At 38.3% G+C, this 57671-nt stretch carries 41 protein-coding genes, 1 tRNA gene and 1 pseudogene (1 of these 43 only partly in view); 37 read left to right on the plus strand and 6 right to left on the minus strand.

The genetic code is table 11. The features are described 5' to 3' along the window. The first annotated feature begins 71 nt into the window (after nucleotides 1–71). The gene (locus tag DW173_RS20610; RefSeq protein ID WP_049702202.1) at nucleotides 72–1061 is read left to right on the plus strand and encodes an adenosine kinase; all 990 of its coding nucleotides are present in this window, start codon (nucleotides 72–74) and stop codon (nucleotides 1059–1061) included. 46 nt (nucleotides 1062–1107) lie between these two features. Beyond that, nucleotides 1108–2796 (plus strand): S41 family peptidase, encoded by a 1689-nt coding sequence (locus DW173_RS20615; RefSeq protein ID WP_087318375.1) that lies wholly within the window; start codon nucleotides 1108–1110, stop codon nucleotides 2794–2796. A gap of 136 nt (nucleotides 2797–2932) precedes the next feature. On the opposite strand, the gene DW173_RS20620 is transcribed toward DW173_RS20615, so the two are convergent. Beyond that, nucleotides 2933–4123 carry a PAS domain-containing protein gene (locus tag DW173_RS20620; RefSeq protein ID WP_120145150.1) on the minus strand — a complete coding sequence of 397 codons (1191 nt, stop codon included), beginning with the start codon at nucleotides 4121–4123 and terminating at the stop codon, nucleotides 2933–2935. Between the two features lie 183 nt (nucleotides 4124–4306). On the opposite strand from DW173_RS20620, the gene ahcY reads away from it, so the two are divergent. The 6 genes from ahcY (at nucleotide 4307) to DW173_RS20650 (ending at nucleotide 13720) form a co-directional block, all read left to right on the plus strand. Beyond that, complete coding sequence (ahcY, locus tag DW173_RS20625; RefSeq protein ID WP_008023149.1) at nucleotides 4307–5725, plus strand: adenosylhomocysteinase; 1419 nt, start codon at nucleotides 4307–4309, stop codon at nucleotides 5723–5725. A 151-nt stretch (nucleotides 5726–5876) separates the two neighbouring features. Then, entirely contained in the window at nucleotides 5877–8390 is a 2514-nt protein-coding gene (locus tag DW173_RS20630; RefSeq protein ID WP_120145130.1) for a YfhO family protein, read from the plus strand. Between the two features lie 283 nt (nucleotides 8391–8673). After that, nucleotides 8674–10005 carry a TolC family protein gene (locus DW173_RS20635; protein ID WP_024987955.1) on the plus strand — a complete coding sequence of 444 codons (1332 nt, stop codon included), beginning with the start codon at nucleotides 8674–8676 and terminating at the stop codon, nucleotides 10003–10005. A 22-nt stretch (nucleotides 10006–10027) separates the two neighbouring features. After that, nucleotides 10028–11119 (plus strand): HlyD family secretion protein, encoded by a 1092-nt coding sequence (locus DW173_RS20640; protein ID WP_008642648.1) that lies wholly within the window; start codon nucleotides 10028–10030, stop codon nucleotides 11117–11119. Between the two features lie 49 nt (nucleotides 11120–11168). Further along, complete coding sequence (locus DW173_RS20645) at nucleotides 11169–12806, plus strand: MFS transporter (protein ID WP_118220171.1); 1638 nt, start codon at nucleotides 11169–11171, stop codon at nucleotides 12804–12806. A 38-nt stretch (nucleotides 12807–12844) separates the two neighbouring features. Continuing rightward, complete coding sequence (locus DW173_RS20650; protein ID WP_118220174.1) at nucleotides 12845–13720, plus strand: helix-turn-helix domain-containing protein; 876 nt, start codon at nucleotides 12845–12847, stop codon at nucleotides 13718–13720. A gap of 4 nt (nucleotides 13721–13724) precedes the next feature. Here the strand turns inward: DW173_RS20650 and upp are convergent, their stop codons facing one another. Beyond that, nucleotides 13725–14378 (minus strand): uracil phosphoribosyltransferase, encoded by a 654-nt coding sequence (upp, locus tag DW173_RS20655; protein WP_009038948.1) that lies wholly within the window; start codon nucleotides 14376–14378, stop codon nucleotides 13725–13727. Nucleotides 14379–14658: 280 nt separating this feature from the next. Between upp and pckA the strand changes: the two genes are divergently transcribed. From pckA to DW173_RS20685, 5 genes are all read left to right on the plus strand, one after another. Continuing rightward, on the plus strand, nucleotides 14659–16266 hold the full coding sequence (gene pckA, locus DW173_RS20660) for a phosphoenolpyruvate carboxykinase (ATP) (protein ID WP_004317539.1): 1608 nt from the start codon (nucleotides 14659–14661) through the stop codon (nucleotides 16264–16266). Between the two features lie 150 nt (nucleotides 16267–16416). Beyond that, nucleotides 16417–17724, plus strand: coding sequence for a MutS-related protein (locus DW173_RS20670; protein ID WP_117811545.1), 1308 nt, complete (start codon nucleotides 16417–16419; stop codon nucleotides 17722–17724). A gap of 117 nt (nucleotides 17725–17841) precedes the next feature. Beyond that, nucleotides 17842–20334, plus strand: a complete 2493-nt coding sequence (locus DW173_RS20675) for a glycosyl hydrolase family 95 catalytic domain-containing protein (protein ID WP_120145131.1) — start codon at nucleotides 17842–17844, stop codon at nucleotides 20332–20334. Nucleotides 20335–20365: 31 nt separating this feature from the next. After that, nucleotides 20366–20923 carry a chromate transporter gene (locus DW173_RS20680; RefSeq protein ID WP_004317546.1) on the plus strand — a complete coding sequence of 186 codons (558 nt, stop codon included), beginning with the start codon at nucleotides 20366–20368 and terminating at the stop codon, nucleotides 20921–20923. Further along, a complete protein-coding gene (locus DW173_RS20685; RefSeq protein WP_004317547.1) occupies nucleotides 20920–21444 on the plus strand; it encodes a chromate transporter in 525 nt (174 codons plus the stop codon). The genes DW173_RS20680 and DW173_RS20685 overlap by 4 nt, the downstream gene beginning before the upstream one ends. A gap of 90 nt (nucleotides 21445–21534) precedes the next feature. On the opposite strand, the gene typA is transcribed toward DW173_RS20685, so the two are convergent. After that, entirely contained in the window at nucleotides 21535–23334 is a 1800-nt protein-coding gene (gene typA, locus DW173_RS20690) for a translational GTPase TypA (protein ID WP_004317549.1), read from the minus strand. A gap of 155 nt (nucleotides 23335–23489) precedes the next feature. Here typA and rpsO point away from each other — a divergent pair, with 155 nt between their 5' ends. The 3 genes from rpsO to DW173_RS20705 all read left to right on the plus strand — a co-directional run bounded on the left by rpsO (nucleotide 23490) and on the right by DW173_RS20705 (nucleotide 26205). Further along, complete coding sequence (gene rpsO, locus DW173_RS20695; RefSeq protein WP_004296393.1) at nucleotides 23490–23759, plus strand: 30S ribosomal protein S15; 270 nt, start codon at nucleotides 23490–23492, stop codon at nucleotides 23757–23759. Nucleotides 23760–23944: 185 nt separating this feature from the next. Next, nucleotides 23945–24520 carry a helix-turn-helix domain-containing protein gene (locus tag DW173_RS20700; RefSeq protein WP_009038953.1) on the plus strand — a complete coding sequence of 192 codons (576 nt, stop codon included), beginning with the start codon at nucleotides 23945–23947 and terminating at the stop codon, nucleotides 24518–24520. A gap of 35 nt (nucleotides 24521–24555) precedes the next feature. Beyond that, nucleotides 24556–26205, plus strand: coding sequence for an AMP-binding protein (locus DW173_RS20705; protein WP_120145132.1), 1650 nt, complete (start codon nucleotides 24556–24558; stop codon nucleotides 26203–26205). A 147-nt stretch (nucleotides 26206–26352) separates the two neighbouring features. Here the strand turns inward: DW173_RS20705 and DW173_RS20710 are convergent, their stop codons facing one another. After that, on the minus strand, nucleotides 26353–27435 hold the full coding sequence (locus DW173_RS20710) for a mannose-1-phosphate guanylyltransferase (RefSeq protein WP_004310696.1): 1083 nt from the start codon (nucleotides 27433–27435) through the stop codon (nucleotides 26353–26355). A 164-nt stretch (nucleotides 27436–27599) separates the two neighbouring features. Here DW173_RS20710 and DW173_RS20715 point away from each other — a divergent pair. Continuing rightward, nucleotides 27600–27683: transfer RNA gene (locus DW173_RS20715), tRNA-Leu, on the plus strand. Nucleotides 27684–27748: 65 nt separating this feature from the next. On the opposite strand, the pseudogene DW173_RS24430 reads toward DW173_RS20715, so the two are convergent. After that, nucleotides 27749–28696: pseudogene (locus DW173_RS24430) on the minus strand (hypothetical protein); the annotation flags it as partial. A 278-nt stretch (nucleotides 28697–28974) separates the two neighbouring features. On the opposite strand from DW173_RS24430, the gene DW173_RS20725 reads away from it, so the two are divergent. Continuing rightward, the gene (locus DW173_RS20725; protein WP_008776923.1) at nucleotides 28975–29319 is read left to right on the plus strand and encodes a hypothetical protein; all 345 of its coding nucleotides are present in this window, start codon (nucleotides 28975–28977) and stop codon (nucleotides 29317–29319) included. Between the two features lie 371 nt (nucleotides 29320–29690). Here the strand turns inward: DW173_RS20725 and DW173_RS20730 are convergent, their stop codons facing one another. After that, entirely contained in the window at nucleotides 29691–31799 is a 2109-nt protein-coding gene (locus tag DW173_RS20730) for a BT4734/BF3469 family protein (RefSeq protein ID WP_004323779.1), read from the minus strand. Nucleotides 31800–33038: 1239 nt separating this feature from the next. On the opposite strand from DW173_RS20730, the gene DW173_RS23865 reads away from it, so the two are divergent. The 19 genes from DW173_RS23865 to DW173_RS20820 form a co-directional block, all read left to right on the plus strand. Next, a complete protein-coding gene (locus tag DW173_RS23865; RefSeq protein ID WP_153882610.1) occupies nucleotides 33039–33215 on the plus strand; it encodes a hypothetical protein in 177 nt (58 codons plus the stop codon). 49 nt (nucleotides 33216–33264) lie between these two features. Next, the gene (locus DW173_RS20735) at nucleotides 33265–33612 is read left to right on the plus strand and encodes a hypothetical protein (protein ID WP_147393844.1); all 348 of its coding nucleotides are present in this window, start codon (nucleotides 33265–33267) and stop codon (nucleotides 33610–33612) included. A gap of 102 nt (nucleotides 33613–33714) precedes the next feature. Then, nucleotides 33715–36777 (plus strand): virulence factor SrfB, encoded by a 3063-nt coding sequence (locus DW173_RS20740; protein ID WP_117809629.1) that lies wholly within the window; start codon nucleotides 33715–33717, stop codon nucleotides 36775–36777. Nucleotides 36778–36797: 20 nt separating this feature from the next. Continuing rightward, nucleotides 36798–39656 carry a virulence factor SrfC family protein gene (locus tag DW173_RS20745; protein WP_120145134.1) on the plus strand — a complete coding sequence of 953 codons (2859 nt, stop codon included), beginning with the start codon at nucleotides 36798–36800 and terminating at the stop codon, nucleotides 39654–39656. A gap of 5 nt (nucleotides 39657–39661) precedes the next feature. Continuing rightward, nucleotides 39662–42508 carry a S8 family peptidase gene (locus DW173_RS20750; protein WP_120145135.1) on the plus strand — a complete coding sequence of 949 codons (2847 nt, stop codon included), beginning with the start codon at nucleotides 39662–39664 and terminating at the stop codon, nucleotides 42506–42508. 20 nt (nucleotides 42509–42528) lie between these two features. Next, the gene (locus DW173_RS20755) at nucleotides 42529–43440 is read left to right on the plus strand and encodes a hypothetical protein (RefSeq protein ID WP_117809632.1); all 912 of its coding nucleotides are present in this window, start codon (nucleotides 42529–42531) and stop codon (nucleotides 43438–43440) included. Nucleotides 43441–43470: 30 nt separating this feature from the next. Beyond that, nucleotides 43471–45180, plus strand: coding sequence for a hypothetical protein (locus tag DW173_RS20760; protein ID WP_120145136.1), 1710 nt, complete (start codon nucleotides 43471–43473; stop codon nucleotides 45178–45180). A 4-nt stretch (nucleotides 45181–45184) separates the two neighbouring features. Continuing rightward, nucleotides 45185–46966, plus strand: coding sequence for a hypothetical protein (locus DW173_RS20765; RefSeq protein ID WP_120145137.1), 1782 nt, complete (start codon nucleotides 45185–45187; stop codon nucleotides 46964–46966). Nucleotides 46967–46970: 4 nt separating this feature from the next. After that, on the plus strand, nucleotides 46971–47960 hold the full coding sequence (locus tag DW173_RS20770; protein WP_120145138.1) for a hypothetical protein: 990 nt from the start codon (nucleotides 46971–46973) through the stop codon (nucleotides 47958–47960). Nucleotide 47961: 1 nt separating this feature from the next. Further along, nucleotides 47962–48705: a hypothetical protein gene (locus tag DW173_RS20775; protein ID WP_120145139.1), complete on the plus strand. Its 744-nt coding sequence runs from the start codon at nucleotides 47962–47964 to the stop codon at nucleotides 48703–48705. A gap of 27 nt (nucleotides 48706–48732) precedes the next feature. Beyond that, the gene (locus DW173_RS20780) at nucleotides 48733–50316 is read left to right on the plus strand and encodes a hypothetical protein (protein WP_120145140.1); all 1584 of its coding nucleotides are present in this window, start codon (nucleotides 48733–48735) and stop codon (nucleotides 50314–50316) included. A gap of 26 nt (nucleotides 50317–50342) precedes the next feature. Continuing rightward, complete coding sequence (locus DW173_RS20785; RefSeq protein WP_158593290.1) at nucleotides 50343–51680, plus strand: GH25 family lysozyme; 1338 nt, start codon at nucleotides 50343–50345, stop codon at nucleotides 51678–51680. Between the two features lie 13 nt (nucleotides 51681–51693). Continuing rightward, nucleotides 51694–52596 (plus strand): hypothetical protein, encoded by a 903-nt coding sequence (locus DW173_RS20790; RefSeq protein ID WP_118220104.1) that lies wholly within the window; start codon nucleotides 51694–51696, stop codon nucleotides 52594–52596. 111 nt (nucleotides 52597–52707) lie between these two features. Continuing rightward, entirely contained in the window at nucleotides 52708–53079 is a 372-nt protein-coding gene (locus tag DW173_RS20795) for a hypothetical protein (protein ID WP_118220103.1), read from the plus strand. Nucleotides 53080–53088: 9 nt separating this feature from the next. Further along, nucleotides 53089–53745, plus strand: coding sequence for a hypothetical protein (locus tag DW173_RS20800; protein WP_117809642.1), 657 nt, complete (start codon nucleotides 53089–53091; stop codon nucleotides 53743–53745). 19 nt (nucleotides 53746–53764) lie between these two features. Next, complete coding sequence (locus DW173_RS20805) at nucleotides 53765–54616, plus strand: caspase family protein (RefSeq protein ID WP_120145143.1); 852 nt, start codon at nucleotides 53765–53767, stop codon at nucleotides 54614–54616. Between the two features lie 354 nt (nucleotides 54617–54970). Next, on the plus strand, nucleotides 54971–55279 hold the full coding sequence (locus DW173_RS23760; protein ID WP_147402060.1) for an RNA polymerase sigma factor: 309 nt from the start codon (nucleotides 54971–54973) through the stop codon (nucleotides 55277–55279). After that, a complete protein-coding gene (locus tag DW173_RS20815; RefSeq protein ID WP_120145145.1) occupies nucleotides 55257–55916 on the plus strand; it encodes a hypothetical protein in 660 nt (219 codons plus the stop codon). Before DW173_RS23760 ends, DW173_RS20815 begins: the two co-directional genes overlap by 23 nt. 11 nt (nucleotides 55917–55927) lie before the next feature. Then, nucleotides 55928–57671: the 5' portion of a CHAT domain-containing protein gene (locus DW173_RS20820; protein WP_120145146.1), read on the plus strand. 1148 nt of this gene lie beyond the right edge of the window; only the first 1744 of its 2892 coding nucleotides appear in the window; it begins with the start codon at nucleotides 55928–55930; the stop codon falls past the right edge of the window.

The following is a 57671-nucleotide window of genomic DNA, read 5'->3' on the forward strand; positions in this document are numbered from 1 at the left end:
TTCTCAATTGCGATGCAAAAGTACTAGGTTTTTTTGAAATATGCAATATCTTTGCAAAAAAAATATTAGGAATGGACAAAATAATAGGATTGGGCAACGCCCTGGTAGACGTACTCGCAACCCTGAAGGATGATACTCTTTTGGATGAAATGGGTTTACCCAAAGGAAGCATGCAGCTCATCGATGACGCTAAGTTACAGCAGATTAACACAAAATTTTCACAGATGAAAACCCATTTGGCAACAGGCGGATCGGCAGGAAATGCCATCCTCGGACTGGCTTGTTTGGGGGCTGGAACAGGATTTATCGGAAAAGTGGGAAATGATAATTATGGAGAATTTTTTCGTGAAAATCTGCAGAAAAATAAGATTGAAGACAAATTATTGACCTCGGACCGACTACCTTCCGGCGTGGCATCCACTTTTATCTCACCGGATGGGGAGCGCACTTTCGGAACCTATCTGGGAGCAGCGGCTTCTTTGAGAGCGGAAGAACTGACGTTGGATATGTTTAAAGGTTACGCGTACCTATTTATAGAAGGCTACCTCGTTCAGGATCATGAAATGATTCTTCACGCCATTGAACTGGCTAAAGAAGCCGGTTTGCAGATTTGTCTTGATATGGCTAGTTATAACATTGTGGCTAATGATCTGGAATTCTTCACCTTGCTAATAAACAAATATGTCGACATCGTTTTTGCAAACGAAGAAGAAGCGAAGGCCTTTACCGGCAAGGAGCCGGAGGAAGCTTTGAGAGTGATTGCCAAGAAATGCAGTATTGCTATTGTAAAAGTCGGAGCAAGCGGTTCTTATATCCGCAAAGGAACAGAGGAAATAAAGGTTTCGGCCATTCCGGTTCAGAAAGTGGTGGATACTACCGGTGCTGGTGACTATTTCGCTTCCGGATTCTTATATGGATTGACCTGTGGATACTCGTTGGATAAATGTGCAAAAATAGGTTCTATTCTCTCGGGAAATGTTATTCAGGTAATCGGAACAACGATGCCACAGGAACGCTGGGATGAAATTAAGTTAAATATTAACAGGATTCTGGCAGAATAACAAAGGATTAAGCTACTTTTACGACTCATTTAGATTAAAAAGAGGTATGAAAAAATTGCTGAACAGGCGAATAGCTATTGTTGCAGTAGCAGTGATAGCCACAGTTGCTTTCTTTAGTTTCAAGAGCGGAGATGATCGTAATTTCCAGATTGCAAAGAATCTGGATATATTTAACGCGATTGTGAAAGAACTGGATATGTTCTATGTAGATACCATCGATCCGAATAAAACGATTCGGGAAGGGATCGATAATATGCTTTACACCTTGGACCCTTATACGGAATATTATCCGGAAGAAGATCAGAGTGAGTTGGAGCAGATGATTAAAGGATCATTCGGTGGTATAGGTTCTTACATTGCTTATAATACGAAACTAAAGCGTTCGATGATTTCTGAACCTTTTGAGGGAACACCTGCTGCAAAAGCCGGACTGAAAGCGGGAGATATCCTGATGGAGATTGACGGAAAAGACCTTGCCGGTAAGAATAATGCGGAAGTTAGCCAGATGTTGCGTGGGCAGGCAGGGACCAGTTTTAAGTTGAAGATTGAGCGTCCGAATGTGAAAGGCGGACGTACGCCGATGGAGTTCACAATTGTGCGTGAGTCTATTCAGAATCCGGCAATACCTTATACTGCCGTATTGGATAACAATATAGGTTACATCGGCCTTAGTACTTTTTCCGGCAATCCTTCCAAAGAATTTAAGAAAGCGTTTTTGGATTTGAAGAAACAGGGAGCCACTTCATTGGTGATAGACCTTCGTAGTAATGGTGGTGGATTGTTGGATGAAGCAGTAGAAATTGCGAATTATTTCTTGCCGCGTGGAAAAGTGATTGTGACGACCAAAGGAAAAATCAAACAGGCCAGTAACACTTATAAAACGTTGCGTGAACCGTTGGATTTGGATATTCCGATTGCCGTACTGGTAAATAGCGGAACGGCTTCTGCTTCTGAAATCTTATCAGGTTCTTTGCAGGATCTCGACCGTGCTGTGATCGTTGGTAACCGTACTTTTGGAAAAGGGTTGGTACAGACCACCCGTCCTTTGCCTTATGGCGGAATGATGAAAGTGACTACCTCCAAATATTATATTCCGAGCGGCCGTTGCGTGCAGGCTATTGATTACAAGCATCGCAATGAAGACGGAAGTGTCGGCACTATTCCCGACAGTTTAACTAAGGTATTCCATACGGCTGCCGGACGTGAAGTCCGTGACGGAGGTGGTGTAATGCCGGATATTACGATCAAACAAGAGAAATTACCGAATATCCTTTTCTATTTGGTACGTGATAATCTAATCTTCGATTATGCAACGCAGTATTGTTTGAAACATCCCACTATCGTTGCTCCGGAGAAGTTTGAGGTGACAGATGCTGATTATAATGATTTTAAAGCATTGGTGAAGAAAGCCGACTTCAAGTATGACCAACAGAGTGAGAAGATTCTGAAAACGTTGAAAGAAGCTGCCGAGTTTGAAGGATATATGGATGACGCTTCAGAGGAATTCAAAGTGCTAGAGAAGAAGTTGAACCATAATCTCGACCGTGACTTGGATTATTTCTCTACTGACATAAAGAAAATGATTGCTACTGAAATTATCAAACGTTACTATTATCAACGTGGTAATATCATCCAGCAGTTGAAGGATGATGACGGTTTGAAGGAAGCGATGAAAATACTGAATGATCCGGTGAAATACAAAGAAATGCTTAGTGCCCCGACTGCTAAGAAATAAAGAAATATTTTTCAAATATAGATAATACAGAAAACGCGGCTTTGTCATCGACAGGCCGCGTTTTCTGTATCTAATTGTAAATAGTCATATAAGTGTCATCCTCGGATACAGGTATTTGTAACCTCGACTGACACATTTATTGGCGAATCAAAGGGAGAGTGAAATAGAACCTGCTTCCCTGCCCCTCCTGGGAGCGCAGCCAGATACGTCCTCCCATTTTTTCTACTAACATTCTGCAAAGAGTCAGCCCCAATCCGGTTCCCTGAACAAAATCGTTGACCTTTCCAAAGCGGCGGAAAATAGTGGCAACTCTTTCTGCCGGAATACCGATGCCGCTATCTTTCACGTAGAACTCTACAAAATCCCCTTTTTCCCGATACCCGAAATGGATTTCTCCTTTGGGGGTAAACTTCGTGGCGTTACTAAGTAAGTTACTTATAATTTGTATAATACGATTCCAGTCACCGGAGGCATACATGTCCGCATCTACATTATCTAAAATAAGTTTGACTCCGTTTTGCGTCTTATGGCAAAACTGTTGCTCCAGTTGCAGACAGATATCTGTTAACTTGATCGGACGGATGTTGAATTTTAAAGAGTCGGCCTCCAGTGAGGACAGATCCAGAATATCGTTGAATAGATTCAGTAACATTTCCGAATTCCGTTCGATGATTTCCGCATATTGATTCTTCTCTTCCGTAGATGTTGCGAAAGTGATTAGTTTGGAGAATCCGACAATCGCATTGAGCGGAGTGCGTATTTCATGGCCCATGTTTGCAAGAAAAGCAGATTTCAGCCGGTCCGACTCTTCTGCCTTGACTCTGGCGGCCTTCAACTCTTTCTGTTGTTGCGCGTTCGTCTGTTCTGCTTCCCATTGTTGGGATATATCACGGCACATACACAACAGATATTTATTATCCAACGGAAAGATGCGGTTTTCGTAGTGATGTAAAACACCGTCCAACATCAGGTCATGTCTGGCTGTGGAACTTTCTCCCGTGAGGATCACTTTATCCATATTCTTGCGGACACTCTCATAAGCTTCTTCCGGCAGAATATCTTTTACGTTAGTAGTGCTGATATTACTGGCATTGATACCTTCTACGTGGTTGGTTGCCGGCGAAGAAGCAAGCTCTATAATATTGGCATCATGGTCGAAGACGGTGAGCATATCGGGGAGGGCATCCAATATCCGGGTGCTGTATTTATCGCGAAAACGCTCTTGGGAAGGAGGCGAAAGATGGGAGGAAAGAAAATCTATCTTCTCTTCTAATTGTTCGATTATTTCTAAAAGTTCCTCCTTCGTTTTGCCCTCGTAATGTCTCATAGAAGATTTATTGTTATTCATTAGAATATTGTAGAATTTGTTTTATCTGTTGCAAATATAAGACAATATTCCGAGACGCGGATTGTCTCCCAAGTTATTATAATATAAAAAAAACGGATAGCTTTTGCCCTACTAATCAGAATGTTCTATCTTTGCATCCATTATATATAAATGATTTACAATATGTCTACAGAATTATTCTCTACTCTGCCCTATAAGGTGGCAGATATTACGCTTGCTGATTTCGGACGCAAGGAAATCGATTTGGCAGAAAAAGAAATGCCCGGCCTGATGGCTCTTCGCGAAAAGTATGGAGAATCCAAACCGTTAAAAGGTGCCCGCATTATGGGATCGTTGCACATGACCATTCAGACGGCTGTGCTGATTGAAACGTTAGTGGCTTTAGGAGCTGAAGTACGTTGGTGCTCTTGTAATATATATTCAACGCAGGATCATGCGGCGGCTGCAATTGCTGCTACGGGTGTGCCTGTGTTTGCATGGAAGGGGGAGACTCTTGCTGATTATTGGTGGTGTACATTACAGGCATTGAGCTTTGCCGGTGGTAAAGGACCGAATGTGATTGTAGATGATGGCGGTGACGCTACGATGATGATTCACGTAGGTTATGATGCGGAGAATAATGCTGCCGTATTGGATAAAGAAGTACATGCAGAGGATGAAATAGAACTGAATGCAATCTTGAAGAAAGTGTTGGCGGAAGACAGTACTCGCTGGCATCGTGTAGCGGAAGAAGTGCGTGGCGTGTCTGAAGAAACTACGACAGGCGTACACCGTTTGTATCAGATGCAGGAAGAAGGCAAACTGTTGTTCCCGGCATTCAATGTGAATGATTCGGTCACAAAATCTAAGTTTGACAACCTGTATGGCTGCCGCGAATCGCTGGCTGACGGTATTAAGCGTGCAACGGATGTGATGATTGCCGGAAAAGTGGTGGTAGTATGTGGTTATGGTGATGTGGGTAAAGGCTGTTCTCATTCTATGCGTTCTTACGGAGCGCGGGTACTCGTGACGGAAGTAGACCCGATCTGTGCATTGCAGGCTGCCATGGAAGGCTTTGAAGTGGTGACTATGGAAGAAGCTTGCATGGAAGGCAACATTTTCGTGACTACTACAGGTAATATCGATATTATCCGTATCGACCACATGGAGAAAATGAAAGATCAGTCTATCGTTTGCAACATCGGTCATTTCGATAATGAAATTCAGGTAGATGCCTTGAAACATTATCCGGGCATCAAATGTGTGAACATCAAACCACAAGTAGACCGTTATTATTTCCCGGATGGCCACAGCATCATTCTGCTTGCTGACGGTCGTTTGGTAAATCTGGGATGTGCAACCGGTCATCCGTCATTTGTGATGAGTAATTCATTTACCAATCAGACATTGGCACAGATGGAACTGTTCAACAAGAAATATGATATCAATGTATATCGCTTGCCGAAGCATCTGGACGAAGAAGTTGCCCGCCTGCATCTTGAAAAGATCGGCGTGAAACTGACTAAGTTGACTCCTGAACAGGCTGCCTATATTGGTGTGTCAGTGGACGGACCTTATAAAGCAGATCATTATAGATACTAATTAGATTTGCGATTTGATGATTTACTATTTACGATTGATAAATGTGGGAGATCGGTATTCTACCGTTATCAATTGTAAATATTGGATTGTCAGATCGTAATTTATTTTATATTCAAACTTCAATCGTAAATAGTAAATCGTGTCATTGTAAATGAAAAAGTTTCTTCCTGACTTAATAGCCATTCTGGCTTTTATCATTCTTTCTTTCGCCTATTTTTTTCCGGCTGATATTGAAGGTCGTATCTTGTTTCAGCATGACACGGCTGCCGGAGTCGGCGCGGGACAAGAATCGAAAGAGTATCTCGAACGTACCGGAGAACGTACGCGCTGGACGAATTCGATTTTTGGAGGTATGCCTACCTATCAGATGTCTCCGAGTTACGACTCGACAACGTCCCTGAAAGGGGTGGAGAAGGTTTATCGCCTCTTTCTCCCGGATTATGTAGTGCTGACTTTTATTATGATGCTCGGATTCTATATCCTTTTGCGGGCCTTCGGAATATCGGCCTGGCTGGCAGGATTGGGCGGAGTGATATGGGCATTTTCTTCCTATTTCTTCATTCTGATACCGGCAGGGCACATTTGGAAGTTTGTGACGTTGGCTTATATTCCACCTACGATTGCGGGTGTCGTTCTGGCTTACCGGAAGAAATACTTGTTGGGTGGAATTATTACAGCACTGTTTATCGCCCTTCAGATTCAGTCGAATCACATTCAGATGAGCTATTATTTCATGTTTGTGATCCTGTTTTTCGTGGGAGCGTACTTTGAAGATGCTTATAAAAAGAAAGAACTGCTCCATTTCTTCAAGGCTAGCGCAATTTTGGCATTGGCTGCCGTGGTAGGAGTTTGTATCAATATCTCCAATCTGTATCATACTTATGAATATAGTAAGGAGACGATGCGCGGCAAGAGCGAATTGAAGCAGGAGGGCGCTGCGGCCAGCCAGACAAGTAGCGGGTTGGACCGTGACTACATAACCAACTGGAGTTATGGTATCGGCGAGACATTGACGTTACTGGTTCCGAACGTAAAAGGAGGAGGATCAGGGTCTACGATGTCGCAAAGCGAAGTTGCTATGGCAAAGGCCAATCCAATGTATAGTGGTATTTATTCGCAGTTGCCGCAATATTTCGGTGAGCAACCGTGGACAGCCGGTCCTGTATATGTCGGGGCATTTGTGATGTTCCTGTTCGTATTGGGTTGTTTCATTGTGAAAGGTCCTCTGAAATGGGCATTGTTGGGAGCTACTATCTTCTCGATTCTGCTTTCATGGGGAAAGAATTTCATGGGATTGACGGACTTCTTTATCGATTACGTCCCGATGTACAATAAGTTCCGTGCCGTATCTTCCATCTTGGTGATTGCTGAATTTACCATTCCTTTGTTGGCGATTTTTGCCTTGAAAGAGATTTTGAGCAAACCGGATACGCTGAAGTTGAAAGAGAACCGTGGAGGGGTGATTGCCACTTTGGTACTGACTGCCGGTGTTGCGTTGATTTTAGCTGTTGCTCCGGGTACTTTCTTCTCCGGTTTTATTACGACACAAGAGATGGCTGCTTTGAAGCAAGCACTTCCAGCCGAACATTTGGCTCCGTTTGTGGCAAACCTGACTGAAATGCGTGAAGCTATTATTGCTTCGGACGCATGGCGTAGTTTCTTTATTATAATGATTGGTTGCCTGTTTTTATTCTTATATCAACAGCGGAAGTTGAAAGCTTCTTTCACATTGGCTGGTATTGCGCTTTTATGTTTGATAGATATGTGGAGCATTAATAAACGTTATTTGAATGACGAACAGTTTGTGCCGAAATCCAAACAGACAGAAGCGTTTGTTAAAACACAGGCGGATGAGATGATCCTTCAGGATACTACTTTAAATTATCGTGTGTTGAACTTTATAGGCTTCCCCGGTAATACGTTTAATGAAAACAACACGGCATACTGGCATAAGAGTGTCGGTGGTTATCATGCAGCGAAGCTCCGTCGCTATCAGGAAATGATCGATCATCATATCATGCCCGAAATGCAGGAAACCTATCAGGCGGTGGCTACTGCCGGCGGACAGATGGACAGTGTAGACGCTTCCAAATTCCGTGTACTGAATATGCTGAATACAAAATACTTCATTTTCCCTGCCGGCGAGCAAGGGCAGGCTGTTCCTGTGGTAAATCCTTATGCATACGGCAATGCGTGGTTCGTAGACAAGGTGCAGTATGTAAATAATGCAAATGAAGAAATCGACGCTTTGAATGATATTCTTCCAACGGAAACAGCCGTAGTGGATGTGAAGTTTAAAGAACAATTGAAAGGTGTGACAGAAGGATATAAAGATTCTCTATCTACCATCCAGTTGACTAGTTACGAGCCGAATCGTTTGGTCTACAAGGCTTCCACTCCTAAAGACGGAGTTGTTGTCTTCTCCGAAATATATTATCCGGGATGGCAGGTGACTATTGACGGTCAGCCTGTCGATATTGCCCGTGCAGATTATATCTTGCGTGCGATAAATGTACCGGCAGGGGAACATACCATCGAAATGTGGTTTGATCCACAAAGCATACAGGTTACAGAAAGTATTGCTTATGCGGCACTGACTTTGTTGTTGATCGGAGTTATAATCTTTGCGTTGATGCAGCGCAGCAAGATTGCGAAGAAGTCTTAAGCGAAATGTAATAGTCATTAACCTTCATAATGTATTGTAAGGTTATAAAATAAGGGCGGCACTCCTCCTCACAAAGAGCGCCGCCCTTATTTTACATTCACTAAAAAAATATGAAAAAACAAACGCTGTTCATAGAAACATATTAAGTGTGATGTTTTATGAGAGTAGTTGTTTATTGTTTGTTCATTGAAAAAGGAAAATATGAATATAAACAAATAGTTTGTGGATAGTCTTATTATGCTGTAAGATACTAAATTTGTAGCCAATAATAGAGCATTATGTTATGAAAAGACTACTATTCATTTTTTCCTTTTTTTTCTTGTTCGTGTTACGTGGGAACACACAGGAGGTAGAGATTCTGACATTAGAGGATTGTCTCCGCATTGGTATTGACAATAACTTGTCGTTAGAAGGGAAACGTAAAGAAATACAAAAAAGTAAATATGGCGTATCTGAAAACCGTTCGAAGTTGCTGCCGCAAATTAATGCGATAGCCGGTTATAATAACAATTTTGATCCTCCGGTGTCAGTCACAGACGGTTCATCTTACGGAGTTCCCTATAATATAACGAAAACATTGCAACATTCTGCTAATGCAGGACTGGAAATGCAGATGCCGCTTTTCAATCAGACTCTTTATACTTCTATGTCCATAGCTAAAGTGATGGAAGAAATCAGTCGTCTGTCTTATGGAAAAGCCAGGGAAGATGTTATTCTTCAAATCAGTAAGATGTATTATCTCGGACAGGTCACGGCCGAACAAATCATGCTGATAAAAGCAAATATCACCCGTCTGGAAGAATTGAGAGATATTACACAGGCTTTTTTCGATAACGGAATGTCTATGGAAGTCGATCTGAAAAGAGTCAATATCAATTTGGAAAATCTGAAGGTGCAATATGACAATGCACAAGCAATGATGAAACAGCAATTGAATATGCTGAAATACATTATGGATTATCCGGCTGAAAAGGAAATCGCGCTGACACCTGTAAATGCCGATAGCATTACTACGGTAGCCCTGACCGGCTTGTCGGAAAATATCTATGAACTTCAACTCTCACAATCGCAAGTGCAACTGGCGGAACGGCAAAAGAAGATCATTACTAATGGATATATCCCTTCTCTTAGTCTGACAGGCAGCTGGCGATATGCTGCATATACGGATAAAGGTTATCATTGGTTCCACTCCGGTCCGTCCAATCAATGGTTTCGTTCCTATGGAGTGGGGCTAACCTTGCGTATTCCGATTTTCGACGGACTGGATAAAACTTATAAAATAAAGAAGGCGATGATCGATATAGAGAACAAAAGACTGGCATGGGAAGATGCCCGGAAGAATTTGCAAACTCAATATCTGAATGCTGTGAACGACCTGATGAACAATCAGCGTAACTTTAAGAAACAGAAGGATAACTACTTGCTTGCCGAAGATGTGTACGCAGTCACTTCCGACCGTTACCGGGAAGGCATTGCTTCTATGACGGAAGTGCTGCAAGATGAAATGCAGATGAGCGAAGCTCAAAACAACTATATCAGCGCACATTATAACTATCGGGTGACTAACCTGATGCTGCTTAAACTGACCGGACAAATAGAATCATTAGTCAAATAATACGCAAATAACAATCATAAATATGGAAACAATGGAAAATAACCTTCCTTCCGCTACTCATCAGGAGAAAGCAAAAAAAATGAAGAAACTTCGTCGCTGGCAGATTGCTATCAGCCTTCTCGGAGTGGCTATTATTGTTTGGGGAGTGATTGAAGTGATCTGCCTTTTTTTGAATTATAGCCAGACGGAGACTAGTAACGATGCACAAATAGAACAATATGTGTCTCCTATCAATCTACGTGCTTCAGGTTACATTGACAAAATCTACTTTACAGAACATCAGGAGGTACATAAAGGAGATACTTTACTGGTACTGGATGATCGTGAATATAAAATTCGCGTAATGGAGGCTGAAGCTGCCTTGAAAGATGCGCAAGCCGGTGCGACCGTCATCAATGCTACACTCAATACTACGCAGACAACAGCATCTGTTTACGATGCGTCTATTGCCGAGATTGAAGTACGTTTGGCGAAACTGGAAAAAGACCGGAAACGATATGAGAACCTCGTGAAACGAAATGCGGCTACTCCTATCCAACTTGAACAGATTGTTACTGATTATGAAGCTACGCGTAAGAAGCTGGAAGCTACGAAAAGGCAGAAAAAAGCAGCTCTTTCCGGTGTAGATGAAGTGTCCTACCGTCGCATGAATACCGAAGCGGCTATTCAAAGAGCAACAGCTGCGCTCGAAATGGCCCGGTTGAATCTTTCCTATACGGTTGTAATAGCTCCTTGTGACGGAAAACTCGGCCGTCGCTCATTAGAGGAAGGACAGTTTATTTCGGCAGGGCAGACCATCACCTATATTCTTCCTGATACCCAGAAATGGATCGTTGCCAATTATAAGGAGACACAAATCGAGAACCTGCATATCGGACAGGAAGTATTTGTCACAGTAGATGCCATTAGCGATAAAGAGTTTAAAGGCAAAGTCACCTCTATATCAGGAGCTACCGGCTCCAAATATTCATTAGTGCCGACCGATAACTCCGCAGGCAACTTTGTGAAGATCCAACAGCGCATCCCCGTACGCATCGACTTTACCGATTTATCAAAAGAAGACAACGAACGATTAGCAGCAGGCATGATGGTAGTAGTGAAAGCCAAACTCTAACCACCGTGCACCTATAATTCATAAATCATAATTCATAAATCAAAAATTAATGCCCTCTTATCCCAAAAATTATCCTTTCTATAGCTGGATGCCCAAACCGTTGGGTATTATCATTCTGTTATTTTTCTTTCTGCCGATTCTTACGGTAGGCGGGGTTTATTCGGTGAATAGCACCGAAATGATGAGCGGGCTTGGCATTATATCCGAGCATATCCAGTTTGCCAACTTTGTTACTTCTATTGGTATGGCAGCCTTTGCTCCTTTCCTATATCAGTTGGTGTGTGTGCGGCGGGAGAAGATGATGTGTATTGTCGGGTTTGCGTTCATGTATATATTCAGTTATATCTGTGCAAAGACAGACAGCGTTTTTCTGTTGGCGCTTTGTAGTCTTCTGACGGGTTTCTTGCGTATGGTACTGATGATGGTCAATCTGTTCACACTTATTTGGTATGCGGGTGGAATGGAAGCTACCCGCAATATTACTCCGGGGTTGGAGCCGAAAGATACTGCCGGTTGGAATAAATTGGACATTGAAAGATGTGTGAGTCAGCCGGCTGTTTATCTGTTTTTTATGATTCTAGGACAGTCGGGCACAGCATTGACGGCTTGGCTGTCCTTTGAATATGAGTGGAAATATGTGTATTACTTTATGATGGGGATTCTCCTAATCTCTATTTTGCTCTTGTTTATTACCATGCCGAATTATAAGTTTACCGGAAGGTTTCCTATTAATTTCCGTAAGTTCGGCAATGTCACTGCATTTTGCATCTCGCTGACTTGTCTCACGTATGTGCTGGTTTATGGAAAAGTACTCGACTGGTATGACGACGAATCTATCCGTTGGGCGACAGCTGTAAGTATTCTGTTTGCGGGAATTTTTCTATATATGGACGTAACGCGCCGGTCGCCTTATGTTTTGCTGGATGCGTTCAAACTGCGTACTATACGTATGGGAGCATTACTTTACTTATTATTGATGGTGATAAACTCCAGTGCTATGTTTGTCAATGTGTTTGCAGGAGTGGGGATGCATCTCGATAATCTGCAAAATGCTTCATTAGGTAATTGGTGTATGGTAGGTTATGCTATTGGTGCCGTGATTGCTATGGTGTTGGGAGGTAAAGGATTACATTTTAAGTATCTGTTTGCGATGGGATTCTTCTTCCTGTCTTTATCAGCTGTTTTTATGTATTTCGAGGTACAAACGGCAGGAGTTTACGAGCGTCTGAAATATGCAGTTATCATCCGTGCCACAGGCATGATGATTCTGTATGCACTGACGGCTGCTTATGCCAATCAACGTATGCCTTTTAAATATCTTTCCACCTGGATCTGTATTATGCTTACTGTGCGTATGGTTGTGGGACCGAGTATCGGCGGAGCAATTTATACAAATGTTTTGCAGGAGCGGCAACAACACTATATAACCCGTTATGCGCAAAATGTGGACCTGCTTAATCCGGATGCTTCCACTTCCTTCCTTGGTACGGTACAAGGTATGAAATATCAGGGAAAGAGTGAGACGGAAGCCCGTAACATGGCTGCTATATCTACCAAAGGGCGTATTCAGGTGCAGGCCACGCTCTCTGCACTCAAAGAGATGGCGGGATGGACAATTTATGGTGGGTTAATTTGTATGATATTTGTGCTTGTTGTTCCTTATCCTAAACGAAAATTGCTAACTTAGCGTCGTTTTTGATAATGATCTGTTAATATATTAGTATGATGGATAGCGGACAAGATCGTTTATTGCAGTTTGATCGCGATTTGTTAAGTGGGAAAAATATATGTAGCTCCGAAGGGATATTTGTAAATTTTCCACCCTCACTGAAGAAACCTTTCCAAATGAAAGGACTGGGGCTGATTATTTGCCACCAGGGTAATTTCCAGTTTTCGCTTAATCAGAAAAAGCATTTCGCAGGAGCAGGCGAAAGTTTGTTTATTCCCGAAGACGGCGAGTTTCAGGTTTTGCAAGAGTCGGAAGACATGGAGGTGCGGATTTTGATTTATCAGATAGAACCGATCCGGGATATTATGGGGAATCTGGTTGTTTCCATGTATATGTATTCCCGCCTTACTCCCGAAGAACCTTCTTGTGTCTGGTCTACTGGTGAGGAAGAAGAGATCATAAAGTATATGTCCTTATTGGACAATGTGTTACAGTCGGAAGAAAATTCATTTAAACTTTATGAGCAGAAATTACTTCTACTTGCATTGACGTACAGGATTTGTTCTATTTATAATCGTAAACTCGTCAATGACGGGCGGGAAGTGGGAGGACGCAAAAATGAAGTCTTTATTCACTTGATCCAGTTAATCGAAAAATATTATATGCAGGAACGGGGTGTTGAGTTTTATGCGGATAAATTGTGTTTGTCTCCTAAATATCTTTCTGCCGTTTCTAAGAGTATCTGCGGATATACCGTGCAGGAACTTGTATTCAAAGCTATCATTCGTAAGAGCATCTCATTGCTTAAAAATACGCAGAAAGATATTCAGGAGATTTCAAATGCCTTCGGCTTCCCCAATGCTTCTTATTTCGGTACGTTCTTTAAGAAGCAGGTTGGGGTTTCACCGCAGCAATATCGGAAGAATCTTTAAACGTTTATTCTTTTTCACCATAGGCAAGATCGCCCGCATCGCCCAGTCCCGGAACAATGTAAGAATGTTCGTTGAGTTCGGGATCGATGGCTGCGCACCAGATTGTTGTCTTGTCTTCAGGAAATACATTCTTTATATGGTCGATAGCCTTTTGGCTGGCGATAATCGAAGCAACATGAATTTCGGCAGGGTGTCCTTTGGTCAGCATTGCTTGGTAACTAAGTTCCATACTCCCCCCAGTTGCCAGCATAGGATCGGTGATAATCAGCGTTTTGTCATCAATGCGGGGAGAAGCGATATATTCTATGTGTATATCGAATTTTAGCGTATCTTTATATTTACGATAAGCGGAAACAAACGCATTCTCCGCCCTGTCGAAATAGCTAAGGAAACCTTGATGGAAAGGCAGACCAGCACGCAGGATCGTACTGATTACTAAATTGTTGTCCGGTGTACTGACCGGAGCGATTCCCAGTGGTGTCTGGATGTTCTTTACCGAGTATTTAAACTCTTTACTCATTTCATAAGCCATGATTTCTCCGATCCGTTCGATGTTACGGCGGAAACGCAGGCGGTCGTTCTGAACTTCTACATTTCTAATTTCGGATATGTACTGGTTTAGAATCGAATTAGTTTGGCCAAAATCAATTACTTTCATATTATATTTTAATCAAATTTTAATCTCATTTTCATAGTATTGATAACATACTGGCTTGCAAAGTAAACGATAATCTTTCAAATTGCAATATTCAGTTTGCAGATATTGTTAGGAATTTATAAAAGAGTTTCAATTAGGGAAAAATTTCTCTAATACCTTCTTCCTTTCCAAAGAAAGTATTACTTTTGTAGCCGGATTTACAAGGGGGTATCCAAAGCTCCCCATGTTAAGGTGAAAAGAGATAGAAAACAAAATACCAATTTTAATTAATTCAAAGAAAATGGCAAATTTAGATTTAAGCAAGTACGGCATCACAGGTGTGACTGAGATTTTGCACAATCCGTCTTATGATGTTTTGTTCGCTGAGGAAACAAAACCGAGTCTGGAAGGCTTTGAAAAAGGTCAAGTTACTGAATTAGGCGCTGTGAATGTAATGACAGGTATCTACACCGGTCGTTCTCCTAAAGATAAATTCTTCGTTAAGAATGAAGCTTCTGCTGATTCTGTATGGTGGACTTCCGAAGAATATAAAAACGATAACAAACCATGTACTGAAGAAGCTTGGGCTGACTTGAAAGCTAAAGCTGTAAAACAACTTTCCGGCAAACGTTTGTTCGTTGTTGATACTTTCTGTGGTGCTAACGAAGCTACTCGTATGAAAGTACGTTTCATCATGGAAGTAGCTTGGCAGGCTCATTTCGTAACTAACATGTTCATTCGCCCGACTGCTGAAGAACTTGCTAACTACGGAGAACCTGATTTCGTATGTTTCAACGCTTCTAAAGCAAAAGTTGACAACTACAAAGAACTGGGCTTGAACTCTGAAACTGCTACAGTATTCAACCTGAAGACTAAAGAACAAGTAATCCTGAATACTTGGTACGGTGGTGAAATGAAGAAAGGTATGTTCTCTATCATGAACTACATGAACCCGCTTCGTGGTATCGCTTCTATGCACTGCTCTGCTAACACTGATATGGAAGGAACTAGCTCTGCTATCTTCTTCGGATTGTCTGGTACAGGTAAGACTACTTTGTCTACTGACCCGAAACGTAAATTGATCGGTGACGACGAACACGGATGGGATAACGAAGGTGTATTCAACTACGAAGGTGGTTGCTACGCTAAGGTTATCAACTTGGATAAAGAAAGCGAACCAGATATCTACAATGCTATCAAACGTGACGCTTTACTTGAAAACGTAACTGTTGACGCTAACGGTAAGATTGATTTCACTGACAAGAGCGTGACTGAAAACACTCGTGTTTCTTATCCTATCTATCACATCGAAAACATCGTTAAACCGGTTTCTAAAGGTCCTCACGCAAAACAAGTTATCTTCTTGTCGGCTGATGCGTTCGGTGTATTGCCTCCAGTATCTATCCTGAACCCGGAACAGGCTCAATACTACTTCTTATCTGGATTTACAGCTAAATTGGCTGGTACGGAACGTGGTATCACTGAACCGACTCCGACATTCTCTGCTTGCTTCGGTGCTGCTTTCTTGTCATTGCACCCGACTAAATATGCAGAAGAACTGGTTAAGAAGATGGAGATGACTGGTGCTAAAGCATACTTGGTGAACACTGGATGGAATGGTTCTGGTAAACGTATCTCTATCAAAGATACTCGTGGTATTATCGACGCTATCCTTGACGGTTCTATCGACAAAGCTCCTACTAAGGTTATTCCTTTCTTCGATTTTGTTGTTCCTACAGAACTTCCGGGTGTTGATCCGAAGATCCTTGACCCACGCGACACTTACGAATGTGCTTGCCAATGGGAAGAAAAAGCTAAAGATTTGGCTGGACGTTTCATCAAGAACTTCGCTAAATTTACTGGTAACGAAGCTGGTAAGGCTTTGGTTGCTGCTGGTCCGAAACTCTAATTGGAGAATCAGATATAATATGGAAGGCGGTTCGATTTCGAACCGCCTTTTTTATTGCTATACTGTGTCTTTCTATGAAAAGGAATACTGTCTGTTTAGTTTTTTTTCCTATATTTGTCAAAACGAGACTATTTACTTTTAAAGACAGCTATGACGTATCTGGATACAGACAAACAGACCTATGCGGATTTAAGCATAACGGAGACTGCAAACAATGAGCAGTTTCTTTTCTCTTTGTTTTCTAAAACAGAAACGAAAGAAGGAAAATCATTGATGATGAACTGGGTTATGTATCCGCTAAGTGATTTGGATATGATCCGCAAAAGGCAGGAGGCTGTTGCGTGGGATGCTTTACCTGAACTTCTTTTGAATGAAGAAGAACTGGATTTTATTGAATATTATCTGGCTTATCGCGACCAGATCAGGGAAGCACACGTCTTACTGTCATGTGCTACTGTCATAGATCGCCTGTTGAGATATGATTCAACCCGTTATGTTATTTGTCGGGGAGTGAAATTGGTAATACATTTGCTGCATTGTTTGGAGAGGTGGGCGAAAGAATTGGATGAGGATGCCCCACAATTGATGAAGGAGTCAGCCCGTATGGTGAATGATATTTTGTCCGGAAGTGAATTAGGTGAAGTCTTGGAACAGACTTCTGGCGAAGAAAGGCGGCTATCTAATTATACGATAGATAAATACGATTATCTATTTCGCTGTACCCGTTTGTTGTCTTTGAAAGAATTATTATCAGTTTTGTATTTATTGGATGTCTGTCGGACAGCTCATCGGGTAGCGAAAGAGAAAAATTTCTGTTGTACACCGAAAGTGGTGGAAACAATGGATTTTTCGGTTGAGGATGTAGTTCATCCTTTTGTGAAAAATGTACGGAAGAATAGCTGGGTGATGTCCCGGGGAAATATCAGTATTTTTACGGGTTCTAACATGGCGGGAAAGTCAACCACTTTAAAAGCACTGACTTTGGCTGTCTGGCTGGCGCATTGCGGACTGCCTGTCCCGGTGAAGTCAATGGTTTGTCCTCTTTACGAAGGTATTTATACTTCTATTAACTTGCCGGACTCTTTACGTGACGGGCGAAGCCATTTCATGGCAGAGGTTCTTCGTATAAAAGAAGTGATGCAAAAAGCGCTTACAGGAAAACGTTGTTTGGTCGTCTTGGATGAAATGTTTCGCGGAACTAACGCTAAGGATGCTTTTGAGGCTTCTCTTGCAGTCAATGAATTATTGAAAAGATTCTCATGTTGCCATTTCCTTATATCAACTCATATTCTGGAGTATGCGAAAGCATTTGAAAAAGATCCTGCCTGTTGTTTTTATTATATGGAAGCGGAAATTATTGACGATGCATTTGTTTGTCATCATCGGCTATTGCAGGGGATTTCGGAGGCTAGGGTAGGATATTGGGTCGTGAAAAAACTACTGGCCGGTTTGATATAGTTTCACCTTATTATTGTGCCCATTAAGACGGTATTTTATTTTTATTAAAGGCATATTTTGATTACTTTTGTACAAACTATATACGAGAGAATAATCTTGAATAATAATGCGACAACCATGAAGAAACTCTATTTCTTTCTTATCTGCTCTTTGTTTCTTGTCTCCGGACTTTACGCGGGTGAAACTGATTATACCCAAGGACTTTCCATCTGGTTTGATACTCCCAATACTTTGCAGGGGTATGCCGTGTGGTATGGGGGAAGACCGGATCTGTGGAAAGGTGGTGATAAACCGGAAACAGCAGGAAATGCAGGTCATAATCCGGATCCCGCTTGGGAATCGCAATCATTACCGATAGGGAATGGTAGTTTAGGTGCGAATATCATGGGGTCGGTGGAAGCTGAACGTATTACCTTTAACGAAAAAACGCTTTGGCGTGGCGGTCCGAATACAGCGAAAGGGGCGGACTATTATTGGAATGTCAATAAACAGTCGGCTCATCTTTTGGATGAAATACGTAAGGCATTTACGGAAGGAAATCAGGAAAAGGCTGAAATGCTGACACGTCAAAACTTCAACAGTGAGGTGTCTTATGATGCTGACGGAGAAACACCTTTCCGTTTCGGCAGTTTTACTACCATGGGAGAGTTTTATGTAGAAACGGGATTGAATATTATAGGGATGAGTGACTATAAACGTATCCTTTCTTTGGACTCTGCAATGGCAGTTGTTCAGTTTAAAAAGGATCATGTGGTTTATCAGCGCAATTATTTCATTTCTTATCCTGCCAATGTGATGGTGATGCGTTTCAGTGCGGATCAACCGGGTAAACAAAACTTGGTTTTCAGTTATGCGCCTAATCCGGTGTCTACCGGGAATATGGCTTCTGACGGTAATAAAGGACTGGTGTATTCCGCATCTCTGGACAATAACGGAATGAAATACGTCGTTCGTATTCGGGCGGAGACAAAAGGCGGAACCTTGTCTAATGCAGATGGAAAACTGGCGGTGAAAGGTGCGGATGAAGTAGTGTTTTATATTACGGCTGATACTGATTATAAACCTAACTTTGATCCGGATTTTAAGGATCCGAAGACGTATGTGGGTGTCAATCCGGAAGAAACAACCAAGGAATGGATGAATAACGCAGTGTCACAGAGGTATACTGCTTTGTTTAGTCAGCATTACAATGATTATGCTGCTTTGTTCGATCGGGTTAAATTGAATCTGAATCCGGCGATCAAGGGAAGAAATCTGCCGACTCCCCAGCGGTTGAAAAACTACCGGGCAGGACAGCCGGATTACTATTTGGAAGAATTATATTTTCAATTCGGCCGCTATCTGTTGATTTCAAGTTCCCGTCCGGGCAATATGCCGGCGAATTTGCAGGGTATCTGGCATAATAATGTCGATGGACCGTGGCGTGTGGACTATCATAATAATATCAATATTCAGATGAATTATTGGCCGGCATGCTCCACCAACCTGAATGAATGTATGCTTCCATTGGTCGATTTCATTCGTACGCTGGTAAAACCGGGCGAAAAGACCGCGAAATCTTATTTCGGTGCCAGAGGATGGACGGCATCTATTTCCGGCAATATATTCGGATTTACCACTCCGTTGGAAAGTCAGGATATGTCGTGGAACTTCAATCCTATGGCAGGTCCCTGGCTGGCTACTCATATCTGGGAGTATTATGATTATACAAGAGATCTTACATTCCTGAAAGAAACGGGTTATGAGTTGATAAAAAGTAGTGCGGACTTTGCTGTCGATTATTTGTGGCATAAACCGGATGGAACATATACGGCTGCTCCATCTACTTCGCCGGAGCATGGCCCTATCGATCAGGGTGCTACCTTTGTGCATGCCGTTGTACGTGAGATTTTGCTGGATGCAATCGAGGCGAGTAAAGTGTTGGGCGTAGATAAGAAAGAACGTAAGCAGTGGGAGCATGTGCTTGCCAATCTCGTTCCTTATAAAATAGGGCGGTATGGTCAGTTGATGGAATGGTCGGTAGATATTGATGATCCGAAAGACGAGCATCGGCATGTGAATCATTTGTTCGGACTGCATCCGGGGCATACGGTTTCTCCGGTCACCACTCCCGAACTGGCGAAAGCTGCTAAAGTAGTACTGGTGCATCGTGGTGATGGGGCTACCGGTTGGAGCATGGGCTGGAAGTTGAATCAATGGGCGCGTTTGCATGATGGTAATCATGCTTATACCTTGTTTGGCAATTTGTTGAAGAACGGTACGCTGGATAATTTGTGGGATACACATTCGCCTTTCCAGATTGACGGAAACTTTGGCGGAACAGCTGGTATTACCGAGATGTTGCTTCAAAGTCATATGGGTTTTATTCAGTTGCTGCCTGCTTTGCCGGATGCATGGAAGGGTGGGGCTGTCAGTGGTATCTGTGCAAAGGGGAATTTTGAAGTGGATATGGTTTGGGAGAATAATCAGCTGAAAGAAGCTGTGGTTCATTCCAATGCGGGAGGAAACTGTGTGATAAAGTATGCTGATAAGACTCTTTCTTTTAAAACAGTGAAGGGGCGTAGCTATCGGGTTGAATATGATGTGACTAAAGGACTTATTAGACAGTAAATAGAAAATATCGGAAAATTAGAAAGTAGGAATGGTATTAGAGTATTTGAAATTGTTCGTGACGTTTGCGAAGATTGGAATGTTTACTATTGGTGGCGGTTATGCCATGATTCCGTTAATTGAACGGGAGATCGTTGCCAAACAGTGGATGAGTAAGGAAGAATTCATGGAGATGTTTGCCTTGACGCAGTCACTACCGGGTGTGTTTGCTGTGAATATTTCTATTTTTGTAGGATATAAGTTGTATAAAGTGGGCGGGAGCCTGGTATGTGCTTTGGCTACGATTCTTCCCTCCTTTGTTATTATGATGCTGATAGCCATGTTTTTTGCACGGTTTCAAGATAATGAGGTGATGATTCGTATCTTTAATGGAATACGTCCTGCCGTGGTAGCGTTGATTTTGTTTCCTTGTATTTCTGCTGTAAGAGCTCTGAAACTGAAATACCTTCAGTTAGTTGCTCCTGCCATAGCTACTCTTTTGATTTGGCAGTTTGGACTGTCTCCTATTTATATTGTATTGGCAGGAATTCTGGGAGGATTGGTATATACATTGTGGTTGAAAGAAAAAATAATGAATAAAGAGGTATGATATATTTGCAATTACTTTGGGTGTATCTTAAAATAGGTATGTTCGGTTTTGGAGGTGGATATGCGATGCTTTCCCTTATTCAACATGAGATAGTGGATATTCATCATTGGCTGACTCCTCAACAGTTTACGGATGTGGTGGCGATTTCGCAAATGACTCCGGGGCCGATTGGTATCAATAGTGCTACTTATGTAGGGTATGCGGTAACGCAAAGCGTGTGGGGAGCGGTGCTGGCTACGGTAGCGGTTTGTTTACCTTCTTTTATTCTGGTGTTGCTCATTTCTTATTTCTTTGCGAAGTGCAAGGATAACAAGTATATTAAGGCGGCTATGTCCGGACTGCTACCTATGTCGGTTGCTTTGATTGCTTCGGCTGCATTGCTTATGATGAATAGAGAAAATTTTATGGACTATAAAAGTATCGGTATTTTTGCGGCAGCCTTTTTGGTTACATGGAAATGGAATCTTCACCCTATCCTGTTGATTTGTCTGGCGGGTGTGGTAGGATTGTTGTTGTATTAGTAATACGTGCCATACTGCAGAAAAAAATAAAATCCCGGTAAAACACAGCGTTTCACCGGGATTTCTATTATGATATTAATGAAAGAATGGTTAGTTCTTGTTGGCACGTTTACGTTCGATTTCGTCCAAAATCACTTTACGCATACGCATTGCCTTTGGAGTAACTTCTACATATTCGTCTTCCTTAATATATTCCAATGCTTCTTCAAGTGAGAACTGGATAGGCGGAATCAGACGTACTTTGTCATCCGAACCGGAAGCACGCATATTCGTCAGCTTCTTCGATTTGGTTACGTTGATAACCAAGTCGTTGTCATGAGAGTGCTCGCCTACTACCTGTCCTGCATAGACTTCGTCCTGCGGGAAAATAAAGAACTTACCGCGATCCTGTAATTTGTCGATGGCGTAAGCAAAAGCTGTTCCGCTTTCCATAGCAATCATAGAACCATTGGTACGACGTTCAATTTCTCCTTTGTGCGGCTGATATTCTTTGAAACGGTGTGCCATAATGGCTTCACCGGCAGAGGCCGTCAGTACATTGGTACGCAAACCGATGATACCGCGTGAAGGCATATTGAATTCAAGATTGATGCGTTCGCCTGTATTTTCCATCTTTACCATTTCACCTTTACGGCGGGTAACCATATCAATAATTTTGCTGGAATATTCTTCCGGTACGTTGATGGTCAACTCTTCAATCGGTTCGCATTTCACACCGTCGATTTCTCTGAAGATAACCTGTGGCTGACCTACCTGCAATTCATATCCTTCGCGACGCATTGTTTCAATCAATACAGAAAGGTGGAGTACACCACGGCCGGAAACAATCCATTTACCGTCTTCTTCACTCTTTCTTACGCGGAGAGCCAGGTTCTTGTCGAGTTCCTTCATCAGACGGTCGTGGATGTGGCGTGAAGTCACAAACTTACCATCCTTACCGAAGAAAGGAGAATCGTTGATAGCAAACAACATACTCATGGTCGGTTCGTCAATTGCGATGGGTGGCAGTGCTTCCGGACTTTCGAAATCACAAACTGTATCTCCAATCTCGAATCCGTCAATACCTACCAGCGCGCAGATGTCACCGGAAGAAACCTCATTTGTTTTCACACGGCCTAAACCTTCGAAAACATGGAGTTCTTTAATTTTGCTCTTGAACATATCGCCGTTACGTTTCACAAGCGTTATATTCATACCTTCTTTTAATGTACCACGATGTACGCGACCTACGGCAATACGACCGGTATAAGAAGAATAATCCAGAGAAGTAATCAACATCTGGGGAGTACCTTCCAACTGTTGCGGTGCCGGAATGTTTTCGACGATACAATCCAGTAGCGGAGTGATGCTGTCAGTTTGTTGTTGCCAGTCGGTGCTCATCCAGTTGTTTTTGGCGGAACCGTAAATCACGGGGAAGTCCAACTGATCTTCCGTTGCGTTCAAGCTGAACATCAAGTCGAAAACCATCTCGTAAACTTCTTCCGGGCGGCAGTTAGGTTTATCTACCTTATTAACTACCACAATGGGTTTCAAACCGATTTCGAGCGCTTTTTGCAGTACGAAACGAGTCTGTGGCATCGGACCTTCGAAGGCATCTACCAACAGAATACAGCCATCGGCCATATTCAATACACGTTCTACTTCACCACCGAAGTCGCTGTGTCCCGGAGTATCAATAATATTAATTTTTGTACCGTTGTAATTGATGGATACGTTTTTGGAGAGAATCGTTATACCACGTTCACGTTCCAAATCGTTGTTATCCAGGATAAGTTCACCACTATTTTGGTTGCTGCGGAATAAATTTCCGGCCAATAGCATCTTGTCAACCAGCGTTGTTTTCCCATGGTCAACATGGGCAATGATTGCAATGTTTCGAATATTTTGCATATAATACCTATTATTTGGCTGCAAAGGTACGAAAATAGGATTAGAAATATGCGCAATGATAGCAATTTTTTCTTGTAAATCGTTGTGTGATATAAAGATAATGCCTATCTTTGCACGCTCAAAAGAATAATTTATCAATTAAAATTCTAAGAATTATGTATTTAGACGCTGCTAAAAAGCAAGAAATCTTCGGAAAGTACGGAAAGTCTAACACTGACACCGGCTCAGCTGAGGCCCAAGTGGCATTGTTTTCCTACCGTATTTCTCACCTGACTGAGCACATGAAGCTCAACAGAAAAGATTATAGTACTGAAAGAGCGTTAACAATGTTGGTAGGTAAGCGTCGTCGCTTACTCGACTACCTGAAAGCAAGAGATATCGAAAGATATCGTGCTATTGTTAAAGAGCTCGGTTTGCGTAAGTAATCTACTTGTCGCGAAAAGATTTAAAGCCGTTCTTCATGATAGAGGAGCGGCTTTTTTTAGTTTCTTCTTTTTCTTCCTGATAATCGTATTTTCTTTAGTTATAATTGTATTCATATAAAGATTTTGCTATTTTTGCAGCTTAATTATTATAATTTATCACCTTTGATAACTAAAATGCTTTCAAAATGGATACAAGTAAGATTGTTGGCGAGAAAATTAAAGCCCTCCGCGAAGATAAATCAATAAGCATAGAAGAGTTGGCGCAACGTTCAGGTTTGGCTATCGAACAGGTTGAACGTATTGAGAATAACATTGATATACCTTCTCTCGCACCGCTGATTAAGATTGCGCGTGTGTTGGGAGTACGTCTGGGTACTTTCCTCGACGATCAGGATGAAGTCGGACCGGTGGTTTGTCGTAAGAAAGAAGCCAAAGATGCGATTAGTTTTTCCAATAATGCGATTCACTCTCGCAAACACATGGAATATCACTCGTTGTCCAAGTCAAAGGCGGACCGTCACATGGAACCGTTTATTATCGATGTGATGCCGACGCAAGATACCGACTTCGTGCTTTCTTCTCATGAAGGAGAAGAGTTCATCATGGTTATGGAAGGTATCATGGAAATCAGCTATGGCAAGAACACTTATCTGCTGGAAGAGGGTGATAGCATTTATTATGATTCCATTGTTCCTCATCATGTACATGCTTATGAGGGACAGGCTGCAAAAATCCTGGCAGTAGTTTACACACCGATTTAATGAAATAGTAGGAACCAAGACTTAAGTATAATTACATGCAATTATTTGATCGTACTTTGGGGCAGTGGCTGGAACACTGGGCTGAAGAGACTCCCGATAAGGAATATATCGTATATTCCGACCGAAATCTCCGTTTTACCTGGAGTCAGTTGAACCGTCGTGTGGATGATATGGCAAAAGGGCTTATTGCCATTGGTGTGGAACGTGGTACTCATGTGGGTATCTGGGCGGCTAATGTTCCCGATTGGTTGACATTGCTATATGCCTGCGCGAAGATTGGTGCGGTATATGTTACAGTGAATACGAACTACAAGCAATCGGAGTTGGAATATCTTTGTCAGAACTCGGATATGCATACGCTTTGTATTGTGAATGGTGAGAAGGATAGTGATTTTGTGCAGATGACATACACGATGCTTCCTGAATTGAAGACTTGTGAGCGTGGACATTTAAAGAGCGAACGCTTTCCATATATGCGAAATGTAGTATATATAGGTCAGGAAAAACATCGTGGTATGTATAATACAGCGGAGATCCTGCTGTTGGGAGATAATGTGGAAGATGACCGTTTGAACGAACTAAAAAGCAAAGTGGATTGTCACGATGTAGTAAATATGCAATATACATCGGGCACTACCGGCTTCCCGAAAGGGGTGATGTTGACACATTATAATATCACCAATAATGGATTTCTGACTGGTGAACACATGAAGTTCACGGCAGATGACAAACTTTGTTGTTGCGTTCCGTTGTTCCATTGTTTTGGGGTAGTATTGGCTACCATGAACTGTCTGACTCATGGTTGTACACAAGTGATGGTAGAACGTTTCGACCCGTTGGTTGTGCTGGCCTCTATTCATAAAGAACGTTGTACGGCTCTTTACGGAGTGCCGACTATGTTTATTGCTGAATTGCATCATCCGATGTTCGATCTCTTTGATATGTCTTGTCTTCGTACAGGTATTATGGCAGGTTCTCTGTGTCCTGTCGAACTGATGAAGCAGGTGGAAGAGAAGATGTATATGAAGGTGACCAGCGTCTACGGATTGACAGAAGCCGCTCCCGGTATGACGGCCACCCGTATTGATGATCCGTTCGATGTACGTTGTAATACGGTAGGACATGATTTTGAATTTACGGAGGTGAAAGTGATTGATCCTGAAACAGGTGAAGAATGTCCGGTTGGTGTTCAAGGTGAAATGTGTAACCGTGGTTATAATACCATGAAAGGATATTATAAGAATCCGGAAGCAACGGCGGAAGTGCTTGATGAAAACAACTTCTTGCATTCCGGCGACTTGGGTATTAAGGATGAAGATGGAAATTATCGGATTACCGGACGTATCAAAGATATGATTATTCGTGGTGGCGAGAATATTTATCCGCGCGAAATAGAAGAGTTTCTTTATAAGCTTGATGGAGTGAAAGATGTTCAAGTAGCTGGTATTCCTTCTAAAAAGTATGGTGAGGCAGTCGGAGCATTTATTATTTTGCAGGAAGGAGTACAAATGCAGGAAGCCGATGTACGTGATTTCTGCAGAAATAAGATATCCCGTTATAAGATTCCGAAATATATTTTCTTTGTGAATGAATTCCCGATGACGGGTAGTGGAAAGATTCAGAAGTTCAGATTGAAAGATCTGGGACTGCAACTTTGCAAGGAGCAGGGAATAGAGATTATTTAGAAACTCATGATTATTTAAAGACACACAAAGTTTTTCGATTATAAACAGTGAACGGTGAACTCTCTGCAATCAATTATGCGGTTTGTTCACCGTTCACTATTTGTATGGTCTTATCCGGTTTTGGCTCCGGCGTCAGGTTGCGTGTTATTAAATGAAATCATCGCCCAGTTGCATTTGGGCGTCGTTTACATATTTACGGATGGCATGTTCTTCATCTTTGCGGCAAATCAAAAGAACGTTGTCCGATTCGGCTATCAGAAATCCTTCCAGTCCATCGATAACGGCCAGTTTGCCTTTCGGAAGTACTACCATATTATCTTTACTGTTATATATAAGTGAATGGCACTTCAGCGTAACATTGCCTTCCGGGTCTCTTTCCGATAAATCATAAAGTGATCCCCAAGTTCCAAGATCGGACCAGCCAAAATCTCCTAATGATACATACACATTATCCGCTTTCTCCATAATGCCGAAGTCGATGGATACATTAGGACATGCTGGGAAGTTTTCTTCGATGAATGCTTTCTCCTTGTCGGTGGCATAAATATCTTTTCCCGGTGCCAGTTTGGAAGCTAATTCAGGCAGTAAATCTTCACTTGCTTTGATGATTGTATTTACATTCCACATAAATAGGCCGGAATTCCAATAAAATTCTCCGCTCTCTACGAATACTTTAGCTAATTCCAGTTCCGGTTTCTCTGTGAATGTTTTTACTTTATAGAAGTTTTCTCCTGCGGGTTCGTCTATTTGTATATATCCGTACCCTGTTTCCGGGCGATTGGGTTTAATACCTAATGTCAGTAGCTTTTCCGAGCGTGAAACAAAATCAAGTCCTTTTTCGATAGCGGCAAGAAACTCATCCTCTTTTAAAATTAAATGGTCTGAAGGAGCGACTACGATATTGGCGTTCGGGTTCAGTGCCCGGATGTGGTAAGCGGCCCATGCTATACACGGAGCGGTATTTCGTCTTGCGGGTTCCAGCAGAATCTGTTCTTCGTTCACTTCGGGCAATTGTTCCTTCACTAAGTCCGCATACATTGCATTGGTAACGATGAAAATATTTTCTGTTGGGATAACCTTTTGGAACCGGTCGAAAGTCTGTTGTAAAAGTGAACGGCCCGTTCCGAAGAAATCTAAGAATTGTTTGGGCAATGTTTTGCGGCTAAACGGCCAGAAGCGGCTTCCAATGCCGCCACCCATAATCACGCAATAATTATCCTGGTTTGTCATGATAGTGACTCTATTTTAAAGTTTCTGCTAATGTACGGTTTATTCTCTGAATAGAGAAGTGTTTAAGATATGTTTTATTATTTTTTTCTCCTTTTTTTTGCCAAACTATTGTGGAATCAAAATAATGTCGTATCTTTGCACCGCAATTGAGAAATCAAGTATGCGCCCAGATGGCGGAATCGGTAGACGCGCTGGTCTCAAACACCAGTGGATTCACTTCCATCCCGGTTCGACCCCGGGTCTGGGTACTGAAGCGGAGAAAGTAGAAATACTTTCTCCGCTTTTCTTTTCTACTCCTCGTAACTCGTTGGTCATACCGAAATTCGCACTCATATTCATAGTGAGAGTGGTTGGTGATGGTTATTTTTACTTCTGTAGTTGATAGCGGATAATGATCGTGTTCTGTTTCTATAGAAAGCGAAGCGGGACTTATGTCCTCTCCAGTCGGAATGTCACGGGGAATAGGTCGCAATGTGACGGAGTTCGTTTGCGATGATTGGTTGGTTTTCTTAGGTAACACTGTATAAAGCCCTTGCTCGTCTTTTATTATCTTATATTTTCCCGATTCCAGCCACGTATTCCAATCCTTAAAAAGGTCGGTGATAAATAGGTATAAATCTTCGGAAATATATATTTCTGTACCTGACTTTAAGTCGCATGCCAACTGACCATTTACGACAGACAGATGTTTCTGGGCTCTTTGTAAGGCTTTCAAATAGACAACCTGATTAAATGCGTAATCTTTATTGAAACCTCGTCCCGTGAATAAATCTATTGCAGCATACGACATCGTCCCTCTTGTCTTCAGGAAAGTAGTGTCGGTTATAGACGTCTTGTAGCTATTAGCTTCTTCCCACATCTTTCTTTTTTCCTGTTCTCTGAATTTCTGCACAATCTCGCTCACTTTATCTTGTTCGCTTGTTTCTCTGTGAGATTTTAGGCTGTCATTATCTTGTAATTCGTCATAAAGAGGTAAAGCAAAAAAAGTGTTATTGTCCTTTTCAAACTGTTCTATGATACATGGGATAATTTTCTTACCCATAGCTTTTAGCTCTTTGAATTGGGGTAAAATGGTGTAAGCACGGGTACTTGAACTTAATTGTACTTTGGGATTGTTGTGTATTTCTTTTTCCCAGGCATTAAATAAACTGTCAAATTTGGCTATATCCTCTTTTGTCAAAATATCACTTTTTTCTGTATTCTGTTTAATACATCCCGTAGTGATAAAGATAAATGGCAGAATAAAGAAAAGTGTTCTCATCGTTTTAATTATTAATCGGTTTTGTAATAGGTTTGCATAAGGGTATGTCAAGCTTTTGATCTGTTTCCTGCAAATATAAAAATAATATTTCTAAACCGATAAACTGGATGCTGCTGTTTTTTTACCGGATAAGAAAACGTTTATTCGTTTTTCGATGTGATACTAGCTGCCCTTTGATAAATAATGTGAAAAAACAGTTTTAACCTCATCATCGAATTAACTTTCACCCATTTGTGAGGTCTAACATACATAACTTATTTAATATGAGAATTAAAATGATGAGAAAGCAAATTTTAAGTTTGGCAGTTGCGTTATTGATTGGCTCAACTGTATGTATGGCTCAAAATCGTCAGAATGGAAAGGCTGATAGAGAGAAACGTATGGAACAGATTGTTGCCGATCTGGGCTTGAATGAAAAACAGGCCAAAGATTTCAAAGCTGCAATGGAAGAAATGAGACCTGCGAAAAATAAATCGAATGAAAGACCTACGCGGGAAGAAATGCAAAAGAAAAGGCAGGAAATAGATGCTAAAATAAAAAGCATTCTGACCGATGAACAATATAAGAAATACCAGGATATGCGTAAGAAGGATAACGCGAAGAAAAAGAAAAAAGCAAAATAAGTACTATTCGTTTAGTCTAAACCTGTCAAACGGAGAATCGTAAAAGGTAATCTGTTATGACGCTATACTTATTTTCGGTTCTTTCATAAATAATTTATTTAATCTACATGACTATTTTCGTTCTACTAAAGTTGAATGCAGGCTCCATTTAAATGAGTCTATTTTTCAATTTAAGTAGAACGAAAATTAGTTAGACGATGTTTCGTCTTATATCTATACTCCCTCCACTAAAGCTTTTTTTCATGCTTTTATCTTTCAATCTTTCACCTTCTGCTGAAACTCCCTGTCTATGGTAGTTGTACGTTGGTGATAGATGTAAAATGATCTGTCACTGATCTGTCATCTTTCACTGGATATTTTTTATTGCAAATTTATCCTCTTCCCGGCTTGATTCGTATTACTTTGTAGAAATTACCGCGTTTCGTATGCAAAGAAGGTATTTTGTTCTTTTGTAATATTCTTCCGAACTGGACAATACTGCAGATAGATACATGAATCTTGCTGTCATGTTGTAGTTGTTGCAGTATTTCAATGGCAAGGAGTTGCTCGCATTCTTCTCCTTCTTTTGCCCCTCGGAAATATTCGTGAAACAACTGTTCGGCAACCGGCATGACTTGAAATTCCTGATTATTCTCCGTCATGACATTTTCATCTTCCGTGTTGAACCAATATCGCTCTCCTCTATATAAGTCGTGCATGGCTTGTGCATAAAGCTGCTCATAATCAATGGGGGAGCAGTCGATGGGACCGGTCACGTTAATGACGATGTAGCGTCGGCTGCCGGAAGTATCAGTCAGTAGGTCCTTGTGATTGCTTGTCCCAATGAAAGATGCGTATCGGCGCATCTCTTGAGTAGCGGTGCCATGCGGACGCCGGACGTTGACAACCGGTTTTTGAAGAATATGTTTCAGAAATGCCTGCTGGCTCACTCGGTTCTGATCAAATTCATCCATATTGATGAGTGCGAATCTATTTAGAGAAAGTTCGGCATCCCGCTTATTGCTGAAATCAATGCGGTCGGTATAATAAGCCTGTAATTCAGGTGGAAGCAGACTTCGGCAAAAGGTGGATTTTCGGTATGCCTGCGGACCGACCAGTAACGGTACAGTACAATTGGCGTACTTCCGGTCTGTCTGACGCCAGTGGGCTACCATATTCAGAAACCAGCGGTAAAACAAGTCAGGCCAGTGGGTATTGTTGCAAGGAACCCGGGTTGCCAGTTCCCGAATCCGGTCACGTCCGTCCCAATGGATGTCCAGCCTGAAAAGGAAATCTTCAATAGGATTGAAAATAGGGATACGGTCGGAGTCCAGATACCGGACGACGTCTCTGTCCCATAGGTTAAGCCCTTCCAGGCGTGCGTTCATTGCGATGCTGTTCCGTATGCGGTTACTGATGGGGCGGAAACAGAAACAAAATGTGTTTCGTTCGCGGTATTCCGTAACTGTCGTCATCGTATTGTAGCGAAATTCATATCGGCGTTGCATGAATTCTTCCGTTCGAAACTCCAGTTCCTGTTCTGCTGATAAGGGAGATTTCTTTCCGAAACCTTTTTCGCACGTATATACATTCTGTATGGTTTGCCGGATCAGGAATTCTTTATTCTTTGTATAGAAATGGGCGGTGGACCAACGGATCGTCTCTTCTTCCGGTATTCCTGCCTGAAAACAGTTCTTTGCTACCTGAACCAGCAAAGGCTTCAGGTCTTCATCGGAATGAATATGGATTCTTGGCTGTAATTCGCTTAGTGATTGATATGCCTTGTTTAAAGCAGCTTCGAAAAGAGCGGATAATGTGTCGAAACTGTCATATCCCGGAATCAACCGTTTGAATGGAGATGCTTCTGCTTGCACAGCTTCCTTGTAAGTTGTTTCCGAAGGCATTTCCAATGGCTGCCGCATGTAAATCACGGTAGATTCAGGGTTGTAATAAAGTTCCGGGTCATAAGTCTGTCGGCAGAACTGTTCCAGAGCAGGATTCTTCAGTTCGATAGCATAGGAAAGGGCGGGCTGGTATAGGCTGACCGCTTTCCTGTAGGCATTTGCCTGAAATATTTCCGCTTCTTCCCGTTTTTGAGGAAGTGACTTGTCGGGACGTGTGAATCGTATCCATATTTTCACGGAATGTCCTCCGGAACCCATAAAGGCTGCGAATGTATGTGAAAGTTCGGCCGCTTCCTGCTTCACCCGGTTTACTTCCATCCGGTTGGCGAGATGATTCACTTCTATTTGTATAATGCCGTTATATCCGGTCATCTGTATACCGTTGACTGTTTTGCGAAAAGTGGCAGCTGGGACAACTTTGACCAATTTCTTGACGTCGTCCAGTTTGCTGTCCGGTGATGCGTAACGGATGCTCGTGCGTAGGTTGCTGACTGGCTGGGCTTTCGTTTCATGCTTCATCGTTTCTATTTGTATGTTTATGTCCAACGTTCGCATGGTTGTCGTTTCTCCGTTGTCCCGCATCAAAGTAAGTTTCATGATAGATGTGTTTTTGTTTATGTCTCTTTATTTAAAAGGCGAGTAAAGGTATGTTTTATTATTGGACTCTCCAAATATATAATCTACTCTTTATTGGACTCTTCTTATGTACTATCTCTTGCATTGGCTATTAATAGAAAACTTCCTTTCTTTCCTATGCAAAGTTTCTTTTGTCTAATAGAGAAGTTTCTTTTGGCTGTTTGCAATCTATAAATGAAATCTTTGATTATATAAATGCAAGTTCTGTTTTTATAAATGCAACTTTCGTTTATAAAAACGGAACTTGCATTTATAGTTTGAATAGAGTGAGGAATAAGTTTTCTATTAATGAAAAGGAAGTTTATATTTAATGAAAAGGAACTTATCTATTAATAGTTCAGGAAAGAAATAGCTGTTTCTTTGATGTGATAGGTGGTGAAAGATGAAAGATTGGGTGATAGATTGAAAAAGAACTGTCAATGGTTTGAAAGTGCGATAAATAGGATGTTTTATGACTTAAGGTGAAAGATGAAAGATGTAAATAATATATTTGTAACGAATGCTATCTTTTTGTTGTTATAATTTGCAAAATAAAAAATGTCATGATAGACATGTTTTTCGAATCAATAGTACCGCTTTTGGGTTGTTTAGGCATGATTGGGACTTTTGTAATTTTTCCCTGCTATATTATTCGTTATATTTGAGACTTGTAAAGATGATGCAGTGAACTAGAATATGGAAAATATGTTTGTCCTGGTCTCTGAAATCGCCAATGAAAGGACTGCACAAGGACAACATTTTAGCAGCATGATATTTGTATCTGTTAAAAGCTAATACTGATTATCGTGCTGCTTTCTTATTTTATCAGATAAATGAAGAATTTATTTGCATAATTCTTTTTTCGCATTATCTTTGCGAATGATGATAAGTCTAAAGAGACTTATCTGTGTTTAAATGAAATATTAGTTATCGAGCGTAAGCTAGTTCCGGTTCCCTGAAATCGCCAATTGAAAGAACTGCCAGAATGAAGTCAAACGGTCTGTAACTTCTATTATTATAACCTGAATATCTAAACATCTCTCTTTTATCTTGCGTGGATAAAAGTTGGGTGGTATGACTCTTCTTATAATATAACGAAGCGTAGACAAATTTGTTCATTTGTGCAGTGGGTGTTTGGCGATACCTGGGGACGGATGACGATTGGGTCTGCGCTTTTTGCGTTTATATTTCGCTGAATGGTATTTAAAAATTGAATTGTATATGAGTATGAATGAAAAAATTCCAGGATGGGGTATTGTTTTGATACTTGTTTTCTGTATTGGAGCAGGATGGGTGGTCTTTAATAAGTTTGCATCTTCAGGAGTTAACATAACTATAGCTGTTATCATTTCAATAATAGTTGCCATAGCTATTTATGAACAATTAAAATCGTCATAGTATATTTGAGAAAGGTGGCAGTGTGTTTAGAATTTAAAATCTTAGAAGAATGAATACTATAAGAAGAACATTAAAATCTATGTTAGTAGTAATTGTGGTATTGGTGTCAATATCATGTACTCCTGACCATGGTCGTTTTGTGGCTACAATTCAACCTGTATGTTTGCGATATGATAAATATTTATTGGAATGGACATCTATCCAAACAATATTCTATTATGATATATACTGTAAAGACAATTCTTATATAGCTGTCTATCGATCACAAGGAAAAACAGATGATGAGAAAGAATTGGAAGTTAAAGCCAATGTTTTTTATAATCATAATCATCCAACATACGAATATAAATATTGTATTGATGATTACTACTTTAATTTTGATGATTTAGGAAAGTGATAAATGAGAAAGATAAACTGATAGAATTTTAGAAGTTATCGTCTCTTATATTAAAAAGAAGAACTCCTTATTAATTAATTGTATAATTTAGATTAGAATCATATGATATCACTCATTGCCAATATAGGAATTCAAATGTTTACTTTTCCTATAAAATTTGACCCTCAAGATAATGTGAAAATGTTTTTTCATGAATGGCTTGATCCGGAGAAGTTATTTTTGAAATTAGAGTTAGTACAAGATATTTCTACTGAATCCGGTGTTGTATATGTAAAGAAGTATGATTTGTATAATGCCGGTTTTTTATCTGCTGATACTTCGATAACAAAATTAAATTGGGATGAGGTTAGTGCCGAAGGCATTAAACCTTTAAAAATGGACGCTGATATGTGTGAGGGAGTTCGTGGTAATATTTTTAGAATGAACTTCTCTGATAGGAATTGTAAGTTGTCATTTTTTGAGAATGTTTGGCTGCCTATTCCTTATTTTTTGGTAAACGCAAAAAATAGATTTAGGTTTGGGCCATTGAACTGGAGTCGCTTTAAATTAGTTCCTCGTGCTGAAGAGAATGAATATGATGTGATATTAGCATTCGATACACGTAGCTATTATGAAGAGGGAGACGAATATAACGAAGGACCTGTATTTGCAGATAATTATCAAAAAGAATTGACTTTTTCTGTTTGTGAAAATGATTTTCTATTAGCAGATTACTGTGCTGGTGGAAAGCCATGGAGTTATATTGATAATTATTTAATGCAGGTGGTTTATCCTGATGCAACTAAAGTGAATAGAATAAGAGTATCTCAAAATGACTTTAAGTATTCATATATAGCAACGTATATTTATTTAATTAAAAGCATAGTACGACAAAACTTATTTCCTAAAGTCACCTTGTATAAAGATAGAGATGTTACAGTGAAAGATATAGATATGATTATAGATGTCGGAAATTCACGAACAACTGCTCTTCTTGTAGAAGATAATATGAATTTCAATCAGGTACGTCCTTTAGAGTTGATTGATTATACAGATATTATAATGCACAATGAGAATGGGATGCCTCAATTAAAAGTATATAAGGATCCTTTCGATATGCATTTAGCTTTTCGTAAAGCTCAATTTGGGAACATTGGAATAAAGGATAGTTTGCAGTTTGTGTATCCGAGTTTAGTTAGGCTGGGTATTGAGGCAAATAATTTGGCACGAAAAGCTGCCGACTATGAGCTTGGGCGTCAATCTTATTCGACTTACTCGAGTCCTAAGCGGTATTTGTGGGATGATAAAAAACAAAAATATGATTGGGAATTTGTCAGGTTGCCTAATGAGAGCCAAGATGATAGTGTGCTGATTTTACAAGGGATAACTTCACAGTTAAATGCAGATGGATCTATTAATGCAGAGAATAATGGAGGAGTCTTAAAACGTTATCCACGGCGCTCATTGATGACGTTTGCTTTTCTTGAAATGTTTGTTCAAGCACGTTTTCAGATTAATAGTCATGCTTATCGGGAGTTTCGTGGGGAAACTGACTCTCCCCGAAGAATCCGTAGAGTGATTGTCACATGTCCTACAGCGATGTCAAAAATAGAGCGTGAAGCATTGATTAACTCGGCTAAAGATGCGGCACTATTGCTAAAGAATTTTAGTGAAAATAAGGGACCTCAATCAAACAATAGTTTAAATGTTGATGTAATAATAGTACCGAAACTACAGAAGACATCTGATAAATGGTATTACGATGAAGCAACATGTGCTCAATTGGTCTATATGTATGCAGAAATGTCACAACGTTATAATTGTCATTGTGAAGAGTTTTTTCATCTGTATGGTCGAAAGCGTGAAGATGATCTTAATAATTCCTTAATTGTCGGTTCGTTAGATATTGGGGCGGGCACTTCAGATTTGATGATTTGTAAGTATGATTATAAGAATAAAGATATTGTAAAATTAGTACCGTCCCCTTTATTTTATGATAGTTATTATTATGCCGGTGATGATATGCTTAAAATGCTTATTTTAAATCTTATTATTCAAGGCGAACATAGTATGCTTCGTAAGTATTTAAGGAATATATCTTCGGAAGAATATCATAAAAAAATTTATTCCTTTTTTGGCCCTGATCATAACGAACAGTCTTTTACCGATCGATTGTTAAGACGTGATTTTAATTTACAGATTTCGGTTCCCTTAATTTCTTATTTTTTAGAATTATTATCTAAAGGCACAAAACGTTGTGCAGTGAGATATGAGGATGTCTTTTCTCTGAATCAGCCTAGCCCTATTGTACTTGAATCTTTTAAACGACATTTTGGGTTTGATTTCGAACAGATTGAATGGATTTTTGATCCGGATAATGTCAGTGTACTTATAGAACGTGCTTTTGAGCCTCTGTTAAAGAAAATAGCAGCTATAATGTATGCTTACTCTTGCGATATAATAGTACTTTCCGGACGTCCCACTTCCCTTCCTCCGATTGAGAAGATATTTTTGAAATACTATCCGGTGGCACCTAATAGATTAGTATTACTTAATAAATATCATATAGGCACGTGGTATCCTTTTAATGACGGGCTTGGCTATATGACTAGCCCTAAGACAGTTGTTTCTGTAGGAGCTATGATAGGACATTACTCTACGGATTTAGCAAATTTGAAAAACTTTTCTATTGACACTACAGAGTTGGGGAAAAGAATTTGTTCTACAGCTAATTTTCTTTTGAATCCAAACCCTTTGAGTAATAAAGAGCATTTATACATTCTTACACCATCGAAAAAAAATGGAGAGCTTGTAGTTAATTCTCTTCCGGTTTATATCGAAGCAAAACAAATAGATTCGGACTTATATCCTGCCAGAGTATTGTTCTGTATCGACTTTGATGATGTTAAGATAGCGAAATTAATAGAAAGTAAATATGATGATTTGTCCACATCTAAGATTGAAGAATTAGTTGAAGAGCGTAAACACCTATTAAAGCAGAAGTTGCCTTTTACATTTAAGATTGAAAAGGTAGACTCTAATAATGAGAGGGAAAATATTGAAATTTGTGAAGTGAGTAATTCTGAGCAAGAAGATATTACACCTTTTTTTGGCAAGAGATTGACTATACATAGTTTGGGCGTATCAAATTGCTATTGGCTGGATTCTGGTGCTTTTGAATTGTAAAATCTTAATAGTATGGCTTTATGGAAAATATAGATGTACAGATTAATTTGTTGAACCAATCAATAGGCTGGTTGGAAACATATCATGGAAATAATATTTCAGAGATAAATAGATTAAAAAACTTTAGGCGCAAATTGAAAACTATAAAATTTGCAATAGAAGAAAGATGTTCAGCTGCAGCGTATGGAGAAAGTCAAGCAGGAAAATCTTACTTGATGGATAGTCTGCTATCTCAAATCGGAAAGCCATTCTCTGTTGATTTCGGGAAAGAAAAACCGGTCTTTGTTGATGAAATTAATCCTAGTGGTGGAAAAAATGTTAAACGAGAATCGACAGGAGTTATAACACGCTTTACTACACGCTGTAATAATTCTATGATGACAGAATATGTGAAAGTGCGTAATTTCACTATTGTAGATATTATATTATTTCTCTCCGATTCTTATTATAAGGATATTAAAATTCATCCGGAAACAGCATTGGACCTCAATGACTTGAACAAAGAAATTGAAAAGACATTGAATGAAGTCGTTGACAAAAATTACAATCAGAATTACATAACGGACGATGATATATACGATATATCTGATTATTTTAAACAAATAGTTGGGAGTAATGCCATTACCATTATTCAATCTGAATTTGCCTTGGCGGTGTCGAGGGTAATATCTCATATTCGCTTGGAAAATTGGCCGAGGTTGTTTACTCTATTATGGAATAAGAATAAAGACATAACGGACTTATTTACTTTATTGATTAGTGAATTACAGAAAATGTCTTTTCAAATGGATGTGTATGTACCTTATCAGGCATTATTGTATAAAAATGGAACTTTACTTGATATCAACTGGACAGACGAAATTTTAGGGGATGGGGAGATGGCGAGGAAATATCATTGTACAACAGATGTGTATGATTCTACAGGAATGCTTTTGGCTAAAGACATTAGAAAAGCTAGTTTGTGTGCTTTAGCAGCTGAACTGACATTTACTCTTTCTCCTGATTCTATTGATAATGAACGAATGAGGTTTTTAAGTAATATTGATTTGCTAGACTTCCCAGGTTCATGTCCGCGTGAAAAGATTTATGAAAGGGATATAGAGAAAGAAATGTCTAAATTAATCCGGCGCGGACGTGTTTCCTATTTATTTAATAAGTATTCTAATGCCAAAAGAATTGGAGCTATACTCTTTTGTAAAGATGGAGGAGATGGAAAGGATACTGAAATGGGGGAGACTCTAAATAATTGGATTGTTGACAATATTGGTGAGACACCTCGGGAACGGAGTGTGTTTATAAAAGATGCAGGAGGTATTTCGCCATTTTTTGTTGTTGCTACAAAATTTAATTTTGAATTAGCCCATACTAATCAAAAACGTGGCGATAACTTAAATGATAAATGGGATGATAGATTTAAACCTCTTGCTGAAAAAGTATTGAAAGTATGTACCTATGATTGGTTCAATAATTGGATTGTTGCGTCAGAGGAGAATGTACATATGAATAGTTGTTATTTTAGGAATATTTATTTGCTTCGTAGCTTCTTTTGGTCAATTAACCAAAATATATTCAAAGAATATAAAGAGGGAAACGATACGAAAGAGAAAGAAGTGTGTCCTGCGGAATATCCTGAGTATAGAGTGCACTTGAAAGAAAGTTTTAAAAAGTATCCTTTTGTAATCGATCATTTTTCTGATCCTGAACAGGCCTGGAATGATGTGGCTTCTCCTAATAGCGATGGCTCGTTAGCTATTATTGAGAGTTTAAACAAGATTGCTCCCCAGTTGGATGATGCGCGAAGGAAGAAATATGAAAACGAGGTAGATAATATAAAATGCGATGCATTAGATATAATATCTGCACATTTTGTATCGGATAATCCTGTTGAGAAGTTAAATACAGTCAAGCAAAAGCTAGGAAGAATCCGTTGTGATATTGATGTGTTATTTGGAAAAGAGCCGGCAATTTTTGGACAGTTGGTGAAAGAGTTAATGATTTATCCAATAGAGATAAAAAAAATAGTATTTAAAATTATCAAGAATTATGTTGAAATACCTCCTGTGAGTTCAGTTGTGGCAAATATTCGTTTAAGTGCTAAAATAGATTTCACAAATGACTGGGAGGAACGATTAAAACGTTTGCGTACATACTACTCTCATAAAGATGAAGAGGGGGTTGCCCAATGGTTGTCTAAAGATAATCTTACTATTGAGGATATAATCGGGAGTAAAAGAAGTAATAATAAAGAAGATGGAAGGGATGATATGGATACTACTCAAGGTGGAATAATCTCTTCAAAAATATATCAGTATTGGATTGAGCATTTGATGAATGAAGTTGCTCTTAACTTGTCATCATTATTTGATTGCGTAGATGACATAGTGAATTTATTGAAGGATTTATTCATTCGATTAGGAATGAAGAACCGGATCATGCAGATTACAGAACAATATTTGAAAGAATATAACGATGATATGGTTTCTGAAGTTATAGCAGATGCGGTGGCATTGACATTAAATAATTTTTCCAGAAATTTCGGAAGGGATTATATGGACGGGAAGGATTTGAATTATATTGAAACTACTGCACAAAGATATGGGTTTGATGTTGATTTGCATTGTGATGAAACATCCGTTACTTCAGGAACTGTAGCAGATGTACTTTCAGACTTGGAGAACTCTGCTGATATTCTTAAAAAACAATGGGTGGAGGAGAAAGAAGTAAAAATCTTGAAACGGCTTCCTATGTATGATAACTATTGGAAATGGAAAAATAATCTGGAAATGGGATTGATCTTGGTTAGTGATATGCCGGATGGAAATCCTGAAGCTAATAAATCTATTCAGAAGATAAAAGAACAATATAGTAATTTGATGTAAATATTATGGGCATTCAAGTTCTTTATAATAAGAAGGCTTTATGCTATATTGATAAAGCTGATTTTTGCGATATACAGGGAATAGGCTCCACGCCTTTATATAATATTTATGAGAGTGTTGAAAGCATTGTTAATAAATATATAACCGAAGAGTATAGAGGCTTCTTGGCACAGCCTGTTGTCAATAATGCAACTGAAACAATAGAGTGGTATGCTCATGAATGGAAAGAGATACCAGTGCATTACACTCAATTGGACGGGAAGGAAAAAATGCAATATGAACAGATTAAAGATGAAACGATAAATTGTTATACAAATGCTCTGGAACAAATAGAGAATTCGGATGAAAAAAATATCTTGAAAGGAGCTATAAAATATTTATGTGATGAATATATCTATTGTTATGATGGCAAAGTGGTATTAGGTATTTGGGGGATGAAGCATCGCGCTAATTTGCATAAATCATTTGGAGAGATTATTCATGATTATGATGAATGTTCAATTTATAAAATAACCTTTGACGTTGAAGATAACGCTGTATTTTCTAATCATTATGAGCAGAAAATTAGTAGAAGGCAAAACTATATTTTGACGAAAGAAGATTTGCCGGTAATAAAGGAGAAAGAAGGATGTAGATTTGTAAGATGGATACCAGAACCAATCGGATATAAAATTGATAATGATTGTGTGTTTAAGGCTTTATTTGAGAAGTCGTATGAAGTTCGCTTCAATGCAGGGGATTATGGCACATTCACAGGTGGTCTGACTGAAGATTTTATATTTGAATTGCCGGAAGGAGAAATAATATCTTCGGCAATGATTCCTGAGGTTATTCCACAAGAGGGATATAAGTTTGTAGGTTGGTCTTCTTTACCTGAAAACTTTCAAATTGATAAAGATATTGTTTTTACTGCTAAATATGAAAAAAAGATTGTAGAACAGAAAGCTAATATCATTGATGATGAGGATATTCCAGTTTCTCCAAAACGTCCGGATTTTCCAGATCCTGAGGTAGATGAGTATATATGTGCGTTTGACGCAGGTGATAATGGTACAATTAAGGGAGATTGTGAAATTAGAAAGAATAGAGGATATGTAATATCTTCGGGAGATATACCTGTTGTAGAACCTCATGAAGGATATAGATTTATAGGATGGAATATGAATCCCGAAGGTTGTAGCTTGACTAAGAATATTATCTTTAAAGCTAAATACGAAGAAGATAATAAGAAGATGCCGTGGTATAAGAGATTTTGGTTTTCAAACGGATGTTTGAGGAGGTTATTATGGCTTCTTTTATTGTTGTTGCTACTTTTATTATTATGGTTTATTCTAAGGTCTTGTTTGGAGGATCGCAGAGCAGTTCCTGTTCTTGGTACAAATGAAAGTGGTCCGGTTATAGGCTTGCCTGATAATATATATGATGGTGAGGTAATTGATCCGAATACAGGAATTGTATATGATAATGAATATCTCCCGAAGCGTCTGGGAGTTCCTCCTTTTAAAGATGAGGATGGTAACTTATTACCGTATAGCGAGACTCCTGATGGACGTAATATTTTCAATAATCTGATAGATATATATTTTGAAGATAAGCCTGATTTGAATCAATTTGCTGCGGATTTTAAGAAAGAATATCCGGGAGAGGAATTTGAAATAGTAGGTTTTGATCCTAATATCCCGATGGTGCAATTATTTGTTCCTGCTGAGAAAAGAGAAATGTTGCTTAATGAATTGTCGTCAAAATTGTCTCAGTATAAAATGTATGTGGTTGAAGTGGAAAAACTGGATATAAATGGCGGAATGGGATTTTTGAAGGAGTCGGGCACTGATTCGGGGTGGCATTTGAAAGCAGTAAATGCTTATGAGGCCTGGAAAATAACGAAAGGTAATGAAGATATTGTTATAGCTGTGGTGGATGATGGCATAGACATAAAGCATAACTTGTTAAAGAATAAAATTATAAAATCTTATAATGTTTTTACACAATCTACCACTGTTTCTGTTGGTGAAGGGCATGGAACGCATGTGGCAGGATTAGCTGCAGCGGATAGTGAACTGGATAAAGGAGTGTCCGGAATAGCGCCTTTGTGTAAAATAATGCCTATACAAGTTTTTGATGGAGAAAATACTTCGACTACTGCTTGGGTTAATGGCATTATGTATGCCATTCATAATGGTGCGGATGTAATAAATACGTCTATTACAACTGTCTTTAAATCTGATATTCCGCATGATGTACAGGAAGAATTGATACGGAACAAATTCAAGATTAAAGAAAATATGTGGAAGTGGATATTAAACACTGCTAAAAAATATAATTCTATATTGGTGTTTTCTGCCGGTAATAATTCGGTGTTGACAAATTTGCCACCAGAGCATCGTACCGGTTGCAGTTTAAATGTAACTGCTATCGGAAAAGATTTCAAAGCTGCTGAATTTACCAATTATGGAGATGGTTCTGTAATTGCTGCTCCCGGAGTTGATATCTATAGTACGTTTCCTGTAAATAGTTATAATTACTGTGATGGTACAAGTATGGCTGCCCCTATAGTCGCTGGGGCGGTTGCATTGATGAAATCGGTAAAAAAGGACCTGACTGTTGAGCAAATATCGAATATTCTCATCAAAACAGGTAAGAATATTGATAGTAATGTTGGACCGTTAATACAAGTAGACAAGGCTTTAATCATGCTACGTAACGGGGATTATGAGGAGCATCCTCAACCCATACAGAAACTAAAGGAACATGAAGAAGGATGGGTGGATTATGAGTCGATCAGAAGAAAAATCAAGGAGCATCAACATCAAATTGAAGAATTGAAGAAACAATTGCCTGAGTATAAGAAATGATTTAAATTATTGATATTGTTATGAGAAATCAGAAACTTAGATTTACGTTTGGGCATATATTAGCCTATATCTCGTTGATTTTTATTGGTTATATCTCTTTTCTGGGATTAACTTATTGGGGAGATGGTAATTTTATACTATCCGGAATACTTACAGGGGTAATGGTATTGATATTATTGGGCTTGATGACTTATTTGCAAGGATTAAAAGCTGTTGCCCGCTATTTTAAAATACGAATAAAGATTGAGCGCATCTGTCTCCTTATCTTCATCTTGTTTTCTATTATTTCGAGTTTGCCCTTTTTGCATTTTTGGACAGTTTTTTCAAATGAAGATGTTCTGTCTACGAGTTTTTCCAAGTCGATAGATAAGAGCAAAGCCGTTTTTGATGCCTATGAAATATACGCGAATAATCGCGTTCAGGTATATACAAATGATCTGGATCGTGTGATTAGGGCAAAAAATAATTCTCCCTCCCAGTATGTTAATTATGGATTTATGGAAGGTAAAGATGATAATTTTCAGAAAGAAAAAAAAATAGATAAATTGAGGGGACAACACCTTCTTTCCGAAAACTATGATAACATAAAAGTACCCACAATTGATTGGCTGGATAAGGCTCGGAGTAATGCGAATGTTTGGAATCCTTTTTTCTTGAACAATGTAAAAACTATATCTTCTGTTATATCTGATAAGATAACTGAACTCCATAAAATGTCTGAAACACTTTGTCCGAATGAATCAGCCGAGCCTTTTGCGTATTCTATAACATTTGAAGATGTGACAAATCTATATACTATTTTTAATAGGACACCTGCATTGATAGGGCTGTTGTTAGCTATCATTTGTTATGCTTTGCTTCTTTTTCCATATGCATTGCAAACTCGTAACACGAAAAGTACATATACTTTATTTAAATATTCAAATAAATAGAACTTACAACATATAAATAATAAAACGAACATGGAAGAACTGGATATAGTGGAAGAACAGGATATATTTGATAACATTGCAGATTTGACTCCTGAACAGATTTATTTTTTTATAAAACAAAAGAAGTTTACGACTTTTGATAGACTAAAAGATCCGAGGAATACAGGAGGCGATTTTGACATAGCTAAGCAGAAAAAGGTGGATGAGTTGATAAAGAATGGTGAGGATTATGATTGGCAAGCAGCTTGCGAAGCAGATACAATTGAAGCCTATGATAACTATCTGATGACTTGGCAAGAAGGTAAATATCGCTCGGAAGCTCGAGAACGGAAAAAGAAATGTGTTTCCAATGAGGAAATAATAGCATGGAAAGCGGCTTGTGAAGCAAATAGTGTTGAAGGCTATGATAATTACCTTAGAAGCTGGCAAGAAGGAAAATTTCGTGATCAAGCACGAGAGAATAAAGCTAAGATAGGGCAAAAGCAGGAGGAGGAAGATTGGAAGAAATTAAATAAAAGGTCAAAAGATTCTTTACAGGAATTTTTAAAGAAGTATCCCAACGGAATGTTTGCCAAAAATGCAGAGGACCTTTTATTTAATGATGATGTTGTTGATTCTTTAAAAGCAAAGATTGTATATATTTATACTGATGGTAGTGGATATATTGACCCAGATGAGGCGGTTGTCGAGCTTATACGATCTAACATAGAACAGCAGATAATTTCAAAAGATGATTTGGTGAGCTTAATTGCTGAGGATCACAATTTATTAAATTCATTAGTAATTAAAAGGTTAAATGAGTATGATATTATAAGTCGTAGAGATTTGGTAGGTTATGTTGATAATAAGTTTCTTAGGTATCTTCTTGATAATGTGGATAATGATTGTTACGACAATGTTGAATCTTCGTTACCGGATTCGATACCTGATGAGTTTACTGAAGTTTATTTCTGGGGTATTCCGGCTTCAGGAAAAACATGTGCTTTAGGCGGAATACTTAGTGCGGCAAAGGAATATGCAGAAAATATACAATATGATATTGAAAGTAAGGCATATGATTATATGACGAGGCTTGCTTCTACATTTAAGATAGAGACTGTGTGTACATTGCCTTTCGGCACCCCTAAAGGAATGATTCATGAGATGAGATTTACATTAACTGATAAAAAAAAGAAGGATCATCCTATAGCTTTTCTGGATTTTGCAGGTGAAATCTTTACTTGTATGCACAAAAGCATAGCTGGGAAGGTATTGGCTGATGAGGAACAAAAAACATTGGAAAAACTAAATGAGTTATTGTCAAATAGAAAGACTCGCAAAATTCATTTTTTTGTTGTGGAATGTGGAGGAGAGAAAAAACGCTATCAGAACCTTTGCCAAGATGATTATTTAGCTTCTTCTGTAGGGTATCTGGCCAATTTAATTGATGTTATGAAGGAGTCTACTGATGGCGTTTATTTACTCGTGACCAAATGGGATAAGCAGACAGATCAAAGTGTGGATGTAGAAACTTACGTGAAAAGAAACTATAGGTCACTTTATCAGAATCTTAGTATTTTATGCGAAAAGAATGACATTAACAATCAGGTAATAAATGTAGAGTATTTTACTCTAGGTGAAGTTTGTTTTCAGAATTATTGTTGTTTTAATCCTGATGCATCCAAAGCAATAGTAGATATATTAATGGAACGTTCAGCTGCAGTTAGTGGAACGACATGGATTGATATTTTTAAATTATAAATGTATGTTAGGAGTATATATTGTAAGATATCAGGGAGGGCCAACCACTCTTTATGGTGAAGATGTTGAGTGGAAGACTGTAATTCTTGATTTGCGCGATGATTTTATGAATTTATCAAAAAATCAAGATATAGAAGAATTTTATCCGGTAATAGCTTCAGATCTGGGTATTTGTGTAGGAGTTGTACGTATGCTTCCAGGCAGTCGCCCAAATGATCATCTCGTTGCGTGGTTGTTCATTCCCCCAGGGACATCTATTTCTGGCCAAAAGTTGTATGATAAGTTGAGAAAATTAAGAGAAATTATTGGAGAATCCAAAATAGATGTTGATAAATGTCGTAAAATAGAAGACTGGGAAAGTGATAATGATACTAATTTTCTTTTATCAAAGCAAAAGTCTGATTCTAAGGCGTATTTTCGTGTAGAGACAACTGATTTTAATATGATTGAGATTTTGGATAAGCTATATCAAGAATCCTATTTTTATTATAAGGTTGTTTATCTTTTAAAGATGAAGGACAGAAGTTGCAGCTTTCCGGTAAATTGGGATATGGAAAATATATCTGAGAAATTCGTGGAGGAAACTAAGGTTCTGCGAATACCTCAGATACCTGATGGTGTCAAAGTTATAATTGGAGAGTCTACTTTATCTACGGAGAATAACAATAACATTGGGAATTATCGTATTCCAAGCAACATTGATGAAGCAGAAGTAACTAGGGATGGGTTTAAAAACATTTTGGTGAGTGGATTATCAGATTTCGAAAATGATCATTTCTTTTCTAATCTTTCATGGGAAAAAATAATAAAAAGGGATTTTTTTATTATAAATGGTTCGGATAAGAATAACAAGGAGATACCTAGTTTTACTCTTTATCTTAATAATCAGCAGTTGTACTCTGAGATTTGTTTACCGGAAAACGAACTTTCTAAAGTTGATATTGCAGTTGAGGCCAATGGTTATAAGAAATTTAAAGGTGCTGTTGATTTAAAGAACTATTCATCAAAATCTCCATTTGTAATTGAGTTGACGAAAGAAGAGAAGACTTATGATTTAGTTATTCCTTATTCTGTCAAAAGTAGAAAGGATAAAATTAAATACCCTATTTCTATAGAAAATTGGAGAGAATGTAGTATTGAGGGGTATCGGAAGAATGAATGTAAAAATGAAATACGCTTCGAATATGATTCTCGTTATTGGATTAGGTCAAATGGTAAGTTGATTATATTAGTTCTATTTCTTGTATTATTGTTGGGAGGAGGTATTGGTACCGGTATGGAATTTATGATTGCTAAGAATTATATTTCTGAAATGGAAAAAGAAAAAAGTGATTCAATATGTAAATTGAATGATAAAATATTACAATTAGAAAAAAAACAGAAATCGGTTACCTTTGTAAATACTGATGTTTCAGCTAATATCAACAACACTATTATCGACAATAGTGCAATTTTATATTTGGATAGTAATAAAGTTTGGCAGCGTGGTCAAATGAATAGCATTAAATGCCTAGAAGGACTTTGGGATGATTTGAATAGTCGAAAAAAAACACGAATAATGAAGTGGAATGAAAAATTATCTCAAAGTAATAAATGGAAAAAAATAAGGGATAATGTTAAAATAAATGGTTCTACTCATTTTAGGGATACAACTAAGAGGCAATATGATATAGTTGTAGAAGATTATATAAAATCTTTTCAATCAAAAACTGGTGCGACAAAATCTACTAAGTCAGAGACAACTGCAAAAACAACAACAGTGTCTGGACTTCAAACCCAAGAATGAAATTATGTTCAATAGAATAGTTAAAATATTATTGTTAACTGTAGCAATATGTACCGTAATAGGAGGAATTTTTTACTTTGTAAAAGATATAATAGTATCTCCTAAAAAACTTGATTTGACTAATCAATATGTTTCTAAAATTAAGAACGATATTGATCAGATATATTCATGTAAATCATCTTTTATAGAGATAGATTCTTTATATGAGATGATAGATTATAATATAATAGATTATAATCAAGATAAGTTGTTTTCGGAGAAGGATTATAATTTGTTACTTGAAAATTTTATCTCTGCATATACTCCCGTTTTTATAGACCAATCTTTTGAAACATTTAAGCGACCTGTATGGTCTACTGATGATAACGAATATATGCAAAGTCGGATTTTGAAATTGAAAGCATATAAAGTAGAGCACTCAGGAAAAATTGTATCTGCATTGGAAAACAATTCACCAAATTACAAAAAGTTGGATTCTATTCAGAATGTAATAAACTGCTATAATGAGGCAAAGGCTTTAATAAACAAAACATCTTTTGATGGGATTTCGAATGTGCGTATACGTATAAGCCGGGCGCATGAATTGAGCTCAATGCCTCATTTGTGCAACTGTAGAGAAATAGTAGATGGTTTAAATAAATTGCCTTTGGATATTCATAGTTCACATTATCGTTATATTGAGAGCATTCCGGGACGTTTTAGGAATTATCGCAGCTATGATCGTGATTCATATAGTAGGAATACAGAAAAGCTATTTGAAGCTATGAATGATTATTCTACTTATGCTGGAGAATTGTATGGTCTTTCATATAGAGTCAGTGCACTTAAGGAAGAATGTGGAGATATATATATTCAAGCTATTGAATATTATAATTGGCAAGATGCTTGTACAGAAAATACCCAAGAAGCATATCGGCACTATTTGGATCTATATCCTGATGGTCCTCATTCGGGGGAAGCAAAACAAAATATGCAAAAAATGAATAACTACTAGTATGAAGAAATTTATTTTACTATTGATGTTATTTTCTTTTATAGAAAATATTGTTGCTCAGAATGAAGTAACTTCAACTCTGGTTAAAGGGCGAGAAAAGCATATAGCCGGGTTGCAAGTCGATTCAATAATGTTATTGGATTCGATGGCTCAAAGATTGTATCCTTTGATAAATCAATTAATACGGGATTTGAGGATACAGAATAATTCTAATATAGAAACTCAACAGAATAATGAAGAGTTAAAGAAAGAGAATGACCGGTTGAAGATAGTCAATAGCAACTTAACAGGAAAATTAGATACTATGTATGTACAGATTGCAATGACCTATTTGAGCTTGAAATATTCTCCGACTAGAGTAAAGCTTGCTTTAGAAATGTTTGATAGAATTGCTAATGAGCAAGTCAAAACAGAATATTCCTGGGTAAATAAAATGCTGAAAGAGTATGAAAAATCAATGGTTGAAGTAAAAACAGTAGTTCAACGGGCGCAAAATGATGCGGTTCGTATGGAAAAGCCGATGAAAGAAATGTACGCAGATGCCTATATGAATAAAATAAAAGAAATGTCTTATTATAAAATGTATTATAGAGGTAAGTCTGTCATCGAATATCTGGACAATGAAATAACAAAAGTCTTAAAATTATTAGATGCTCATAAAAACAAGTATCAGAATTATACCGCTGATTTTACAGAAGTGATAAACAACTTGACTTTTGAAGACACAACGGGGACAGTACAGTGATTATATTTACTTTTAATGTGACAAGATATGCTAGGTTTGTATATTGCTGAATGTAATGTTGAAGCAAAGATAAGATATCTTAGTAAGCAACATGAATGGATAGGAGATTTGCCTGATTTAAATATATATTTGAAGGAAATATATGGAGAGAAATCTCTGAAAGCTTGTTATCCAGTATTTGTTAATCAAAACGGATGCTACATCGGAGTTATTCGCATGCTTTCAAGTGTGAACTCGATAGAATATATTATTGCTTGGTTGTTCATACCTCAAGGAATGTATATCTCTGCGTGCGTTTTACGTAATAAACTGCAGGAACTTCAATTCATTATAAACAAGAATGAAATTGATGAGCAAGAGTGTATTTCTATAGAAAATATAGATAAGGAGGAAAGATTAGTCATTGTTCCACGGTCTTGGCAATTTTCAGAAAAAATTGCATACAGGCGCGTTGAGCTAACTGATTATTCATGGAGTGAAATGTTTCAATGGCTATATCAGGATTGGCTTTTCAACTATAAACTTGTATTCTTAGTGGAGATGGACTGTCATCTCTCCTTTTCTTCTTCATTGATGAATGATATATCAGGAGAAAAGCTTATAGAATATCATGATGTGCATTTGACTCAATTTTTGAATAGCGTTTGCTTGCAAATAGGGAATAGTAAAATAAGAGGAGAGGAAACTCCGTGTGTAATCTGTGTTAAGGATTTAAATATTCCTGTCCAGTTGAATATGAATGGCAATGATGTTAGCACTAGCTATACATTAAATGAAATAAGTGCACCAGATTTTCCTCAAAAATTGCATTGTGAAAGAACTGAAACGAATGAATATCTTGGTGAGTCGTCAGCCAATGATATGCAAATAAATAATGATGGTGATGATTCTGCAATTAATTTGCATTCCAAGAGGTCGTATATATTGTGTCTGCCTTATGAAGTTAAAGGAAAACGGTACTTTGGGCATCTTCAAACTAATGAAGGAGCGTTTAATGCAAGAGACTACAAAATTGCAGGCTATAAAATAGATAAGATTCAAGAAAACCAAATATTTTTTAGTTCGTCTGGATATAAAATGAAAAAGCGTTTTTATATTATTTTACTCTTGTTGAGTATCGGTATAGGCTGGGCGACAAGTTATATGTTTAGAAATGATTTGTTGGAAAATGAGATAAATAAAAATGGTTTAGATACATCTGGATCATTAGCCTTTATAGAAGAGGATTTGCCAAACTTAAGTGAATCTTCAGGCGATGTGGCTAGGCAAATTATTGATGCGTGCAATTACCTAAATTCTAATGAAATATGGAATCGTGATTCAATGAACGCTCGTCCATATATTGTGGGATTATGGGATGATTTGAATCGCCGAAATTCAAAGAATATAATTGATATATGGACTCCTAGACTTGTTGAGATTGGGGTTCATCGGTGGCCGGAAATATTGGAAGCTTGCAGAAAAATTCCTGTAAAAAATTATGATAATATTTTTATGCTAGGAGAAAATCTTGACATGGATGTTTATATAGAATTAGCTTATTGTGATAAGCATTCTGCAGGGAAGGTGAGGTCAATATCTAAGAACGAAAGAATTCCAACACTACATTGATGTTTAAAATTTCATGTATATATAGTATGAAGCTGTTTAATTGTATATTAGGAATTATTGTTGTTTGCTCAATCTTTTCCTGTAGTAAATACTATAGAAAAATGGTATGTGATGAAGGGCATTATTATGGAGAGACACTGAATGGAGTTAGGTCAGGAAATGGTATATTATATTATAACAATGGATTACGATATGAGGGTGATTGGAAAGATGGGATGAGATCAGGTAGAGGTATCCTATTGTATCCTAATGGAGATAAATACGAAGGTGAATTTCATGATGATAAAATGCATGGTAGAGGTGTGTTAAGATATGGGGATGGAGACATATTTCATGGAATTTGGGTGAATGGTCTGAAGACAGGAGTGGGAATTTTGAAAACGAGAAAGGGAAATACTTATCAAGGGATCTGGAGAAAAGACAAGTTGTATAAAGGAACCATGATTAACGATAGTAATAAATATGTCGGGAGTTTCAGTGAATTAGCTCCCAATGGTTTTGGAATTTATTATTATAGTAATGGAATGAAATATGTTGGAAATTGGAGTTTGGGACGAAAAAATGGGTTGGGAACATTATATCTAAGTGAAGGGAAGATTGAGTGCGGGCAATGGATTAATGGTGTACTCTCGAAGATGGAAGGAAATTATGCAATTGGTGATTCTATATATGGTATAGATCTTTCTTATCGGCAGGAAAATGTTAACTGGGATGATTTGATGCTAATTGCGGATAAAAAAGGCAATATTGTATGTGGAGAAACTTCTGGTTTAAAATATTATCAACCTATTTTTTTCGCTTTGATAAAAGCCACTGAGGGATCAACTATTAAAGACTCATATTTTGAACGTAATTTTAGTTTGGCAAAGGAACACGGAGTTGTTCGTGGGGCTTATCATTTTCTGAGTACAAAGTCGCCTATAAATACTCAGATTGAGAACTATATCAGTCGTGTAAAGTTGGATGAAGGAGATTTACCTCCTATATTGGACTTGGAAATACCTAAAGAAGTAATGTTGAATGTAGGAGTTGATTCCGTGTTAAATATGGCTTTAGAATGGCTAAAGCAAATTGAGTCTCATTATAACAGGCTGCCAATAATTTATACGTTTTACAATTATAAAAAGGATTATCTGAATCGACCGGAGTTTGATAAATATGATTATTGGTTAGCCCGGTATGCTGAACTTCCTCCACATTCTGAACCTTGGAGGTTTTGGCAATTTACGAATAAGGGTAAGATATCGGGAATAAAGGGAGAAATTGATATAAATACTTTTCACGGATCTTATGCGGACTTTAATAAATATATAGTTAATGGTGTGAAAAAGAAAGTTACTTCAATGAAAATAGATAGTTTATAATTGAAATTTGCGTATGAAAACTCTAAAAATGGATTTAAAGAAATCTGTGTATTTCTTTTTCGTTCTCTTTCTTTGTTTTGTCTCTTTTTCTTGTGGGCACAGTAATTTGTCGAAGGAACTTACTGCAGAACGTGATTCGTTGATAAAAGTAAATCAACAGCAAAATGAAGCTTTGACAGAAATAACATCTACTATTGCGCAGGTCTCTGTTACTCTTGATTCGATTGCTAAGCATGAACAAATCTTATATTCAAATCGTGATATTGAGGGACGGGTGTTAAGCAGAAAAAAGATTCTTGAGAATTTATCATTTTTTGAGAATTTGCTTACTGAAAAAAGTAAGGAAATGAAAGCAATGGAAGAATCATTATCTAATAAGGATGGAAATATTAGAAAATTTCAAATAATGATTGATTATTTGGTTAATGAAATTGATAAGAAAAATGAAAATATAAGGGTACTTCGTAGAGAATTGGAGCGTAAGAATGGCAATATTTCGATTCTTACTGATAAGTTATCATCATTAAAAAATGATGTATTGACTTTGAATGATACTATATCCATGCTACAAGAAAAAACAGAAACATTTAGTGAACAAGAGAAAAAGATAAATGAGGTTTATTATACGATAGGTACTAAAAAAGATCTGATAGCTCGTGGACTTCTTTCATCCCGAGGATTATTTGCAAAGAAAAGAATAGATTATTCATCTTTGGATACCTCAATGTTTGTGAAGGCAGATATGCGTTTTCTAAAGCAACTGATAATTGTGGGTAAAGAACCTCAAATACTTACAAATGTAGTTTCTACATCATATACGCTTACAGAAAATGGGCGAGACTCATATATTCTTAAAATTATTGATTCTATTAGTTTTTGGAGTGTAAGCAAATATTTGATTATTCAAATAAAATAAATAGGTGAATCTTTTATAAATAATTTGATTGCATGTTAGAAAATGAAAGTTAAGTGCTCATTATAAACATATGTTATTCTATTTTGAATTGAACTTTAAATTATATCTGACATGAAACGATTATTGTTATTGGAGATTATTGGATTATTGTCTATACTGTCTGCTTATCCACTAAGTCGAGATTATTATTTGAAACAGGCTGAAAGTTATCAGCGTGAAGCCAAATATTATTTTAATCAGGCGGAAGGTTATGAACGAGATGCTGAGTATTATAATAACCAGGCACAAAAGTACCTGAAGGATGCTGAATATTATGCAGGTAAAGGGGATTTGGATAAAGTAGCTACCTATCAGAGATGGGCAAATGATGCTATAGATAAGGCCAAAACACGTACACGGTGGGCGAAAGATGCCAGAGATAAAGGTAAAACTAGGCTGGAATGGGCTAGAGAAGCTTTAAGAAAAGCTAGTAATGAAAATTGAAAAATATAAATGATGAAAAAAATATTTCTAAGTATGTCCTTTTGTGTGGCATTATTTGCATCTTGTGGAGGTAATGCTAATCATGATGTAGTGAAAACTGATAAAACAGTTGTTAGCCAGGCGAAATCAAAACAGGAGAATAAAACAAGAACTATTCATGTTTATTTTTTCGGTGATTTCCCTTCTAATCTAGGAAGCCAAATGATTAAGGAACTTCGAAAAGTATACTCTTCGGTACATTTTGAAGGACGAATATCTTTGCCTGATTCTGCTTATTATGTACCAAGAAACAGATATCTGGCAGCTAAGTTATTGAATACAATGATGACTTTACAACTGAATAATGATATGGTCTTAGGAATGACGACAAAGGATATTAGTCTGAAATACAAAGAACATGAGAATTGGGGAGTGATGGGATTAAGCTATTTGAATAAAAGGGCTGCTGTAATATCCACTTATCGACTCCGTATCCCATCAAAACGTACAGAGCATTTGAGGAAGTTAATGTTACATGAACTAGGACATGTAGAAGGTTTGCCTCATTGTAAAGCGGAACATTGCATAATGCATGATGCGGAAGGTCAGAATCGATTTTCTCAGTTAGACGATTTTTGTTCTTCCTGCAAAGCAGTTTTTAAAAGTAAAGGTTGGGATATGAATTAAGTCAGGAATCGTTTGGAACATGAAGCTGAAAATATTAATAGGGATGTTCAGTATGTTTTTCTTTCTGTCTTTGCAAGCGCAGAATAAAAGAGCATTAGTAATAGGATTAGGTGAATATGAAGATACTAGCTGGTCTGCTGTTCATGGTGATAAGGATGTCCCTATTATCGTGGAAATGCTGAAATACTATAAATATAATGATGTAAAGACGTTGGTGAATAAGCAAGCTACCAAGAAACAAATAGTCTCTGAATTTCAAAAACTGGCAAAACGATGTTTAGCTGGTGATATTGTCTATATTCATTTCTCCGGACATGGGCAACGAATGACGGATATAGACGGAGATGAAGAGGATGGTTTGGATGAGGCTTGGATTCCTTATGACGGATATTTGCAATATAGTAATAAAGATCGTGGAGAGAAACATCTGGTAGATGATGAGATCGGCTTACTATTGACAAATATACATAATAAAATAGGAACGTCGGGACATCTGTTGGTAGCAGTAGATGCATGCCATAGTGGAGATTCTTCGAGAGATATAAGCAAGGAGTGTGTGAGAGGTACGGAGAGGAAGTTTGTGATTCCCATTGATCCTGCTCTTGTCGTCAAAAAAGAAAAGACTCCGGAGTATTGGCTGACGCTGAGTGCTTGCAAGAATTATCAGTCTAATACAGAATTACCGGATGGATATGGAAAATTGAGTTATGGCTTGTATAAACATAAAGAATCATTGGGTAGACTGTCTAATGATCAATTAATCCAATTAATAAAATCATTTATGGATGAGAATCGGAGAGGTTTGCCGCAGACTCCTGTGTTGACTGGGAAATCCGGATATAAAGTCTTTAATGTATTTGGAGGAAAATAGTTGATGTGGGGATTTAAATCATATACGGATGAATTTTACATCCTGGAAATTCAAAAAGAAAACATGAAAGTGATTAATCATTTTCATACTTACTGTAGAGATTATTTTCGTAAAACTTATAAGAAGCTGTTTCAGGAAGAAAATCTGGAAGATGATTTTTTTCAGGAGTCATTTGTGAAACTTTGGAAAGAGATCCGGCGTTGTTCTATTTTTGTACAAAATAATCAAATTTACAAGAGAAATGCTGCTGGAGAGATAAATCTGTTAAAATGCAGTTTGCGGACATATCTGATAGATATCACCAAAAATGATTATAACCAATATCTCAGAAAAAAAGAAGTAAGTGCACGGGATATGAAACAGCTTTTGAATAGTAAGATGAGTGAGGCAGACGTTACTACTCATACGGAAGATTTGAAATCGAAAATTGTTTCAGAATGTGTAAAGAACCTGCCCGATTCTTGCTACAAGATTATTTCACTTTTCTATTACGAGCAAAAGAATTACGATGAAATCATGGAGATGTCAGATAATTATACAAGTAAGGATGCATTGAAAACACGGAAATATAAATGTATGGAACAATTGCAAAAGCGTATTGAAGAAAAGTTTAATATGTATAACTTGAAACCTTATCTACATGAAAGAGGAAACTTTAAATAAAATAGATCGCTACCTACGTGGAGAGATGACGGAGCGTGAGAAGAATGCCTTTGAGAATATATTGGCAGGAGATGATGCTTTACGCCAGCGTGTAGAATTGATGAAAGATATAATAGATGCAGTTGAAACACGTGCAATGAAAGAGCATTTGGTAGCACTGGATGTAGTACGGTCCAGGCGAAACCAGGTTTACAAGATTGGAAGAATCGTATCTGTTTTGGCTGCTTGTTTAGTATTGGCTGTTTTCTTTTTTCATGTAGGAGATGATCATTTGTCTATCCCTGTGTCTATCCCATCAGACTTGGGAATGTACCAACGGGGAGGAACACATACTCAGAATGTCGTGAAGTTATTGAATGATAGCCAATATGATGAAGCTTTGATTTTAGTAGATTCTTTGAGAATTGTATATAGGAGTGAAGACTCTCTGGTACTAGCTAAAAAGATAAAGACAGAGGAAGATGTTTATATACATGAATGCGACTCTATTGTTCTTTATCAGTTAGAGTGGTTACGTATTCAATCATTAATCGGGCAAAAAAAATATAATGAAGTCCGTGAATCGTTAGAACAGTATAGATTACAAGAAGGCGATTATCGCGATAAGGCGGATTCATTATGGATGTTGCTTAGATAAAAGATGCTAAGATGAGACGTTGGGTGACTTATATATTATTCATAATGGCGACTGTCGGAGTAAATGCCCGGCAGTATACCGAAACGCAGCCGGACTCGACTTACTACTCATGTGCTTTGGAGCTGATATTAAAGCGTGATTATGAAAAGGCGAGAAGTGTATTGCATCAAGGTTTGACGTTTGCTACAGGCGAGATGCGCATAAAAAGCATACAGAAAATAGGATTGAGCTGGTACTTTGAAGGTTGTGTTCTTAAACTGCAGAATAAGAATAAAGAAGCATACCGATGTTTTATAGAAGCACGTAAATCTTTTCAGGAGATTTCTGATAAGGGAGATGAGATGTCCGTATTAAAGCAAATGGCTGAGATAGAAAAAAGATTCTATTCGGCTGATGAGGCTATGAAAAGGTATAACGAGGTGGTGAACATTGCCCGGCAGATACCTGATACACTTATGTGGATTGATGCCTTGAAAGGACAAAGTGGTGTATTGAAGGAGCTTGGAGAGTGGGAGGAATATCTGCAATTGTCACTTAGGCTAGATTCTTTAATGTCAAATGTTGGCGATGTCAATATTCAGATGGAACTGAATTATGAAAGAGGGGACAATGCACAAAATTTGTGGGGAAATGATGCACTAGCAGAATCATTTTATTTAAAGAATTTAAGTCTGATTCCCAATTTGCAGGAAGAGGTAAGAAATAGCCAGTTATTTATTACCAGTTTACGCTTGTGCGATCTGAAGATAGCACAGAAAAAATATGATGACGCATTAAAATATAACACCTGTTGTTTGTCTTGTTATGCTTCAGAGTTTGGTCTTGCGTCAGCTAATCGTTATTCTCCTTACCGGAACCGTGCATATATTTATCAGAAAATGGGATTAAAGGATAGTGCTTTTTGCTGTATGGATTCCTTATTCCTGAGTCATCAGCTGAAGTCGGTGTCTATGGAAACGGTTGCCGGTCATTATGTACAGAGAGGTTTATTATATGCAAACTTTGATGAATACGACTTGGCAATAGCTGATTATAAATATGCAGACAGTTTGCTGTCTGTCCGTTATCCGGAAGATAGTAATAGCAGAATGCATATTTTGCTGGCTATGGCCAATTGTTGGTATCATAAAAAAGATTTTGCTGTCGCTAAAAAGAATTATTCCCATTATTCAGTTTTGTGTAAATCTAAATATGGAGATCAGTCTATGGAGTATGCAAATTCACTTTACTATTTAGCCAACATTGAAGGATTCACCAATGAAAAGCAAGTTGGATGCAAAGATTACAGGCAGGCTGCAATTTTATTGAAAGAGCTTATTAAAAAGCAATTAAGATATTTGCCAACGAACGCCAGAACTAAATACTGGAATGATCTTTCTGATATATTATGGAATATGACTGCTTATGCTGTAAAAATAGGAGTAAAGCAGGAGCCTTTTGCCTGCGATGCATATAATGCATTGGTCTTTTCGAAAGGATTGTTATTGGAGTCTGAAAGGTCTATGAGGAATTTACTACGGCAGAGTGGCACGGAAGAAGACTTGGCACTGTATAATAAAATGCTACTGTTACAAAGTCGATTGACCGAAGTAGAGCGAGCTACAGGTAAGGGGACAGAGAACGCCAATGAACTTTATTCTCAGATTGATCAGATTGATAAACAGTTGGCAAGCAAGTGCTCTTTTTATGGAAACTATACTCAGTTCTTGAATACGCAATATCAGGATATAAAAAATGCTTTGAAAGAAGGTGAGG

It is taken from the genome of Bacteroides sp. AM16-13 (genome assembly GCF_003602705.1).
GTDB lineage: Bacteria > Bacteroidota > Bacteroidia > Bacteroidales > Bacteroidaceae > Bacteroides > Bacteroides xylanisolvens.

What these genes read in the sequence shown, in the direction of transcription:
- DW173_RS20700 (WP_009038953.1), top strand. Translation starts at nt 23,945, where the DNA reads ATGGATACAAGTAAGATTGTTGGCGAGAAAATTAAAGCCCTCCGCGAA.
- DW173_RS20740 (WP_117809629.1), top strand. Translation starts at nt 33,715, where the DNA reads ATGATATCACTCATTGCCAATATAGGAATTCAAATGTTTACTTTTCCT.
- DW173_RS20725 (WP_008776923.1), top strand. Translation starts at nt 28,975, where the DNA reads ATGAGAAAGCAAATTTTAAGTTTGGCAGTTGCGTTATTGATTGGCTCA.
- DW173_RS20710 (WP_004310696.1), bottom strand. Translation starts at nt 27,435, where the DNA reads ATGACAAACCAGGATAATTATTGCGTGATTATGGGTGGCGGCATTGGA.
- DW173_RS20785 (WP_158593290.1), top strand. Translation starts at nt 50,343, where the DNA reads ATGAAGCTGTTTAATTGTATATTAGGAATTATTGTTGTTTGCTCAATC.
- typA (WP_004317549.1), bottom strand. Translation starts at nt 23,334, where the DNA reads ATGCAAAATATTCGAAACATTGCAATCATTGCCCATGTTGACCATGGG.
- DW173_RS20745 (WP_120145134.1), top strand. Translation starts at nt 36,798, where the DNA reads ATGGAAAATATAGATGTACAGATTAATTTGTTGAACCAATCAATAGGC.
- DW173_RS20685 (WP_004317547.1), top strand. Translation starts at nt 20,920, where the DNA reads ATGATATATTTGCAATTACTTTGGGTGTATCTTAAAATAGGTATGTTC.
- DW173_RS20760 (WP_120145136.1), top strand. Translation starts at nt 43,471, where the DNA reads ATGGAAGAACTGGATATAGTGGAAGAACAGGATATATTTGATAACATT.
- DW173_RS20675 (WP_120145131.1), top strand. Translation starts at nt 17,842, where the DNA reads ATGAAGAAACTCTATTTCTTTCTTATCTGCTCTTTGTTTCTTGTCTCC.
- DW173_RS20800 (WP_117809642.1), top strand. Translation starts at nt 53,089, where the DNA reads ATGATGAAAAAAATATTTCTAAGTATGTCCTTTTGTGTGGCATTATTT.
- DW173_RS20620 (WP_120145150.1), bottom strand. Translation starts at nt 4,123, where the DNA reads ATGAGACATTACGAGGGCAAAACGAAGGAGGAACTTTTAGAAATAATC.
- DW173_RS20670 (WP_117811545.1), top strand. Translation starts at nt 16,417, where the DNA reads ATGACGTATCTGGATACAGACAAACAGACCTATGCGGATTTAAGCATA.
- upp (WP_009038948.1), bottom strand. Translation starts at nt 14,378, where the DNA reads ATGAAAGTAATTGATTTTGGCCAAACTAATTCGATTCTAAACCAGTAC.
- DW173_RS20815 (WP_120145145.1), top strand. Translation starts at nt 55,257, where the DNA reads ATGAAAGAGGAAACTTTAAATAAAATAGATCGCTACCTACGTGGAGAG.
- DW173_RS23760 (WP_147402060.1), top strand. Translation starts at nt 54,971, where the DNA reads ATGAAACAGCTTTTGAATAGTAAGATGAGTGAGGCAGACGTTACTACT.
- DW173_RS20750 (WP_120145135.1), top strand. Translation starts at nt 39,662, where the DNA reads ATGGGCATTCAAGTTCTTTATAATAAGAAGGCTTTATGCTATATTGAT.
- DW173_RS20640 (WP_008642648.1), top strand. Translation starts at nt 10,028, where the DNA reads ATGGAAACAATGGAAAATAACCTTCCTTCCGCTACTCATCAGGAGAAA.
- DW173_RS20770 (WP_120145138.1), top strand. Translation starts at nt 46,971, where the DNA reads ATGTTCAATAGAATAGTTAAAATATTATTGTTAACTGTAGCAATATGT.
- DW173_RS20610 (WP_049702202.1), top strand. Translation starts at nt 72, where the DNA reads ATGGACAAAATAATAGGATTGGGCAACGCCCTGGTAGACGTACTCGCA.
- pckA (WP_004317539.1), top strand. Translation starts at nt 14,659, where the DNA reads ATGGCAAATTTAGATTTAAGCAAGTACGGCATCACAGGTGTGACTGAG.
- DW173_RS20805 (WP_120145143.1), top strand. Translation starts at nt 53,765, where the DNA reads ATGAAGCTGAAAATATTAATAGGGATGTTCAGTATGTTTTTCTTTCTG.
- DW173_RS20780 (WP_120145140.1), top strand. Translation starts at nt 48,733, where the DNA reads ATGCTAGGTTTGTATATTGCTGAATGTAATGTTGAAGCAAAGATAAGA.
- DW173_RS20790 (WP_118220104.1), top strand. Translation starts at nt 51,694, where the DNA reads ATGAAAACTCTAAAAATGGATTTAAAGAAATCTGTGTATTTCTTTTTC.
- DW173_RS20795 (WP_118220103.1), top strand. Translation starts at nt 52,708, where the DNA reads ATGAAACGATTATTGTTATTGGAGATTATTGGATTATTGTCTATACTG.
- DW173_RS20765 (WP_120145137.1), top strand. Translation starts at nt 45,185, where the DNA reads ATGTTAGGAGTATATATTGTAAGATATCAGGGAGGGCCAACCACTCTT.
- DW173_RS20650 (WP_118220174.1), top strand. Translation starts at nt 12,845, where the DNA reads ATGGATAGCGGACAAGATCGTTTATTGCAGTTTGATCGCGATTTGTTA.
- DW173_RS20735 (WP_147393844.1), top strand. Translation starts at nt 33,265, where the DNA reads ATGAATACTATAAGAAGAACATTAAAATCTATGTTAGTAGTAATTGTG.
- DW173_RS20680 (WP_004317546.1), top strand. Translation starts at nt 20,366, where the DNA reads ATGGTATTAGAGTATTTGAAATTGTTCGTGACGTTTGCGAAGATTGGA.
- DW173_RS20630 (WP_120145130.1), top strand. Translation starts at nt 5,877, where the DNA reads ATGAAAAAGTTTCTTCCTGACTTAATAGCCATTCTGGCTTTTATCATT.
- DW173_RS20645 (WP_118220171.1), top strand. Translation starts at nt 11,169, where the DNA reads ATGCCCTCTTATCCCAAAAATTATCCTTTCTATAGCTGGATGCCCAAA.
- DW173_RS20730 (WP_004323779.1), bottom strand. Translation starts at nt 31,799, where the DNA reads ATGAAACTTACTTTGATGCGGGACAACGGAGAAACGACAACCATGCGA.
- DW173_RS20705 (WP_120145132.1), top strand. Translation starts at nt 24,556, where the DNA reads ATGCAATTATTTGATCGTACTTTGGGGCAGTGGCTGGAACACTGGGCT.
- DW173_RS20635 (WP_024987955.1), top strand. Translation starts at nt 8,674, where the DNA reads ATGAAAAGACTACTATTCATTTTTTCCTTTTTTTTCTTGTTCGTGTTA.
- DW173_RS20775 (WP_120145139.1), top strand. Translation starts at nt 47,962, where the DNA reads ATGAAGAAATTTATTTTACTATTGATGTTATTTTCTTTTATAGAAAAT.
- DW173_RS23865 (WP_153882610.1), top strand. Translation starts at nt 33,039, where the DNA reads ATGAGTATGAATGAAAAAATTCCAGGATGGGGTATTGTTTTGATACTT.
- DW173_RS20615 (WP_087318375.1), top strand. Translation starts at nt 1,108, where the DNA reads ATGAAAAAATTGCTGAACAGGCGAATAGCTATTGTTGCAGTAGCAGTG.
- rpsO (WP_004296393.1), top strand. Translation starts at nt 23,490, where the DNA reads ATGTATTTAGACGCTGCTAAAAAGCAAGAAATCTTCGGAAAGTACGGA.
- DW173_RS20755 (WP_117809632.1), top strand. Translation starts at nt 42,529, where the DNA reads ATGAGAAATCAGAAACTTAGATTTACGTTTGGGCATATATTAGCCTAT.
- ahcY (WP_008023149.1), top strand. Translation starts at nt 4,307, where the DNA reads ATGTCTACAGAATTATTCTCTACTCTGCCCTATAAGGTGGCAGATATT.